The organism is Mammaliicoccus sp. G-M28 (genome assembly GCF_022386595.1).
In the GTDB taxonomy this organism is placed as follows: domain Bacteria; phylum Bacillota; class Bacilli; order Staphylococcales; family Staphylococcaceae; genus Mammaliicoccus; species Mammaliicoccus fleurettii.
Window position 1 is genome coordinate 346,029 of sequence record NZ_JAJNIF010000001.1, and the last position, 52,149, is coordinate 398,177.

Consider the following 52,149-nt stretch of genomic DNA (forward strand, 5'->3'; position numbering starts at 1 on the left):
CACTCTTAAAATGGACAATATTAAGAGCAACACATGATGAGTTACGAGAAATATATATGATGACTGAAGGATTAGAATTTAAAATAAAAAAAGATATAAAAGAAAGTACAAGTTTTGAAACATTTGTAAAACATTTAAAATCAAAAAGATATACTTGGACTAGAATACAGCGCTTATTAACAGCAATATTGTTAAATATTAAAACTGAAGATGTCTTAAATTACGAACCTTCAGCAATACGTGTATTAGCAATGTCACAAAAAGGACAGGCATATTTGAAAACAATCAAAGATAAATGTCCTTTACCTATAATTACTAATGTAAATAAACAGTCAGCATCTTATTTTGAGAATGAAATAAAAGCAACAGAGCTATACCAATTTATTTCCGGTGATACAGCAACAGACTTTAATCAACCAGTACATATTAAAAAAAGCAAGTAGACCAGAATTCTAATTTATTTCACTAGATTTCTGGTCCACTCGCTTAAGATTAGCTAAATATGCAAACAAACTTTCTAAAAGCATGACAGTTATCATGCTTTTTTATTATGATTCTTTATTCTTAATTTTTTCTTTTAATGCTTTGTTCACATTTTCAGGTACGAATTCTGAAATGTCACCGTTAAATTGTGCTACTTCTTTTACGACGCTTGAGCTAATAAATGAATAATTATTATTTGTCATCATATATAATGTTTCAATGTCATCATCTAGTTTCTTATTCATAGATGTAAGTTGCATTTCATATTCAAAGTCGCTAACTGCTCTAAGTCCTCTTACGATTGTTCTTGCATTTATTTCTTTACAAAAATCAACAAGTAAGCCATGAAAAGAGTGGACTACGATATTCGGTACATCTTGCACCGCTTCTTCAATTAAAGCTACACGTTCGTCAGTTGAGAACAGACCTTTTTTAGAAGCATTCTGTAATACAGAAACATGGATCTCATCAAATATTTTTGCACTTCGTTTAATAATATCAATATGCCCTAATGTAATTGGATCAAAGCTTCCTGGAACAACTGCTATTCTTTTAGTCATTGTTTTCTCCTTTTGTTAGCAACATTACATGAGTTAGTCCATATTCGTATTTCTTCAGAACTTCAAACTCACCAGTTTCTATCTTTTCACTTTTATCAAATTCGCAAATTATTGTACCATTTACATTTAATAAGTCAAACGCTTGAATTTTATCTAAAGCCTTATTTATTAAATCTTTTTTATATGGTGGATCTAAAAATATATAATCAAATTTGATGTCTCGTTTATTTAAAGCTTTTAATGCTCTTATTGCATCATTTTTATAAACTTCGAATTGTGTATTTGGTATATGTAATGTATTTAAGTTTTCTTTAATCATTTTTGTAGCTTTAAAATTACCGTCTACAAAAATGACTTTAGTTAATCCTCTTGATAAACCTTCAATGCCCAATCCTCCACTACCTGCAAATAAGTCTAATCCAAGTCCTTCTATATCTTGAAGACCATTAAAGATATTCTCTTTTACTTTATCTGTTGTAGGTCTAGTAGATTGACCATCTATTGTTTTTATATGAAGTCGTTTATATTTTCCACCTATTACTCTCAACTTTAATCATCACTTTCTTTATTATTAATTATTATTTATACTTATCATTGTAGTATATTAACGAAAACGAGGGTTATAAAAATGAAACAATCATTTATCGTAATTGGTCACGGCTTAACAGATTTATTCGAATTTCAAACATTAATAGAATACAATCACGACCGTATTTCTGACATTTTAATGTTACACACACCATTATCACGAGAAAAATTATCTTCTGCTTGCATCATTATGAAACCAACTAAAGATAAACATTTCCAAGCTATTTATACAATTTTAGACGGATTTAAATATCCTTATCCAGAATCTAATAAAAAATTCGATTTAATTAACGAATGGGCAAATGAATACGATATCCAAATTAAAGGATTGGATGTAAAGTCTCGCTCAGAGTTTGCAGAAGATGAACTTTATTTCGCTTACTTAAAAGGTGTATTAAGACTTGAGCGTTATTTACCACCATTGCAGTAATTTAAAAATTCAAATATTCTTTTTTATCAGTATTTATATTAGAATAATCTCTTTTAACATATTTAAATGGTGATACTTTAACATCTTTAACATATTTTAATTTCATGAGATGTTGTATAGTATCATCTATTTTATCTTCATTTGTATATAACATGACATATTGTTCTTTTTTATGAGAATGATATATATTGCCAAATTTACGCAATTGTCGTTCATGTTTCATATTTTTTAAATATACAATTATACTAATTCGTTCAACTAGCTCCATTACGATATCTCCTTAATCTTTTTATGTTTATATTAGCATTTTCTAGAGTACTATGAAAGAAGATAACTTCATAGGTTGTGTGACTTACTTTGCTATCGTATACCAATTTGATAGAATATAGATGCGTCTTCATTTGCATTTCGAAAGGATTGGATAAAATGTCAAAAATTAATTTATTAAAAACAACAGGTCTTATCGGAGGCATCGCGGCTGGTTCATGGATTGTTACAAAATCCACTTCAAACGTCAAACCACGTAAGATTAAACCATTCTTTACTCAACCAGCTCCGTATGTATTTGCACACCGTGGTGGGATGGCATTAAGACCGGAACATACACGTTTAGCTTTTGATCATGCATTAAAGTATGAAGTGACTGGATTCGAAGTTGATGTACGTCTTACAAAAGATGAAGTACTTGTCGTAATGCACGATGACACTGTAGACAGAACAAGTAATGGCTCTGGCTTTGTAGGTGAACATACATTAGAAGAATTACGTCAATTAGACTTTGGCTATCATTTTAAAGATATTAATAACGAGCATCCATATAGAGGTCACGACAAAGCAAAGATAGTGACTCTAACAGAGCTTTTAACTGAATATCCTGATATCTTAGTTAACATAGATATTAAAGATCATCCTGAGTCATATACAGGTAGTTTAGCACCTTCTCATCTATATAGAATCATTACTGAATTAAAGGCTGAGAATCGTGTTAATATCACAAGTTTTTATGACGAACAAATAGATAGATTTAATTTATATGCTCAAGACACTATTTCATTAGGTACTGGTCAAAATGAAGTAACAAAAGCATTTTTAGCTTATTACTCAGGTTACGGACACACTTATCAACCTAAAACAGATACATTCCAAATACCTACACAAGCAAAAGGACTTCCATTAGACTCTGAAGGTTTTATTCAATTTTTAACTTCACTTAATATTTCCGTTGCTTTTTGGGTAGTAAATCAAATCGATACAATAGATGATCTTATTCAAAAAGGTGCACATACTATTGTAACTGATCGTCCAGATACAGCGCATTTTCTAATAAATAAACAATATTAATAATATGAAGCTTGGAGTATATTTCCTAACTCAAAATAAATAAGCATATCACTTAACTGAATTCTTCAGTTTTATAGTGATATGCTTGTTTTTTTATAATATCTTACGATTTTGTACCTGCATGCTTGCCTAGGGTATGGCTCGAGCCTGTAGTCTCTCACGCATACTGTACCCTCAGGCGTTAGTACTTACAAAATCGTTGATAATAATCATTTTATATAGAAAAATGAGATAAGTTGTAGATTAAGTTGGAAGTTAATCGAAGAGTTTGACCAAGTTGTAGATTAAGTCAGGAGTTAATCTAAGAGTTCTACCAAGTTGTAGATTAAGTTGGAAGTTAATCGAAGAGTTTGACCAAGTTGTAGATTAAGTCGGGAGTTAATCGAAGAGTCCTGCCAAGTTGTAGATTAAGTCTAGAGTTAATCGAAGAGTCCTGCCAAGTTGTAGATTAAGTCAGAAGTTAATCTAAGAGTCCTGCCAAGTTGTAGATTAATCCAGAAGTTAATCTAAGAGTTCAGCTAAGATGTAGATTAAGTCGGGAGTTAATCTAAGAGTTCAGCTAAGTTGTAGATTAATCCAGAAGTTAATCTACGATATTTCCAAAATCATTATTATAAAAAATAAGAGCAGAAATTCATTTTATTAATGAATTTCTGCTCTTATTAATAGATATTTTATGATGAACATCCACAAGATCCACCTGTAGCACAGCCTCCACCTTGACTATCACTACTGAAAAATGGATTACCTGTATCAACTTTAACGTTGTTAGAAATTGAATAAGATACTATGCTTATAACTTCATCTAACAAGTCCTGTAAAGCTGTTTCTTTTGTCTTAAAATTGGATACAACAGGATGCATTTCATATGCTCTTTTTTGTTGTCTCGTTTCTTTCATAACTCTACTATAATCAGGATGATATCTTCCAAATCTCAGACAATCATCGTAATGTGATTTAATTTGGTCAAACTTTTGTCTTAATATTTTCACTTCTAAATCTGTCTCAAGTTTATATTTTGCTTCTTGATACTCTTGATAAATGAGTGATTCTTTTATACATGAACTTAATTCATCAGATTGATCTAATATATTAACTGTTTCTACAGTAAACATAACATGATGCCTCCTTATTTTTTATTTTCTTTAAAAACAAGTGAATAGTATTCGCGTGAATTACCAGCACCAAATTCATCATATTGACTACCTAATAACTTTTCTCTATATGAATTATTATTCAACCAGCTGTTTACTAAAGTTGGTACGTCATAAAAATTATATGCTAAATTTTGATTTATTGTTTCGTATTCAATATTTTGATCGTTGATATGTTTCATTATACCATCTTCCAATGATTTAACAGCTTCTTCTTCATCAACGTCATCTTCAATAGAATCAGCTTCCAATTGAGTGATATATGTCAATTGATCATTCATCTCTAATGGTTTAACACCCTTCATTTCTCTTATTTCATTAACGATTTCAAGAAGTGTTAAATCTTTATTAATGTGTGAATGGAAGTTTTGCTTATCAGATCGCTTAAGTTTCTTATCATGATCACTTGAGATTTTCGACATTGAAAATGGTGCATGTTCGATAACTACATCTGAGTCCATAAATTTCACGCCCATGACTTCATTTGTTTCACTATCGATTAATACTTGAGCATACACATTACCATATTTAATAAGCAACTGAGTCTTAATATCTCTTTCAGATAATTCAAGTTTATACTTACCATACGAACTATCAATAACAGGTTCCATATCTATATTCGTTCCATTAAAGAATTTCGTAGCCTCTTGTTTCATTTTTATTGGTGAAACATCAACTTTATTACCTGTAGCATATACGGATGATACTTTATTATTTTTAGCCGAAACTAAATAATAATGTTCTTTATTTTTAAAGACATAATTCTTTCTATCGTGCTCTGTCTTATATACCCTATCTGGTTCCCCTAAATCATCTATGACTTCGCCTATATCTTTATAAACATATGTACCAACGCCTTCTTTCAACTTAGCGTTGCCTGTTGATTTTTCAGCTTGTTGTTCATAGTAATTTTCATTTGCTTTATCATGAGAGTAATTTGGATTCTTCAATACATCAAATTCTAATTTAGGTGAATAGAATAAATAAAAGAGTACAATGATTAAAATAGTTATTGCTACAACTTTAATAATAATATTTTTCAACTATTTACCTCCTCTTTTATTCCTAATTATAATTATATCATTTTACAGTAAAACTTTTAGTTAAATCAATCGAAATCTTAATAATCTTATTAAATTTAAATGTACATTGCAACATTGAAGCTTTTATCATAAAATAAACTTAAAGGTACATAGAGGGAGGAAAAATACATGGTATTTGATAATACAAGTCTTGAAAAGGTTATCATTGAACAAGAACTATTAAAAGATGTTATGAATAAGCATGGTTTTGTAGCTGGTGGACATTGGGATTACGAACGTATCACTTATGATTTCAAATATGAAATCAGTGAAGGTATTTATTACTTAAGAATTCCAGGTTATGCACTTAAAGGGGACGTTGGTGCAAATAACGCAACAATTCAATTAATGGATCCTTATCTAGGTAAGCATTACTATCCAACAGGTGTTGAATACGGTGATGATGAAGTCTATCCAGATAATTTAGTTGCACATTGTAATTTATTAATTGAACGAATTACGTCAGATATTAAAGCATTAAATACATTAGGTGCTCATTAATTAAACAAATCCAAAAAGATATAAACGGAGACGTGATTTTTCACGTCTCTTAATTTATACATAAGTTCAGTAAAGAGGTAATAATTATGAAAAAATGGATAAACAAACGAAGCATTAGCATATTTATCATCATAATTTTATTAATTCTATTTATTTATTTTATTATACCCATTTCTATACCGTTAATTTTAGCATTTATTATTGCACTTGCATTTAACCCTTTAGTTAATAAATTATCGCAAAAAATCAATAGCCGTAAATGGAGTGTAACCATTATATACACTTTGCTGATTACGGTAACAGGATTTTTAATTTATTTATTTTTAACAAAATTAATTGATCAAATCGTCTTATTTATAAAAGACTTACCTAATAGAATAAATTTATTAATAAAAGTTATAGAACAGTACAATGATAAAATGAAAGCAGTGTTGCCAGATGAAATGGCTGAAACAATCAATAAAGAACTGCAAAATTTTGTAGCTACATTGAGAGATTCCATCACTCATTATTTTAGTGTACAAAATATAACAGAAGTTGTTTCTTCATTACCTGGATTTATCATCAGTCTTGTTGTTTTTCTAGTAGCATTATTTTTATTTATGTTAGAAATACCTAATATTCATCGTTTCATAAAAAAACATTTATATCCTGCAACATACCGAGAAGTGTATAAAATATATAACAAAATTGGACATTCTATAATTGGAATGCTTACAGCAACAATTGTCTTAAGCTTTATTACATGGGTATTTACATACTTAGGCCTTCTCATTATCGGCGTAGAATCTGCCTTTATTATTAGCCTATTCATATGGTTTGTTGACCTATTACCAATTATCGGTGCAACAGGATTAACAATCCCATGGGCAATTTATGCTTATATTGTTGGAGACCCAACTTTAGGTATCCAACTCATAATATTATCTATTGTTTTATTAGTACAAAGAAAGATATTAGAACCTAAAATCTTTGGTACAGGCGTTGGTTTAACTCCATTGCCCACTTTAATTTCAATGTTTATTGGACTAAAATTACTTGGTTTCATAGGATTCTTTATAGGACCACTTGTTTTAATTGTAATCAAAACGATTCTAGAATCAGGTATTATCAAAACAGACTTTAAAATATAGAAAAATGAGCTTAGGACATAAATGTCCTAGAATTCTATTAAGAGCAGAAATTCATTATTAAAATTGAATATCTGCTTTTATTTTTTTAAAAATCATTCACGCTACTTCCGACTTGTGTAAATATAGATACCCATACTTACACTTCTTTAGACTTGTGTAATTATAGATACCCTTACTCACACTTCTCTCAACTTGTGTAAATATAGATACCCTTACTTACACTTCTTTAGACTTGTGTAAGTATAGATACCCATACTTACACTTCTTTAGACTTGTGTAAATATAGATACCCTTGCTTACACTTCTTTAGACTTGTGTAAATATAGATACCCATACTTACACTTCTTTAGACTTGTGTAAATATAGATACCCTTACTCACACTTCTTTAGACTTGTGTAAGTATAGATACCCTTGCTCACACTTCTCTCAACTTGTGTAATTATAGATACCCTTACTCACACTTCTCTCAACTTGTGTAATTATAGATACCCTTACTCACACTTCTCTCAACTTGTGTAATTATAGATACCCTTACTCACACTTCTCTCAACTAGTGCAAATATAGCTGCTCTATAACTAAGAGGCTGAGGGAACCGTATGCGTGAGAGACTACAGCCTCGAACCATACCCCTAGGCAAGCATGCACGTACAAAATCGTAAGATGAAAAAATAAGCATATCACTGTAACCTTTAAAAAATCAGGTAAGTGATATGCTTATTTATTTTGCGTTGAGATTTATGTCCCAAGCACTAACATTATATTAATGCCCTAAAATTGCTTTGATCATAGAAGTTGTTTCTCCGCCATGATAGAAAACATATAGTAATAAATAAACTGCTACGCCTGTAATAGCTGTAAAGAACCATATAATTGAAGTTACAGGTCCAAACTTACGATGTCGCTCTAGTTTATTCTTCAAGCCTAAATAAATCGTATATATCCCCATAATAGCACCAACTGTAGCAAGTGTAATATGGAAAATTAAAAATATAGTATAATAAATTTTGATACTATCAGGTCCACCAAAAGATGTGTTACCGATAAATATTGTTCTACTAGCGTAAATTGTAAAGAATATTACAGCAGCAACTGCAGCTGATAACATAAATTTTTTGTGTGTTTCGATCTTTCTTTGTGATATAAAGTACCAACCAATAGCTACTAAGACTGCGCTTAATACTATAAATGTTGTACTAATTGTCGGTAATATAGGTAAATTCATTTTTATACATCCTATCTAAATTGATTATATAAAGCTTTTCTTTCTTGTAATTTTCTCAAACTATCTTCAGTAATTTGTTTTTCATTTTTTCTCTCATAACGGAACCATCTTATAAATATAATGTATAGATATACTCCAAAGACAATTTCTTGCATTACTTTCATTATGACGCCACCAGTTTGTTGATCTTCTAATGGTGAAAAATTCGTAAAGTATTCTGGACCAGATAAGCCTGTACCTTGGACAACAGCATTCAATGTGTCTGCAGGTACACATAAAGTCATAGCGCCTAACCACGCCTCTCCAGACGTGTATGTGTCGTACATAGCATTTCCACTAAAGATAATTAGACCACATGACGGTGTTAAGAGTACACCAATGAAGAAAATATAAAGTATCTTTTTAATATTAGACATTTGATTTTCTTCAGATATATGTCTATTGAATATAGGATGCCACATAAACCATGCACTAATGAATAATATAATTGTGTACAAATCATGTAATACAACATCTTGTTTTAACGTATCTAACACTAGTGGTATGTGGTATACAGAGAATAATCCGTTGAAAAGAAATATAGCTAAAATTGGTTTTGTGAACAATTTTACTATTTTATTAATAACAGGTAATTCTTCTACATATTTAACAATGTATTCTGGAATTGCAAAAAATAGCATTGGCACAATAATTAAAAACAACAAAGCCATTTGTAACATATGAAAACTAAAAATAATATGTGAAAGTAGATCGATTGGTCCACCTTCTAATAAATATATTGATAGCATTAATATAACAAATAAAACTGCTTCACCTTTTCTTAACGGTCTGCCTCCAGGAATATCTTTATACCATTTTCCACAGATTAAAAAATATAAAATAATTACGCATAATACCCCTACAAAAAAGAACGGAGTCCAATTTGCCCAAAATCCAAATATTGATATTGAGGTTAAGTTACCCATCTAAACACTTCCCCATAAAGTCATTACTCTTATTATAAAATTTAATTCAAAGTTAAACAACCCAACAAAATAAATAGTTATGACAATGATATGACCAAATATAGAAAAAGACTCAAAAACTTATATAACAAAGTTTTTGAGTCTTAAAATCATTATTTTGTTTTAACGAATAATGGATCGCCTAACCATACAATATAAAGGAAAGTTACAACAAATGATAATCCAAAGAATATGCCTGTTATCATAAACAGTTTAGATACACCATGTTTTTCAGCTTTCATATGCATGAAATAGTAAAATTGTAATACTACTTGTAAAACAGCTAAACCTAAAATTACTGGTATAACAAATTCTTTAGGAAACTCTGCAGCAACAAGTGCGAAAGCAACAAATGTAACAAAAATCATAATTGCAAAGTTAGTAACTTGCATGCGCATTTCTTTTGTACTTTTACGTTTCTTATATGCTTTAAGTGCCTGTGCGTCATGATTTATTTGTTGGCTCATATTATCCTAACGCTCCCATCAAGTATACTACTGTAAAGATAAACACCCATACAACATCAATAAAGTGCCAATACAGAGCAGCAGTATTAAATTTATGTGCATTATAAATACTTAAACCTCTAGCTTTGTTACGGAATATAAGTAATGTTAACCATACTAGTCCAATAACAACGTGGAAACCGTGCGTTCCTACTAAGAAGTAGAATGCACTACCAAAAGCACTTGAACGGAATGTATGGCCTTGATGAACATACTCTACGAACTCATAAATTTCAAGTCCTAAGAAACCTAAACCTAGCAAGACTGTAACGCCTATCCAAATGAATACGCCTTTAGCATTAAAGTTACGTAAATGGTATAAAGCATAAACACTTGTTAAAGATGATGTTAATAATAACATCGTCATTACGAACGCTAATGGTAAGTGGAATAAATCTTTAGCTAATAAATGATCTTCACTTGGTACAGCATCTTTTAATGCTAAGTATGTTGCAAATAATGAAGCGAATAATGCAACCTCTCCACCAAGGAATACCCAGAAACCTACAAGTTTATTTTTACCTTCCATAGATGCTGTTTCAGGATGGTCAGGCCAATTGTCAGCTGTAAATTTAACTTCTTCATGTGACATTAACGCTCACCCCTTTCATACTCTAATAATTCTTCTTTAGAAATATGATGACCATGATCATCTTTAAGTGATCTTACAATCATACTTCCTGCAGTAATTGCTAAACCAAGAATAAGTACATATACTGCCCAAGGTTTTTCATTTAAGTCTTTAACAGCATCTAGAGCCCATTCTTTACCATCTGCAAAATACATTGCACCGAATGATGCTACAAATAGTCCAAATGCTTGCATAAATGGAACAAATGAATTGTTAGGCATGTGTATTTCATCTAGTGATTCTGCTGGAAGAATTTTTCCATCACCATGAGTTTTCTCAACCCATAATGCATCTAGACCACGAACTAAAGGTGTTTGTGCAAAGTTATAATGTGGCGTAGGTATTGGTAATGACCATTCTAAAGTACGGCCATCTCCCCATGCATCTTTACCAACTTTTTCACCTTTAATTAATGTAATTACAACGTTAGTTACTTCTATAATTACAGCTACAGCCATAAATAAAGCACCAATTGAAGATACTAAGTTTGGTATATCATATCCTTGTCCTGGTAGATATGTAAATACTCGACGAGGCATACCCCATAGTCCTAAGAAATGTTGGATTAAGAATGTTAAATGGAAACCAATGAAGAATAACCAGAATGTGATTTTACCTAGTTTTTCACTTAACATTTTTCCAGCAATTAATGGGAACCAATAATGTAAACCTGCTAATAGCGCAAATACTACACCACCAACGATTACATAATGGAAGTGAGCAACGATAAAGTACGAGTCATGTAATTGATAGTCAGCAGGAGCTGATGCTTGCATGACACCTGTTACGCCACCCATAACGAATGATGGTATGAAGAATAATGCATATAACATTGGTGTCGTAAATTCAACACTACCGCCCCATACAGTGAGCAACCAGTTAAATATTTTAACACCTGTCGGTACAGCGATTGCCATAGTTGCAACAGCGAAAATAGCGTTAGCTACTGGACCTAGTCCTACTGTGAACATATGGTGAGCCCATACCATAAATCCTAAGAAACCAATTAATACTGTAGCGAATACCATCGCTGAGTAACCAAATAATCTTTTTCTAGCGAATACAGGTATAATTTCAGAGAAAATACCAAACGCTGGTAAAACTAGAATATAAACTTCTGGGTGTCCAAAGATCCAGAATAAATGTTCCCAAATGATTGTGTTACCACCTTGAGAAGCAACAAAGAATGATGTACCAAACATTCTATCGAATATTAACAAGAATATACCGATAGTTAATGGTGGAAACGCAAATACGATTAAAGTTGAAGCAACAAATGTTGTCCAAGTCATTAATGGCATACGCATATACGTCATACCCGGTGCTCTCATATTAACAATTGTAGCTACAAAGTTAATACCAGCAATTAAAGTACCAGCACCAGAAATTTGCAGCCCTAGAGCATAGAAGTTAATACCATGTCCGGCAGATTCAAGTGCCAAACTTGCATAAGATGTCCAACCTGCATCAGGTGCTCCACCTAAAACCCATGATAAGTTTAAGAATACTCCACCGAAGAAGAATAACCAAAAACCTAATGCATTTAAGAATGGAAATGCAACATCTCGTGCACCAATTTGTAATGGAACAACAGCATTCATATAGCCAAATAGCAAAGGCATTGCAGCTAAGAATATCATCGTTGTACCATGCATAGTTATAATTTCATTAAACAGGCCAGCTGACACAAAGTCATTTTCTGGAACTATTAACTGAATACGGATTAACATTGCTTCTATTCCACCAACAGCAAAGAATAATCCCCCAGCAATTAAATATAAAATAGCAATTTTTTTGTGGTCAACAGTTGTTAAAAAGTCCCAAACAGTTGATCCAAACCCCTTTTTACTTTGAGTAGACACTAGAGTAACCTCCCTTTCAATTCTTACTTATCGACTTTTCTTTCCATTAAGTAGGCAGATAAAGCATCAATGTCTTCATCAGAAACTTTGTATTGATCAGTCATTTTATTTCCTGGTTTAATACTTTCTGGGTCTTTTATCCATTTTTTAAGGTTTTCTTCATCATGTTCTAAATAACCTGCAATTAAATCACGATCACCAAAGTTAGTAAGGTTAGGTCCTTTAGCACCTTCTCCTGTTGGTGTAACAGCGTGACATCCTGCACATGATTTATTAAATACCTTTTCACCTTCTTTAGCTTGGCTAGAAGTAGCAGCTACAGGTTTATCAACAGATTTCATATCTTTAACCCATTTGTCAAAATCATCTTGTGGTAAGGCTTTTACTTTAAAGTCCATTAATGCATGTGAAGGTCCACAAAGCTCAGCACATTTACCGTAGAATAAATTTTTAACATCTTTTGCTTTTTTATCATTGAATTCTAAGTAGAATTTATTAATTCCTTCTACGTTAGTATCCATTTTACCACCAGCTGCAGGTACCCAGAATGAGTGTTTAACATCAGCAGAATGTAATCTGAAGTAAACTTTTTTATCTGTAGGTACTACAAGTTCTTGGCTTGTAACAATTTTTTCGTTTGGATAACTAAACTCCCACCAATAAAGGTTAGCAGTAACATCTATTACAAGCTCTTTACTTTCACCTTTTTCATCCACTTTGTCGATAGCTTTAGTATCTCCTAATGAGAACGTAAGTATTACTGTTGGGATAGCTAAAATAATAAGTAAAAGAATTGGAACGATTGTCCAAACTAATTCTAATTTATGATTACCTTCAACATCTTTAGGTACAAAATCTTCACCTAATTTTTTTCGACGGAATTTAATCATTGCAATTAAGAAAATAATAACAACTACAACAATAACTAGCAACATAATGCCTATAGAAAGCATTAATAAAAAGAATTGTTTATCAGCTACTTCACCAGCTGGTCGAAGTACTGATAAATGTTTTTCGCCACAACCTGCTAACACAAATAGCAGTGTCGCAAGCAAAGCAAACATTTTCGTGTTTTTTAAACGTGTCTTCATTCGTTTAACCCCTCTTTCATGCATTCATTCATATTAATTATATTAATTGTACAACAGTAACTAAAACCGTCATTACAAAGAAAATAACAAGATAGTTTAAAGAAAATACAAACATACTCGTAGCCCATTTTGATTTGTTTATTTCTTTTTTAAATCCATTTAAAGCTAATATCATCCAAGCTATATTAAGTAATGTAGCAATAACTATAAATACAGTACCTAATTGAGTCATCAAGAACGGTAAAGGTAATAAAAGTACTACCCAAAGTAACATACTCAAACGCGTTCTATTAAAGCTTTTTACAGATGGTAACATTGGTATATTAGCTAAAGCATATTCATCTTTACGACGATAAGCAAGAGCATAAAAGTGAGCAGGTTGCCATGCGAATAACACTAAAAATAGTGTCCATGCAAGCGGACTTAATGATGGATCAATACTCGCCCAACCAATTAATGGTGGTATTGCACCTGGAAAACTACCAACTACCGTATTCCATACGGTATGTCTCTTAGACCAAATTGAGTACAACACGACATAACCAAATATTCCAAGCAATCCAATTATCCCTGTTGGAATATTAATCATGAATAGTAAAATTTCACCCAAAATCATTAGTCCAAAACTCAATTGAATTAAGTGGCGATCACTGATTCTTCCATTAACAGTTGGTCTTTTTTGTTTTGATGGCATTATAGAATCAATATCTTGATCGTAGTAATTGTTAATAGCACAAGCTCCACCCATAATAAGTGTTGACCCTACTATCATTAATAGTACAATCGGCAAACTTTGGAAGAAGTTAAATCCACCAAATACTATTGCAAGCCATGCACCTGCAAATGTTGGGATCAGATTCCCTTGAACAAGACCCATTTTAATGATGGCTTTAATTTCATATAACGTGAGACGTCCTGTGCCTATGTCTTTTTCAGAAGTCACACTATATTGATTTTGTTGCAATTTTGTCCCTCCTTCCATTATCTTTCACATATAACTCAATGATATATGAAAATTGTCACATAATCTATACATTTTTGAAACAAAATTTTGACATTTTATTACTCCTTCTGAGTACGCATAAAAAGTCATTATTGTGTAACATTTACAATGCTCATTCATTGTTATACTATAGATATTAGTGTTTAAATCAGAATCGTATTAAAGTAATAACAATTGTTAATACGTTGTTCTCTTAAATTCTATCATATTTTTAAATATAAATAAGGTTTATTTTAGAATATAGCCCATTTTATGTACTATAAATATGAATTTAAATTTTACTTGAGGTGTTCGTATTGTTTAGTGATAAATTTTTGAAATGGCTAGCAACTCTAGCGACAATCGTAATGTTATTTGTACAATTAGGTGGAGCACTCGTAACTAAAACTGGTTCTGCTGATGGTTGTGGTAGTTCTTGGCCATTATGTCATGGATCTTTCATTCCTTCAGATTGGCCAATTGAAACGATTATAGAATTAGCTCATAGAGGTGTGTCTGGTTTAGCACTTATATTAGTTTGTATGCTTTCTTATATAAGCTGGGTTAAATTAGGACACATTAGAGAAGTTAAACCTCTATCGATAACAAGTATTGCATTTATTTTTGCACAAGCACTTATTGGTGCTGCCGCAGTTATTTGGCAACAAAATGCTTTTATTTTATCTTTACACTTTGGAATATCACTTATTAGCTTTGCTTCAGTTTTATTACTTACATTAATCATTTATGAAGTTGACAAGAAATTCGAAGCAACTAGTTTAATAATAAATAATCATTTAAAGTTTCACACTTTCGCTGTAACAACATACATTTACTTCGTAATATATTCAGGCGCATTAGTTAGACATGCAGATGCGAGTTTAGCATGTTTAAGTTGGCCACTTTGCCAAAATGGAAATATTGGGTTACCACAAAACTTTTATGAATGGGTTCAAATGTCTCATAGAACATTAGCATTTTTCATATTTATATGGATCTTATACATTTTCATTCATGCATTTAAAAATTATACACAATATCGTGTCATTAAGTACGGCTGGCTATTAGCATTCATATTAGTATGTTTACAAGTTACGACTGGTGCGTTATCCGTAATAACTAGAGTGAATTTATTTATTGCATTACTTCATGCATTATTCATTACATTACTATTTGGCTTATTATGCTATTTCATTATGCTTATTAGAAGATCCAAACGAAAATTATAATTATTTAAAAAAGCCTCTTAATTCTTTTACAATAAGAATTAAGAGGCTTTTTTTATCTATTATTCTGCTTTGTCTATCGTAATAATTAAATCATGTGTTTGAATACTGTCACCAGCTGAAACATAAATATTACTGATTGTGCCATCAAATGGCGCTTGAATTGTTGTTTCCATCTTCATTGCTTCTGTAATGATTAATGCATCACCTTGTTTGACTTCATCGCCTTGTTTAACTTTAACTTCTGATATAGTTCCAGGCATTTGAGCTCCGATGTGAGATTCATTACTTAAATCCGCTTTTTGAAGTACAGCTTCAGAAACTTTTACGTGTTCATCTTTTACATATACTTTTCTTGGTTGTCCGTTTAATTCGTAATATACCCAACGATGTCCATCTTCGTATACATGACCAATTGAAAGTAATTTAACGATAAGAATTTTACCTTTATCTATCGTTATTTCTACTGTTTCATTCTTAGCCATACCAAATAGGAATGTTGGTGTATCTAACAATGATAAATTACCGAAACTTTCATAAGTCTTAATATATTGTTCATAAACTTTAGGATAAATTGCATAGCTTATTAAATCTTGTTCTGTAACTTCACCTTGTTGTTTAGTTTGTAACTCTTCTCGTAAAGCATCAAAATCAACCGGTTTTAATAATTCGCCAGGTCGTTTTTCAATTGCTTTTTGACCTTTTAAAATTACTTTTTGTAATTCTTTATTAAATCCGTTTACTGGTTGGCCGATTTCGCCTTTAAAGAATGACACTACTGATTCAGGAAAGTCTAATGAGTTTCCTCTTTTAATAACACTTTGTTCGTCTAAATCATTTTGAACCATGTATAATGCCATATCACCTACTACTTTTGAAGATGGTGTTACTTTAACGATATCTCCAAATAATAAGTTAACTCGTTTATACATATCTTTAACTTCATTAAATCTTTCACCTAAACCTAAACTTTTAGCTTGTTGGCTCAAGTTAGAATATTGTCCACCTGGCATTTCATGTTGATAAATTTCAGTATGTGGTGAACGAATATCACTTTCAAAGTCAGAATAATAATTTCTTACTGTATCCCAATATTGAGATAATCTTTCTAGGCCATCTATATTTGTTCTTACATCTCTATCGTTACCACTTAAAGCATAATATAAAGAGTTTGCAGAAGGTTGAGATGTTGTTCCACTCATACTTGCAACTGCTGTATCTATTACATCTACACCTGCTCTAATAGCACTTTGATATATTAATAAACCATTTCCGCTTGTATCGTGTGTATGCAAGTGAATAGGTATGTCAATTTGTGTTTTCAATTCACTAATTAGTTCATATGCAGCTTTAGGTTTCAATAAACCTGCCATATCTTTTATACCAAGAATATGAACACCTTCACATTGTAATTCTTTTGCTAAATTGACGTAATAATCTAAAGTATATACATTTGATCTTTCTGGATTTAGAATATCACCCGTATAACAAATAGCACCTTCAGAAATTTTTCCTGATTTTTGTACCGCTTCATTGGCAACTTTCATTTGATCTAACCAGTTTAGTGAATCAAATATTCTAAATACGTCTATACCAGCATCTGCACTTTCTTGAACAAATTTTTCTATAACATTATCTGGGTAGTTTTTATAACCTACTGCGTTTGATGCTCTTAATAACATTTGGAATAATACATTAGGTATTTTTTTACGTAATCTAGTTAAACGTTCCCATGGATTTTCTTTTAAGAAATTATAAGCTACATCAAATGTTGCACCGCCCCACATTTCTAATGAGAAGGCATCATTTAAATATTTCGCAGTTTCAGGTGCAATTTGCAACATATCATAAGTTCTCATACGAGTTGCTAATAGTGATTGATGTGCATCCCTAAATGTAGTATCTGTTAAAAGAACTTCTTCTTGTTCTTTTAACCATTTACTAACGCCTTCTGGACCTTGTTGTTCTAGAATTTGTTTAGTACCTGATAAAGCTGATAGTTCTTCTTTTGTTACTTCTTCTATTTTAAATTTTTCAAAATGAGGCTTTTCTCTTTTTTCAACACTTGGAAAACCATTTACAGATATATTACCAATATATTGTAGTGTCTTAGTACCTCTATCTCGTGATGGTGTTATTTCAAATAATTCTGGATTGTTTTCTAAGAATTTAGTTGTATAAGTACCTTTAGCAAATTTCTCATGGTTTACTACGTTATAAAGGAATGGAATGTTAGTTTTAATACCTCTAATTCTCATTTCTTTAAGGGAACGTAACATCTTTTCAGTTGCTTGTCTTAATGACATTGCGTGAGTTGATACTTTCACTAATAGAGAATCATAATAAGGCGAAATTTCTGCACCTTCAAACCCATCACCAGCATCTAGTCTAACTCCAAAGCCACCACTTGAACGATAAGCAATAATTTTACCTGTATCAGGCATAAAGTCATTTAAAGGATCTTCAGTTGTAATACGACTTTGAATTGCAAAGCCTAAAGTTTTAATATCTTCTTGCTTAGGCATTTCAATTTTATCGCCAAATAAATTTTCACCTTCAGCAACTAATATTTGAGTCTTAACTATATCCACACCAGTTACCATTTCTGTAATTGTATGTTCTACTTGTACACGTGGATTTACTTCAATAAAGTAAAACTCATCGCCTGAAACTAAAAATTCTACAGTACCTGCGTTCACGTAACCGATTTTATTCATTAAGTCTAGGGCTACATCACAAATACGATATCTAAGCTCATCACCTAATGATACAGATGGTGCTACCTCTACAACTTTTTGATGTCTTCGTTGAACTGAGCAGTCTCTTTCGTATAAGTGAACGAGATTGCCGTGTTCGTCCCCTATTACTTGTACTTCGATATGTTTAGGTTGATCTATGTATTTTTCGACATAAACTTCACTATTTCCAAATGATTTGCCAGCTTCAGATTTAGCACGTTGATAGGAATCTTCTAATTCACTTGCATCATTTACGATACGCATACCTTTACCGCCGCCACCTGAGATAGCTTTAATAATTACTGGAAATCCACTTTGTTTTGTAAATTCTTCAACTTCTTCAAAAGATTGTACAGAACCTTCTGTCCCAGGGATAACTGGTACTCCAGCTTCAATAGCTGTTGCTCTCGCTTTAACTTTATCGCCAAACATATCTAAATGTTTAAGTTCTGGACCAATAAATTTAATGCCTTCTTCAGCACATCGTTTTGCAAAAGTTTCATTTTCACTTAAAAAGCCATACCCCGGATGTATCGCATCGACATCTGCTTTTTTAGCTACTTTAATAATCGCTTCTATATCTAAATAACTTTCTGTTGGTCCAAGATTTTCATCAACTAAATATGATTCATCAGCTTTATATCTATGTAAAGCTCCTAGATCCTCATTAGAATAAATTGCTACTGTTTCAATATCTAATTCTGTTGCCGCCCTAAAAATTCTAATTGCAATTTCGCCTCGATTGGCTACTAATAATTTGTTTATTTTGCTCATAATTGGAGGCTCCCCTCAATGTATTTGAATATTCTAAAAACAATATATTAGTCTATTATATAAAAAAAACGGATTATATTCTACTATAATCCGCTTTTTTCATATAATTTATTAAATTCACTGATTAAATATGCACATATTATTTTCTGTGATATTGATCAATTCTAATTTGTTTAGCAGTTAAAAGTAAGATTCCTGTAGCTATACTTAAACTCAACATAGACGAACCGCCAAATGTCATAAATGGTAAAGGGACACCCGTCAATGGTATAGTTCCAGAAATACCAGCTAAGTTAACAAACGTTTGTACACCTATATAACTTGAGATTCCTACACATACAAGTTTAAAGAAATAAGAATCTGTTAATGCTGCATATAAAAATCCTTTATATACAATAAATAGTAGTAAACCAAGAATGATTAGCACTCCTACTAACCCTAATTCTTCAGCAATAACTGCAAAGATAAAATCGGTATGTGGTTCAGGCAAATAACCTAATTTCATAATACCATTACCTAATCCTTTACCAAAAATACCTCCATTACCAATTGCTAATAACGAGTTAGCTAAGTGATAACCGATACCACTCTCATAGTTGAATGGATTTTCAAGCACATGGAAACGGTCAGCTTGGTGCTGAGATAATATGCCACCTTTAAATACAATACTAAAAATAACTAATAACACTACACCTGCAAAGATAGGACCAGACCATTTTAAAATTGCCTTAATACCTATTCCAGAATAAGCAAATATACATAATACAATCATACAAAGTATAAGTGCTTGTCCAGTATCATTTTGTAATAAAACTAATCCTATACAAGTACCAATTAGGAACAATGGCATCATTAGTGCAAGTTTAAACTGTTTGAGTCGATTTCGTCTTTTATCAATAATAAAAGATAAATATAAAATCATAGCTACTTTTAATATTTCTGAAGCTTGTAAATTCATAAATCCGAGGTTAATCCAACTTTTCGCACCATTAATTTCAGTACCAATTAATAATGTTAGTATAAGTAATCCAAAAATAGTGAATATCACGATTTGTTGAACACGCTTATTTTTCAAAATATTAATATGCATAAAGTATGACATGAAAAAGACAATGGAAAATCCTACTATACAATACAATAATTGTCTAATGAAAAAGTATGTGCCTGCAACAGGTATACCACCAGTTAAAGTACCTTTTGTAGCAGCTACCATACTTGCACTATATACCATGACTAAACCTATCAAAGATAAAATAATATACGTTATTAACAATGTGAAATCTATGTATTTTGAGTAATTCTTAATGTACTGAAAAAAACTTTTAATATAGTCCATCTACTCATTCCAATTCTAAAAAAATAAGTCTAAAGAAAGATTTCTCCTCTCTAGACTTTGTATCATTTAAGCATTTGTGAAAGCATCATGCAATTTAGATAGTTCCTTTTCTAAACTTGCCATAAGTGTCTGACCCTTTTCTCTATCAACAAGTCCAATTTGTACTGCAAAATCTACTTCCTTTTGAAGACCAAACATTTGCGTATCTAAAACTTCCTCGTATAAAGGACATTGAGGCATTGTTAAGTTGTCCATTTGTACCTTTATTAACTGAAGGATTTTTTCAGAATCGTTATATAATTGGTCATATGCCTTTTGACAAATTTCTGAATCGTTATGCATGACATACTCCCCCTTAATTTTTTATGTTTCTATACTTATAAAATTTTAGACTAGAAATGTGAAAATTGCAAGCGAAAACAGAAGGTTATTAATTACAAGTATGTTAAAATTAAATTGTGAATTTGATAGGAGTGAAAAAATTGATACAAATTAAAGGGAATTCAAAATTTACTATTACACTAGACGCAACAACTTGGATATTTGATGATCGTAAAGTAAAAATTGAAGATTTAGAACAAGGAATCTTTAATGGAGAAAGACCAATTGAATTTGAGAACAATGTAGCATGGAACCGTGCTATTTTAGAAGGTGCTACAATGCCACCTACTTTAAATAGCGAAACAACTTACAAAAAACGTTCATTTCTACAAGAAAGCTTCGTAATTAATGCAATGCCTTTCATAAAGAATTCTGAACCGAATGATAATGCGACTAAAGTTGTTTTAAAAAATGATACTGATTCAATAGAAATACCGATTGAAAACTGGCCATACTTATTCTTCCACTTTTCTAAAGAAGGAAAAATGATTTATAAAGATGGTAAGATTGATGCTTTCACTTATGATCAAGAAAATGGATATCAAAATAAATTCAGCTATGTAGCTGAAATTGAGGTTGTTTAACCATGATTATGAAAGCTAAATGTATAATCTGTGATTCTATCGTTAATTTAGATTCTAAATCTAAAGAAGCAAAACGACTAAGAAATCACCCTATTCGTACATTTATGTGTGATGACTGTAAAAGTAAATTAGATAAACCAAAATCTTAGAAATAAAAAAAGGCAGCTCACAATGAGCTACCTTTTTTTATTGTTGTTTTTGGCTACGTCTTTCTTTATGAAGTCTGTAGCGATAAAGACCTAAAACAATTGCTGCTATTATTAAACTTTCTCCTACAGGTAAAAATACTGCAAGAAATGTTAATAATAAACAACCTAAAAACAGTAATATATAGATAATAATGTTTTGCCAAAACTTAAGTTTTCTTGCAAACCCTAAATTATAAACTATCGCACTTAATACGAATATTGTTAATAATAAAAGCCACATACCAAGCTCTGGGTTCTCATCTACTCTAAATAACTTACCAAAAAATGAAAGCCTGTCTGTTGGATTAACACTTACATTTTTAGCAACTAAGAGCATCTATATCACTCCTCTTCTTGTTCAGCCATTTTTTGTCTCTTCTGAGCTCTTTCTCTTTCTGATTTATCTAAGATTTTTTTTCTTAAACGAATAGATTCTGGTGTTACTTCTACTAATTCATCATCATTCAAGTATTCTAATGCTTCTTCAAGTGTTAAAATTCTTGGTTTTTTCATAGTAGTTGTTTGTTCTTTTGTAGCTGAACGAATATTGTTAGCTGCTTTAACTTTTGTAATGTTTACAGTTAGGTCATTTTCACGAGTGTTTTCCCCAACGATCATTCCTTCATATACTTCTGTTCCAGGTTCCATGAAGTTTACGCCTCTATCTTCTAAGTTCATGATAGCATAAGTACTTGCTACACCTTTATCGATAGAAACAAGAACACCATTTCTTCTTCCGCCAATACGTCCTTTAATTCTTGGACGATATGAATCGAATGTATGGTTAATAATTCCATAACCACGAGTCATTGACATGAATTCAGTTGAGTAACCAATTAATCCACGAGCTGGTACCATAAAGATTAATTTAGTTTGACCATTTTCGTTAGATTGCATATCTAACATTTCACCTTTACGAGAACCTAATGATTCAATAATTGCACCAGTATATTCATCTGGTACGTCAATTTGAACACGTTCGTATGGCTCTGATTTAACACCATCAACGTCTTTAACAATAACTTGAGGTTTAGAAACTTGCAATTCAAAACCTTCACGTCTCATATTTTCAATTAAAATAGATAAATGTAATTCCCCACGTCCAGCAACTACCCATGAATCAGGTGATTCAGTTGGTGTTACACGTAAAGATACGTCTGTTTCTAATTGAGTTTCTAATCTTTCTTCGATTTTACGAGCAGTAACAAAAGTACCCTCTTTACCAGCAAATGGTGAATTATTTACTGAGAAAGTCATTTCTAATGTTGGTTCATCAATACGTAGAACAGGTAATGCTTCAACATTATCATGAGGTGTAACTGTTTCACCAACGTTGATATCTTCCATACCACTTACTGCGATTAAGTCGCCAGCGTATGCTTCATCAATTTCAACACGGTTTAAACCAAAGAAACCAAATATTTTAGATACTCTGAAGTTTTTAACAGTACCATCAATTTTAACTAGTGAAACTTGTTGTCCAACTTTTATTGTACCTCTAAATACACGTCCAACTCCGATACGTCCAACATAGTCATTATAATCTAATAATGCAACTTGGAATTGTAACGGTTCATCTCTATTATCAATAGGTGCAGGAACGTAATCTAAAATTGTTTCATATAGACATTGCATGTTTTCATCTTGTTTGTCAGCATCTAAACTTGCTGTACCACTTAATGCAGAAGCATATACAACTGGGAATTCAAGTTGTTCGTCATTAGCATCTAATTCGATAAATAAATCTAATACTTCATCTACAACTTGTTCTGCTCTAGCAGAAGGTTTGTCTATTTTGTTCACTACTACTACTGGTTTTAAATTTTGTTCTAGTGCTTTTTTAAGTACAAAACGTGTTTGTGGCATTGTTCCTTCGTATGCATCTACAACTAAAACGACACCATCAACCATTTTCATAATACGCTCAACTTCTCCTCCGAAGTCAGCATGTCCAGGTGTATCTAATATGTTAATACGGTGTTCTTTATAATCTATCGCCGTATTCTTTGCTAAAATTGTAATTCCTCGTTCTTTTTCTATATCATTTGAATCCATCGCACGTTCTGCTATATGTTCATTTTCACGAAAAATACCTGATTGTTTTAATAATTCATCAACTAGTGTTGTTTTTCCGTGGTCAACGTGGGCAATAATTGCAATGTTACGTACATTCTCTCTTAAATTAGTCATGCAAAAAATTTTCCTCTCCGATTTAAAATTAATCGACTTTTTATTCGACTTATATTTATAACTTGATAATTATAACATAAAACGCTAGAAAAATAACTATTATTGAACATATTTACTCAAATTCCCATTTTTTTAATTAAGTAGTTTGATAACAACCGGTTGATTTTTATAAACATGTGACGCATAATAAAGTAATGAAAACGGTTAAAGGATGGATATAAATGAAAAAATCTAAAGCAATCTTTGTACTACTTGCTTTAATTGTAACATTTTTCCTTTTAGTGTTTAGCTTTGCATTAGCTGAAGGTTCTATTTTGTTTATGCTATTAGCAGTTTTGCTAATCGTCGCAACAATGGGATTTGGTTTTACACTTAAAAAGAAATACCGTGAAAACGGCTGGCTATAATCATAAACGACATAATATGTGCTTGGGACATAAATCCTAACTCAAAATAAATAAGCATATCACTTAACTGAACTTTTCAGTTTTACAGTGATATGCTTGTTTTTTTATCTTACGATTTTGTACGTGCATGCTTGCTTAGGGGTATGGTTCGAGCCCGTAGTCTCTCACACATACTATTCCCTCAGGCGTCAGCACTTCACAAAATCGTTACCAATATCTATTTTTATAAAATCTTACGATTTTGTTCGTGCATGCTTGCCTAGGGGTATGGCTCGAGCCTGTAGTCTCTCACACATACTATTCCCTCAGGCGTCAGCACTTCACAAAATCGTTGCTAATAGCTATTTTTATAGAAAAATGAGATAAGTTGTAGATTAATCCATTAGTTAATCGAAGAGTTCTGCCAAGTCTTAGATTAAGTCGTAAGTTAATCGAAGAGTTCAACCAAGTTGTAGATTAAGTCACTAGTTAATCGAAGAGTTCAACCAAGTTGTAGATTAAGTCACTAGTTAATCGAAGAGTTCGGCCAAGTTGTAGATTAAGTCGTAAGTTAATCGAAGAGTTCAACCAAGTTGTAGATTAAGTCACTAGTTAATCTACGACATCCCAAAATATTTTATACAAAAAATAAGTGCAGAAATTCAGGCTTACTAATGAATTTCTGCTCTTATTAAATTTCTAGGACGTTTATGTCCAAGCTTTATTTCAATTTGTGATTTAGATAAATTATTTTTTAAACTCTATGATTTACCTCTAAATCTATCATTATGAATTTGTTCTAATAGTGCTTTATGTGGTAAAAAGTATTCATTGAATAATTCGTGATGTATAGACTTATTACCTACTAATATAGAATTTGCTTCTAATATGTTTAACTTTTCTCCTAATTGATTCGTGACAACAGCGCCTACTTCTTCAGCGATTATTAATCCACCTGCAAAGTCCCATGGTTGTAATCTCATTGTCAAATATGCACTCGTAATACCTTTAGCTACATTCGCAAAATCTAATGCTGCTGATCCATATGCTCTAGTACTTCTAGCATCGTCTACTATAGGCACATAAATATCAGAAAGTTTTTCTTTTGTTAACCAAAGTGGATTTGTTGATATCAAACTCGTTTTCAATTCAGTATCTTCTAGTGGTTTTAGTTGTTCATCATTTAGCCATGCCCCTTTACCAGCTAAAGCATGATACATCTTATCATTCATTACATCATATACAAATCCTGCATATTTCTCTCCATCGATATATATACCAATAGATATTGCAAAATTCTCTTGTTGGTGAACAAAATTCAATGTCCCATCAATTGGATCAACTATCCATAATACGCCATCAGTATCTTTAATATCTTTGCCATGTCCCTCTTCACCTAAAATTCTATGATTTGGGTATGCAGACATAATATTATTAAATAATCTATCTTCTGTTTCTTTATCTATATTTGTTACTAAATCATTTGGATTGGATTTAGTTTCAATTTGAATTTCTTCATCTATTGATTCTCTAATAACTTTGCCTGCGTCATTAATAATTTGATATGCGAACTTGTATATTTCCATGACAAAACCTCCTATGTTATTTTTATATTAGCATTGTTCTTTATATATTCAAAAAAAATTATGATAAAATATACATATGTACCATAGATTTAAGGAGGACAACTATGACTAAGTATACTTTTAAACAAAAAGATTTTAAAGTCTTTAGTGTTGACGGTTTAGAAAATAGAATGCAAGCACTAGATGAACATGTAAGACCACAATTGAACGCTTTAGGTGAAAAATACACAAATTATTTAACAAACAATACTGGAGATACTTTTTATTATCATGTAGCAAAACACGCTCGTAGAACAGTAAACCCACCGAAAGATACATGGGTAGCATTCGCTACTAATCAACGCGGTTATAAAATGTTACCCCATTTTCAAATAGGATTATTTGAATCTCAATTATTTATTATGTTTGGCGTTATGCATGAAAATAAAAATAAAGGAAATATGGCTGATTTCTTAAATAAAAATATACACCTATTAGAAGAACTTCCAAGTGACTATTCATTATGCTTTGATCATTATAATATTGATAAGTCGCCAATTGACTCATTATCAAAAGCTGACTTAAAACATCATATTAAAAGGCTGAAAGATATTAAAAAGGCTGAGTTTTTCATAGCTAGAACTTTAGATCCAAAATCAGAAGTGTTAAAAACAGATAAATCCTTTACTGAATATTTAGATGAAACATTTGATGAATTGATCAAATTCTATAGTTAGTCATTGCCTAATTCGAATATAATTAAACAAATTTTACTAGGCAACTTTTATTTCTGATATTTAAAAATATAAAACTCTCTCAATCCATAAATAAATCGGATTGAGAGAGTTTTATAGTGGGTATAAATGATATTTCATACTCTAGTTAAATTAATAAATATATGGATCGTCGTCTTTTTTCTTTTTATCAGTCTCATCTAAATTGTTTACTTGTTTTTCATTTGATTCAAAGTTATTTCGATTATTGTCGTTTGATTCAAAGTTATTTTGATTATTGTTTAAATCGTTTTGAAAGTTAACATCTTCGAATTGATTGTTTGTTTTGTTCTTTCTAACCAATAACATGATTCCCGCAACAATTAATAGTAAGAATGATATAAAGTTCATAATCAATATTGATACTAAACCTGCTACTATTGCTAATACCCCTGATAAAATTCTTTGCTTTTTAACAAATATAATAGCAACTATTGTTAATAAGATGCTGATTACAAGTATTACAAGTGCATAATTTGTAAATCCAGCAAATGAATTCAACACTTGATCTGCAGATAGAGAACTAGGTATATCCTGCGTTCCTTGTATCTCTTCATTAAAAGAAGTTTTAAATTCTGATTTAAATTCTGGTGTTTTTGAAACAAATTTAATTACAAATGCAAATACAATTCCAATTAATGAAAACACTGCACCAATAATTAATAATGTATATTCAATCGTTCTTTTCATTTAAATCCTCCTAATTTTTGTCAATTCTAATTATCTCAATCTATAGTTTATTTTTCAACCTTATTTATCTTTTTTCTCAACATCTTGCTCAGAATTATTTTTTTCTTCAAAATAATTTTTCTGTTGTTGCATTCTTTTTTCGTAATTATTTCTTCTTTCAAATGTTGCATTTGGCTTTTCTTTTTTAACTTTCTTTTCTTTCTTTTGTCTACCAGGTTGAACTTGATACTCATCTGATTGAGTCGTTTCATAATTATAAGGATCTTGGTTTCTTTGACCTAAATCTTCTTGATTATTCACTTCATTTTGGTCAAATTCAACTTGCTCATTATTAAATTCATTCATTTGTTCATTTTGTTTTTGATGTTTTTGATGTTTTTTACTTCGAGATAAAACTTCTTCATTATTTGTAGTTTCACTATGAACTTCGTGTTGTTGTGATTCTACATGCTCTTCTTCTTTTGTATTTGGTTGATTTGCAATAAATGCTTTTTCGTTGTTTTGCTCATTTTTTTGTTGATACTTTGATTCCATTGGTTGAGATTGTCTAGACTCTGATTGTCTAGGCTGATTACTTACCCTACCTTGATTATCTTGAAAAGATTGTTGTTGTTCCATACCTTGTATAGGCAATATTTTATCTTTTCTTACAAATAATAAAATACTCACTATAAAGAAAAAGAGTGGCACTAAAACAATAAATAATGGAATTGTAATTATTGCTAAAAGTAAAAATACAATAGCTGCAAATACTCTCCATCTCATCATCACTAATCCTATAAATGAAAAGATTAAAACAATTATCAAATAAATAATAAATAGCCATATTCCATTTTGAATATTTAGTGCAACGTCACTAGCAGACAATAACTGTCCATTAGCAGTGATATTAATATTTAAACGATTAATTAACGATTCCAGTCTATTTAAATTGTTAGGATTATTTAATACTACAAGTGCTGCAAATAAAGACAATGCTGTAACACCTAATAAAATTATCCAAGAAAGCCAGCCTAAAAATTTTTCTACGCCTCTGCTAACTGGCTGCCTCACATGTTCTACATATGAATTCATCATATTTACCTCCTAATAATGAATTGGTTTCAATTATACCAAAAAAAGGGCTTCGTTTCTCACAAAGACCCTTTTAAATATTAATTTAATGACATCTTAAATTTTAAAAATGCTTCATTATAATTTGAAATGTTTTCTTTACCTAAATCTTCATATACTTCAAGTTTACTTCTAACTGTTGAATCTGGATAAAATCGTTCATCTTCTCTAACATTTTTATCTAATAGATTATATGAAGCTTTATTTGGTGTAGCATATCCTACCCACTCTGCATTTTGTTTACCATTTTCTTCTTCTAATAAGAAATTAATAAATTTATGTGCACCTTCAACATTTTGTGCTGTTTTTGGTATTACGAGATTATCAAACCATAAATTTGAACCTTCTTTTGGTACTACGAAGTCTAATTGATCATTTTCTGACATTATATCTGCAGCCATACCACTCCAAACCACAGCAACGTCAGATTCATTCTGAACCATCATTGTATTAATTTCATCACCAACAACCCCTCTTACATTTGGTGATAATTTAATTAATTTGTCTTGAGCTTTTTTAAGTTTTTGTTCATTTGTTTCATTTAAGCTTTCATGCATACTATTTAAAGAAAATCCAATTCCTTCACGAGATCCATCAACAATTAATACATCATCTTTCAGTCGCTTATCCCAAAGACTATTCCATGAATTGAAATTCATTCCTTTTGTTTTTTCAGGATTATACAATATACCAACTGTTCCCCAAAAGTATGGAATTGAATATTGATTTCCTCGATCAAAAGGCATATTCATAAATTCTTTATCTAAATTTTTCATATTTGGTAATTTCTTTTGATCAATTGGAATTAATAACTTTTCTTTTTTCATTTTTTCTACTGTATATTCACTTGGAACTGCAATGTCATATGACGTACCGCCGTTTTTAATTTTGGCCATCATTGCTTCATTTGAGTCAAACGTTTCATATACGACCTTTATACCAGTTTCTTTTTCAAACTTTTTAGTAAGTTCAGGGTCTATATATTCACCCCAATTGTAAACATATATAACATCTTTTTTACCTTTAGAAGGTGGCGGATCAATTAATTTAGTTGATAACATTAATAAAGCTCCAACGATTAATGAAATACCTACTAATTGCATTAATTGTTTCATCTTAATATGCCCCCTCTTTTTATGAAATAGTAACCTAAAATAAGTATCATCACTAATCCAAATAGTAAAGTAGAAATTGCATTGATTTCCATCGTAATTCCTTTTCTAGCCATAGAATAAACTTCTACTGATAAGACACTAAATCCACTACCAGTAACAAAGAAACTTACTGTAAAGTCATCTAAAGAATATGTGAGCGCCATAAAGAAACCACCAATTGCACCAGGCAATATATGAGGTATGATTACTTTAATTAATGTTTGCCACGAAGTTGCACCTAAATCTCTCGCTGCATCTATCATAGACGTATTCATATCATATAATTTTGGTAACACTAATAACACTACTATTGGCACACAAAAAGCAATATGTGAAATTAAAACTGACCAAAATCCTAATCCCATTCCTGTAAAATGACCTATAAATGTAAATAATAATAAGAATGAAGAACCGATTACAACATCAGAACTAACCATAAGTATATTATTTAATGTTAATAAACCGACTTTTAATTTTTTATTTCTTAAATAGTAAATTCCAATAGCTCCACATATACCAATTAATGTTGATATACTTGCAGCTAACAATGCAATTGCTATTGTATTTACTATAATAACAATTAACCGTTTATTTTGAAAAACAGATAAATAATGATCAAACGTAAAACCTTTAAAACTAGTCATATTACCAGCAGCATTAAATGAATAATAAATTAAAAAGAAAATCGGTAAGTATAAAAATACGAGTATAATTGATAAATATATTTTTCCAGTTATTTTCATACTATACCTCCTTATTTTCTGATTTAGATTTAGTTACAATCAATATAAATGCCATTGCTAATATTAGAAATACTGCAATCGTTGAACCCATTCCATAGTTTTGAGTAACTAAAAACTGTTCTTGAATTGCTGTACCTAAGTTCACGACTTTATTACCCGCAATTAATCTCGTAATCATAAACAAAGATAAGGCAGGTATAAATGTAATTTGAATACCTGTTTTGACACCTTCTAAAGTTAAAGGAACGACTACTCTTCTGAAAGTTGTGAAATGACTTGCACCTAAGTCTCTAGATGCTTGTAATAAATTTTCAGGTATTTCTTCCATAGAATTAAAAATTGGTAAAAGCATAAATGGAATATATATATAAACTGACACGATAATAAAAGCCGTACTCGTAAATAATAATTCAGTTGTAGGTACATTAAAGACATTTAATATTTTATTTAATAGTCCATCATGACTTAAAATACCGATAAAGGCATATGTTTTTAACAATAGATTAATCCAAGTAGGTAATATAATAAGTAAAAGTAATATCTCTTTAGCTTTGGCATTTCGTAATACAAGTGCTAGAGGATAACTAATTATTAAGCAAAAAAACGTAATAATAAATGCGTACCAAGCTGAACTTAAAGTCATTTCTAAATATGCACTTGTAAAAAAGTTTTTATAATTTTCAAAAGAAAAATGTCCATTAATATCAAGTAGTGATGAATAAAAAATCATAGCTATTGGTACAATAATGAATAAAGCGATCCAAATCATGTAAGGTACAAGTAATAATGATTTAATCTTATGCATTATCATCATCCTCATAACTTTCAATTCGACGATCAAATTCTTCTTCCGTTTCCCCTGGTAACATTATATGAATTGCTTCAGAATCAAAATCCAATCCTACAGTTTCACCAATAGTCGCTTTCTTAGTCGTTTGTATGATCCATTCATTTCCTTGCGCATCATAACAGCATATTTCATAATGGACACCTCTAAATAATTGAGAGTCTACAACTGCCGAAATTCTGCCTTCACTTTCTGATTTTATCGAAATGTCTTCAGGACGTATTACTACATCAACTTTTGCATCATTATTAAATCCAGCATCAACACATTCATAAGAAATGCCATACATCTCAACTTCATAGTCACGTTTCATTACACCACTCACAATATTTGATTCACCTATAAAATCAGCAACAAATTTATTTACAGGCTCATCATATATATCAACCGGCGTACCACTTTGTTGAATTTTTCCGTCTTTCATTACAAATATATAATCGCTCATTGCTAAAGCTTCTTCTTGATCGTGTGTAACAAATATAAATGTAATACCTAATCTTTGTTGTAATTCTCGTAATTCATATTGCATTTCAGTTCTCAGTTTTAAATCTAATGCTGAGAGTGGTTCATCTAAGAGAATAATTTCTGGTTCATTAGCTAATGCTCTCGCTATAGCTACTCTTTGTTTTTGACCACCACTCATTTCCGTAATTTTACGCTGTTCATATCCTTCAAGCTTTACTAATTTCAACGCTTCTTTTACTTTGATTTGTATGTCTTTTTTATTTAATTTCTTTATTTTTAATCCAAATGCTACATTATCGTATACGTTCAAATGCGGAAACAAAGCATAATCTTGAAATACTGTATTCACTTTTCTATTATTTGCTGGTACTTTGTTAATAATTTTGTTATTAAATAATATATTTCCATTTGATGCTGTTTCAAAGCCAGCTATTAATTTCAAAATAGTCGTTTTACCACATCCTGAGGGACCTAGTAATGTGTAAAATTTTCCTTCTTCAATTTCAAAACTGACATCATTTAATACTTGAATGTTATTAAAGTTTTTTGAAATACTTTCGAACTTTATGATTGGTTGTTTCATAAATTGCCTCCTATAAATACGATTCTGTAGCAACGATTAATACTTCTGCATCTTTCGATGATTCATTTAAAAACTGATGTTCTTCATGAGCTTTAAAATAAAAACATTCTCCGGTTTTTGCAGTGTAATTTTGCTTTCCAATTTTTAATGTTATATATCCTTTTTTTACATATGCAAATGTCTCTGAAGATGATGGACTAAATGTTTTATATTTTGAACCACTTTTTAAAGTTATAATGACTGGTTCCATTTCAAATTCATTTGAATCTGGTACTAACCATTTAATTTTGTACCCTAGATCATACTCATCATAAACAGTTTGTTCTTGTTTAGGATAATGGATGCGGGCTTGATATAATTTTTCGTTAAAAAATTCGCTCGGCTCAATACCTAATACATCTAATATATTTAAAAATGTTTCCATAGAAGGAGAAGATAAATTCCTTTCCAACTGTGAAATATATCCTTTTGATAAGTCTGTACGTTCTCCTAATTCTTCTTGAGTTAAATTTTTCTGATATCTTAAATTTTTAAGTTTTTCTCCAATATTCATAAATCCCCCAAAAAAGTGTGTTGTTTACTTTTACTAAACATTAAGTTTAGTACCTTTAATAAAATAACAGAAATTATTTTATTATTCAACACTTTTTTGGGGGATTCTAATATTTTTATTTAACTGAAATCGTAGATTGTCCATTATTTTCTTTTAATGCTTTTACTGCTTTATATCCATCATAACCACTTACTTCTTTAAATTCTTTATAAAAATTATTTTCATCTGATTTACCAGGCACAATTTTTTTAAAGTTTTTATATGCTTGGTTAAATTGTTCTTTATTTGTACTGCTTTCATACGCATCTTCAATATGATTGTAGAACTCAATCACTTGAATCATTTCTTCTTGTGTCCAATCAACGTCTATTGGATAACTATATTCCATTTACTTTTCTCCTTTACAAAAAAAGAATCACTGAATGAACAGTGATTCTTTAGTATTGTCAATGATTACATTGTATGGATAGGTGTTCCTAGAGCAACTTCAGCAGCTTCCATAGAAATTTCACCTAATGTTGGGTGAGCATGAATAGTTAATGATACGTCTTCAGCAGTCATTCCTGACTCAATTGCTAAACCTAATTCAGCAATTATATCTGAAGCACCAGTACCAGCTACTTGTGCACCAACTAATAATCCATTTTCTTTTAATGTTACAAGTTTAACGAAACCAGCAGTTTCATTTAAAGCTAAAGCACGACCATTTGCAGCAAATGGGAATTTAGCAGCTTTCACTTCTAAACCTTCTTCTTTAGCGCTAGCTTCTGTATGACCAACTGTTGCTAATTCTGGTTCTGTGAAACAAACTGCAGGGATTGCTAAGTAATCAACAGCAGATTTTTCACCAGAGATAGCTTCAGCAGCTACTTTAGCTTCATAACTTGCTTTATGTGCAAGTGGAGGTCCAGCAACGATATCACCAATTGCATAGATATTTTCAATTGAAGAACGGCTTTGTTCATCAACTTCAACTAATCCACGCTCTGATAATTTCAATCCTAATTCTTCTAGACCTAATTCATCAGTATTTGGACGACGTCCTACAGTAACTAATACATAGTCAGCTTCGATTTCTTTTGTTTCTCCGCCAGCTTCATAAGTAACTTTTACGCCATTATCAGTTTCTTCAGCAGATTTAGCCATTGCTTCAGTTACGATTTCAACGCCTTTTGCTTTAAGACCTTTTTTAACGATTTGAGTCATTTGTTTCTCAAATCCACCTAAGATATCTTTTGCACCTTCAAGGATTGTTACTTCAGAACCAAAGTTAGCATAAGCAGTACCTAGTTCAGAACCAATATATCCGCCACCAACTACTACTAATTTTTTTGGTACTTCTTGAAGTGCTAATGCACCAGTTGAATCAATTACACGTTTACCAAATTTGAAATTAGGAATTTCAATTGGACGTGAACCTGTAGCAATAATTGCATGTTTAAATGTATAAGTTTGAGATGCTTTGTCAGTCATAACTTTTAAGTTATTTTCATCTACAAAATATGCTTCACCTTTAGCTACTTCAATTTTGTTTCCTTTCATTAATCCAGCAACGCCGCCTGTTAATTTTTTAACTACGCCATTTTTGAATTCTTGAACTTTTTCAAAATTTAATGCAACTTTCTCAGCAACAACACCCATATCTTCTGAATGTTGTGCATTGTGGAAACGGTGTGATGCTGATAATAAAGCTTTAGATGGAATACAACCAACGTTTAAACAAACGCCACCTAATTCGCCTTTTTCGACGATTGTTACTTTTTGTCCTAATTGTGCTGCACGAATTGCTGCAACATAACCACCAGGACCTGCTCCAATTACTATAGTATCTGTTTCAATAGGAAAATCTCCAACTACCATTTTTACCCCTCCATTAATAATAATTCTGGATTATTTAATAATCTCTTAATATGATTCATTGCATTTTGTCCAGTAGCACCATCAATTTGTCTATGGTCGAAACTTAATGATAATGATAATACAGGTGCTGCTATAATTTCTCCATCTTTAACGATAGGTTTTTGAGCAATACGACCAATTCCTAAAATTGCAACTTCAGGATGGTTGATTACTGGAGTGAACCATTGTCCACCTGCTGAACCAATATTACTAATCGTACAAGTTGCGCCTTTCATTTCGTTAGCTTGTAATTTACCATCACGTGCTTTAACAGCTAATTCGTTGATTTCATCAGAAATCTCGAACATTGATTTATGATCAGCATTTTTAACTACTGGTACTAATAAACCACGATCAGTATCTGCAGCTATACCTACATTATAGTAATGTTTATGAACAATTTCACCATTTTCTTCATCAAATTCAGTATTTAATGCTGGATATTTCTTAAGTGCTGATACTAATGCTTTAACAACGTATGGTAAGAATGTTAATTTAGTACCTTGCTCAGCAGCAACTTCTTTGAATTTTTTACGGTGATCCCATAGTTCTTGAACATCAATTTCATCCATTAATGTTACGTGAGGCGCAGTGTGTTTAGAATTAACCATTGCTTTAGCAATTGCTTTACGCATAGCAGGGATTTTCTCACGAGTTTCAGGATATTCTCCTTCTGGAACTTGTGGAGTTTGTACAGCTTGTGTATCTTCGCTAGATGCTTGAGTTGCCTCTGCAGCTGGTTGTTCTGATTTAGAACCACCATTTAAGTATGCTTCAACATCATCTTTTAAAATACGACCGTTTTTACCTGAACCTGAAACAGCTTTAATGTTTACATCGTTATCACGAGCGAATTTACGAACTGAAGGCATAGCAATTACGCGTTTAGAATTATCAACGTCTTCTGATTGTGTTTCAGTAGTTGCTTCTTCTTTCGCTTCTTCTGCTGGAGCTTCATCTTTTGTTTCTTCTTCATCTTCATCATGACCTTTAAATTGTAAACCTTCTGCGTCTGGTGCATCAATTTTAACAATTGTATCACCAACAACAGATACAGTACCTTCTTCAACCATAACTTCTTCTACTTTACCTGCAACAGGTGATGGAATTTCAACGACTGATTTATCATTTTGTACTTCACATAATACATCGTCTTCTTGAATTTCGTCTCCTGCTTTAACAAACCATTTTACAATTTCACCTTCGTGGATACCTTCACCGATATCTGGTAATTTAAATTCGAATGACACGATTTTTTCCTCCTAAATATTAAATCCGTATTTTACTGCGCATTAAAATTCTAATGTTTCTTTAGCTTGCGCTACGATATCTTTTTTGTTTGGTAACCAAACACTTTCAGCTTGTGTGAATGGATAAATAGTGTCAGCAGCAGCTACACGTGCAATAGGAGCTTCTAATGAAAGAACTGCTCTTTCAGATATTTCTGCTACAACACTTGCACCAACGCCAGCTTGTTTTTGAGCTTCTTGTACAACAATAACACGGTTTGTTTTTTCAACTGATTTAACAATTGTTTCAACATCTAAAGGTTGAACAGTGATTAAGTCAATTACTTCAACTGAGTATCCGTCTTTTTCTAAGTCTTCTGCTGCTTTTAATGATTCTTGAACCATAGCACCATAAGTGATGATAGTTAAGTCAGTACCTTCACGTTTAACTTTAGCTTTACCGATTTCTACTTCGTACTCTTCTTCAGGTACTTCTTCACGGAATGAACGGTATAACTTCATGTGTTCTAAATATACAACTGGATCATTACTGCGGATTGCAGAAATTAAAAGTCCTTTAGCATCATATGGGTTTGAAGGAATAACAACTTTCAAACCTGGAGATTGTGCCATTAAGCCTTCTAAGTTATCAGCATGTAATTCAGGTGTATGTACACCACCACCGAATGGAGCACGGATTGTTACTGGTGCTGTTTTTGAGTTACCTGAACGGAAACGATGACGAGCTATTTGACCTGCAATTGAGTCCATAACTTCAAATACGAAACCAAAGAATTGGATTTCCATGACAGGACGGTAACCTTCAAGCGTTAAACCTAAAGCTAGACCACCAATACCTGATTCAGCTAGAGGTGTATCAAATACACGATCTTCACCGAATTCTTTTTGTAAACCTTCTGTTGCACGGAATACACCGCCGTTTACACCAACGTCTTCACCGAATAATAAAACATCTTCGTCTCTTTTTAATTCGTTTTGAAGCGCATTGTTAATCGCTTGAATCATTGTCATTTGTGCCATGACTTATTTCGACTCCTTCTCTTTGTAAATTTCATATTGTTCAGCTAAGTTATGAGGCATTTCTTCATACATATTTTCCATTAAGTCTGTTACTTTTTGTTTAGGAGTATTGTCTGCCTCTTTAATTGCTGTTTTAATTTCTTCTTTTGCTTTTTCCATAACTTCGTTTTCTTTTTCTTCAGACCATAAGTTTTTAGCTTCAAGATATTTTCTGAAACGAACTAATGGGTCTTTCTTTTCCCAATCTGAATCTTCATCTGAAGTTCTATAACGAGTTGGGTCGTCACCAGCCATTGTATGAGGACCATAACGGTAAGTTAATGTTTCAATTAGAGATGGGCCATCACCATTAACAGCACGATCACGAGCTTGTTTAGTTACAGCATATACAGCTAATGCATCCATACCGTCAACTAATACACCTGGAATACCAACTGCTACTGATTTTTGAGCTAATGTTTTAGCTGCAGTTTGTTTGTCACGAGGTGTTGAAATCGCATAGTTGTTATTTTGAATTACGAAGATTGCAGGTGCTTTATAAGCAGATGCAAAGTTAATACCTTCATAGAAATCACCTTGTGAAGAACCACCGTCACCAGTGTAAGTAATTGCAACATTTTTCTTACCACGTTTTTTAATACCAAGTGCTACACCAGCAGTTTGGATAAACTGTGCACCAATAATAATTTGTGGACTTAATGCATTTACACCTTCTGGGAATTGGTTACCAATAAAGTGTCCACGTGAGAATAAGAACGCTTTAGTTAGTGGTAAACCATGCCAAATTAATTGTGGAACATCACGATAACCTGGAAGTACATAATCTTCTTTTTCTAACGCATAATGTGAAGCTAATTGTGAAGCTTCTTGACCAGCTGTTGGTGCATAGAAACCTAAACGACCTTGTCTATTTAATGAAATAGAACGTTGATCTAGAACACGTGTCCAAACCATTCTTTCCATTAATTCAACAAGTTCTTCGTCAGACAAGTCTGGTAATAAATCATTATTTACGACATTTCCTTCTTCATCTAACACTTGAATCATTTCAAAATTAGACTCTATTTCATTTAAAGTCGATACTGCATCGAATTGGGCTTTTTTTCTCGGAGCCATTCAATTCACCATACCTTTCCCTATATTAGATATTCATTTCTAATTCAGTTTAACATAAATCTGTTTTACTGTTAAATAAAAAATACTAACATTATAAAAAGCCTTGTACAAAAGGCTTTTTATAAACTGTATTACAACATAATTAAGTCTGTACTAATACAAATTATTCATTTAAAATATTTGAAACATCTTTCTTTTCTTGTTGTACTTTTTTTAGATCGTTTTGATATTCAGTTACTATTTTTTCAGTCTTTTTATTAACTTCTTCTAATTTTTTCGAACGTTTATTAGTTCCTTCTTGAGTAGCATTATCTTCTGTTAAATAGCTAAATAATTGATGCTCAGTATCCAACACGTCTTTATAGCCTTTGATTACTTTATCATGTGCTTTATATTTGTCGTCCAAAGCTTTCTTCAAATCATTAGCTGCTTTCAATTGCTCCTCATCTTCTATATTTTTGTAGTCATCTTTAGAAGTCTCGTAAATCTTTTTTGATTTATCCATAGCTGATTTTTCATTGTCTATAATTTCTTCTCTATTTTTTATACCTTCAGTTAATTCTTTTGCTTTTGATTTAAACTTTTCATCTTTTGCATTATTTAGTTCTTCAATTTTCTTCACTTTTTCTTTTTCAGCTTTAGTCATTTTTTCATTCAAATCCACAATAACTTTTTCTTCTTGGTTTGCTTTTTCTACCTTATTATAAAAAGATTCAAGTGATTCTTTAGATTGACCACATGCTGTTAAAATCACTGTACTAGCCAGTGTTAATGTTAAAAATTTCTTGCCAATCATTATATTGCCTCCTTACATATCTATAAACATGTTACTCTGTTTTTTTTATTTATACAATCAATAATAGATGTAAAACTGAGTAGATTTTGATATATTTTATATGAGGAAGGTGTATGTAAATGATTACGATGGAAAATATTATTCGTGACGGCCACGAAACACTTAGAAAAAAAGCCGATGAAGTAGAATTGCCTATTTCAAGTGAAGATAAAGAAACTTTAAATGAAATGTTAGAGTTCCTAAAAAATTCACAAAATGAAGACTTAGCTAAAAAATATGGATTACGTTCAGGAGTTGGCTTAGCTGCGCCACAAATAAACGTTTCAAAAAAAATGTTAGCTGTGTATATCCAAGATGATGGCAAAGGTAATTCAATTGAACTACAACTTATCAACCCTAAAATTGTTAGCCATAGTGTACAAAAAGCATATTTAAATGGTGGAGAAGGTTGTTTAAGTGTAGATGAATCTAAACCTGGTCTAGTACACCGCAACTTTAAAATAACAATTCAAGCATTTGATATAGAAGGAAATCCATTTAAAAAAAGATTTAAAGGATATCCAGCAATCGTATTGCAGCATGAAATTGACCATTTAAATGGTGTGATGTTCTACGATCACATAAATCAAGAAGATCCATTTATGCCTTTAGAAGATGCAGTTGAAATCAACTAAATAGTTACAAAATTAAAGATGCTGAGACAATTTAATTGTCTCAGCATCTTTTTGCAGTTTAATTTAGTCAAATCGCACGAAGACTTTCGAGATATCGTGCGATTCAGCTATTAATTTAGTTGTTGTATCTTCATTTAATCAAAACACTATCTACATAAATTCGTCTCTGCGTTCTATAAAATGAATATCTTTTTCTTTTAAAGCTTTTTGAATTACAGCTAGCTCGTCTAAACTTAACCATTCTGGGTCTTTATTATGTCGAATATAGTGAGGGTCTTGTTGTACGTTATTAACCACTTCATCATAATTATAAATCATAACAACTTCATTTCTACGTATATTAAATTCAATACCTTTGAATTGTTTGTCAGTTCTGCCCTTTTCATTTTCGACTGTTTTGATAATACGTTCGACTTTATCCATTCATCTCACATCCTATTCGTCTATCAAACCTAATTCTTTACATGCATAGTATATTCCATCTTCATCAACTGATTTAGTTTCATAATCACAAACAGTTTTTAATGCATCAACTGCATTTCCCATTGCGACGCCTTGACCTACTTCTGAAATCATTTCAATATCATTTGGACCATCTCCAAAAGCAACTACTTCACTGAGTGGAAAACCTAATTTTTCACTTAGTTCTTTTATTCCTTCTGCTTTCGATCGATTATTCGGTACAACATCTCTACTTAATGTATGCCATCTATAAAATTTCAATGAATTAAATTTATCATCATATTTATCATCTTCATCCTCAGTATGGAAAATAAGTGCTTGGTAAACTGGATGTTCGAGATAATATGTATTGTGATATTCAGGATAATCCATTTTTAGTGATCCTAAGCTTTCTGATATGTGATTATCACTTTCAATATTTGCATATACTGCTGTTTCACCAAAAAATACTAGTGGATGATTATTTGTATGTGCTTTTTCTACTATATTAGTTAATTCCTCTTTATCTAACGGGTGTTTCCCTATAATTTCTCCATTATAAACAACAATTTGTCCATTTAGTGAAACAAAAGTTTCTATTCCTGTTTCTTTAATGACTTCTTTAAACATGTAAGGCGCTCTTCCAGTTGCAATTGCAACTATATGCCCTTTTTCTTTTAATTGTTTTATGGCAGTGATTGTAGATTTCGGTATATTTTTATCTTCATCATAGATTGTTCCGTCTATGTCGAAAAATATTAATTTCTTATTCAACTTTGATCGCCTCCTTATATCTATTTTAGTCCATAATCAATATATATGAAAGATTTAGTTAAATATCTTTATTTATCTCTAATTATCATGTAAAATGAACTTATTAAAAGGGTATCTATATTTATTTATATAGCTACTTTTCAAATTGAACGGGAATCAAATTTCAAAATTGACTAACCCTAGACTTAAAACTAGGGCTTTATTTATGTTAATTAACCTAGGAGGATTTATATATGGCAGTATTTAAAGTATTTTTTCAAGAAGATAAAAGTGAAGTAATTGTACGTGAAAGTACACAAACAAAGTATTTTGAAGGACAAACTGAAGAACAAGTTAGAAGATATTTAACAGACCGTAATTACAATATCGAATTTGTCCAAAAATTAGAGGGCGCTCATTTAGATTATGAAAAACAATCAGATCATTTTAACGTGGAGACTATCTAAATGAAACCTCTACAAAAAAATGAAGTAGGCGTATACGCACTGGGTGGTCTCGGTGAAATTGGTAAAAACACGTACGCCCTCGAATATCAAGATGAAATTATCGTTATAGACGCGGGTATAAAATTCCCAGACGATGATCTTCTTGGTATCGATTACGTGATACCAGATTATACGTACTTAATTCAAAATAAACATAAAGTGAAAGCTTTATTTATCACTCATGGACACGAAGATCATATTGGTGGTGTTCCATTCTTATTAAAACAAATGAATGTTCCGATTTATAGTGGTCCATTAGCATTAGGACTTATTAGAAATAAACTGGAAGAGCATCATCTACTTAAAACAGCTCAATTAAATGAAATTGACGAAGATTCTGTTTATGAATTTAAGCACTTCAAAATTTCATTCTATTTAACAACGCATAGTATCCCTGAAGCTTACGGTATTATTGCAGATACACCAGAAGGAAAAATCGTCCATACAGGAGATTTCAAATTTGATTTCACGCCTGTAGGTAAGCCTGCGAATATTGCCAAAATGGCTCAACTTGGAGAAGAAGGCGTTCTTTGTTTATTATCAGACTCTACTAACTCAGAGGTGCCTAACTTTACTTTAAGTGAAAAAGAAGTTGGACAAAATGTAGATGAAATATTCCGTAAATGTTCAGGTAGAATTATCTTCGCAACATTTGCATCTAATATTTACAGAGTGCAACAAGCCGTTGAAGCAGCTGTGAAGTACAATCGTAAAATTGTTGTCTTCGGTCGTTCAATGGAAAACAACATTAAGATTGGTACTGAATTAGGCTACATTAAAGTACCACCAGAAACATTTATTGAACCTAATAAAATCAATTCAGTTCCTAAACATGAAATTCTTATTTTATGTACTGGATCACAAGGTGAACCTATGGCAGCACTTTCTAGAATTGCCAACGGTACACATAGACAAATAAGTATTATTCCAGATGACACTGTTGTATTTAGTTCTTCACCTATTCCAGGTAACACTAAGAGTGTTAATAGAACTATCAATTCATTGTATAAAGCTGGTGCTGATGTTATTCATGGTAAATTATCTAACATTCATACATCAGGGCACGGTTCACAAGATGAACAAAAATTAATGCTACGTTTAATTAAGCCAAAATATTTCATGCCAATACATGGTGAATATAGAATGCTTAAAAAACATAGCGAAACAGGTATTAACTGTGGTGTAGATCCTGACAATATCTTTGTTTATGAAATTGGAGATGTACTAGCACTTACTAAAGATTCAGCTAGATATGCTGGACGTATACCTTCAGGCAATGTATTTGTTGATGGTAACGGTATCGGAGATATCGGCAATGTCGTTATTAAAGACCGTAAAGTTCTATCAGAAGAAGGTCTTGTCATTGTTGTAGTAAGTATTGATTTCAAAACAAAACAATTACTTTCAGGTCCAGATATCATCTCAAGAGGCTTTGTTTATATGAGAGAATCAGGACATTTAATTTACGACGCACAACGATTAATCAAAAAATCAGTAATTGAAAAGTTAAATAATAACGAAAAAGTAGAATGGCATCATGTTAAAGCTACGATTACTGAAGCATTACAACCATATTTATATGAAAAAACAGCTCGTAAACCAATGATTTTACCAATAATCATGAAAATAAAATAATAATGTTTAAAAGCACCGACGATGTCAATTGACATTGTCGGTGCTTTTTTACTACATCTTATTCATTTACAAGTTTTTTCTCAAATCTATTTAAATCATTATCGTGACCTATCACAATTAATATATCATGATATTCTATATTTTCATTTGGATCTGGCGCAACGATAATATCTTTCCCTCTTTTTACAGCAATAATATTGATGCCAAAGTTCGCACGAACATCTAATTCTAATATCGAATTTCCAGCAAGTCTTTCCCCTGCTTTTATTTCAACAATAGAATATTCATCTGATAGTTCTAAGTAGTCTAATACAGATGCACTTGCTACATTATGTGCAATGCGTCGACCCATGTCTCTTTCTGGATGAACAACTGTATCTGCACCAATTTTATTTAAAATTTTAGCATGGTAATCATTTTGAGCTTTAGCAGTAACTTTCTTAACACCTAATTCTTTAAGAATTAAAGTAGTCAGTGTACTTGCTTGAATATTTTCACCAATTGCTACAATGACATGATCAAAGTTTCTTATACCTAAACTCTTCATCACTGCTTCATCTGTAGTGTCCGCAATAACCGCATGTGTGGCGATATCGCTATATTCATTTACTCTCGCTTCATCAGCATCAATGGCCATAACATCCATATCTAAGGCATTTAGTTCTCTAACAATACTTCCACCAAATCGACCTAAGCCTATAACTACATATTCCTTACTCATGATATGCCTCCATACTTTTGATTGTTATTATTTTTTACCTTTAACGTAATCTGCATCAAAGATAAATAATCTTAATAATAATATTAGCGATGGAACAAGTAAAAGTAAACCTAAAATAAATACGATAATAAGCATTAATGCCATTTGATCATTTACAACTGATTTATTAATATTTATAAACGGATATAGAATATACGGTAATTTACTAATACCGTATCCGAAAAATGCAGTTCCAAATTGTAATAATATCATGATAAATGCAACACCATGCGCTTTTTTTAAGTAAATAAGTACAACTGCTATAATGAAGAATACGATACTTAAACCAAATAACCACCAGAAACTACCTAAAGCGTTATTAAAGTGGTCTTCATTATGTTGTCTTAATGATAAGAATACAAATTGACAAATAACAATCATTGGGACTGCCCAAATAAGGAACCACTGTCTCAATAAGTGATATGCTTCAGAATCTTTTGCTTTATTTGCATAAAATGTTAAGAATCCTGAAGAAATGTACAATACAGAGATAATCGCTAAAAAGACAACCGCCCAAGCATAAGGACTTAGCAATAATTCAACCCATTGCAAGCTGACTCCTTTATCTGTTTCTTTAATATATCCACCTTCAGCTATCGTCAATATTGTTGAAAATGATGCAGGAATAAGTAAACCTGTAGCACCATATAAGAATAACCAAGACAACTTGCTATCTTGTCCATAGTTTTCAAATGCATAGAAACTACCACGTATTGTTAATAGTATTAAAGCTATACTACCTGGTATCAATAATGTTGACCCAAAGTAATATGCTGAGTCTGGAAAGAATCCAACTATTCCAACAAAGAAGAATACGAAGAATACATTAGTCACTTCCCAAACTGGGTTTAAATATCTAGATATTAAATTATTAATAATATGATCTTGTTTTGTTAATTTTGCATGAAAAGCAAAGAACCCAGCTCCAAAATCTATCGCACCGATAATGATATAACCATACAAAAAGAGCCAAAGTACAGTGATTCCTATATGTTGATAATCCATTATACTTCACCCTTTCTGTCTATTATTTTATTCACATCATCCGTAGCTTTACTATGACTGAACATTCTAATTAGAACATAACTTGATGAAATACCTAGTATTAAATAAAGAATTGCAAAAGCTATAAATACTAGACTTAAACCATCAGCATGTGTAGCTGCATCTGCAACTTTTAAATAGCCTCGTAATATCCAAGGTTGTCTACCCATTTCTGCTAAGAACCAACCAAATTCTATAGCTAGCATTGCTAATGGACCTGTCAAAACAGCTAAATACAATATAGGTTTACTATATTGAGACCATTTCTTGAACCATTTTAATACGATGAACAATGCTGAAACTGCAAAACAATAAACACCGAAGAACACCATTAAATCAAAGAAATAATGAATAATAAGCGGTGGTGTTTCATCACTTTTGAATTCATTTAGCCCTTTTACTTCAGTATTGAAATTATTATCTGATAAGAAGCTTAGCGCCCCAGGAATTTTAATAGCACCTTTAACTTCTTGTTTATCTTCATCTACTAATCCAAATAATACAAGGTCAGCTTTTGATTCACTTTCAAAATGCCACTCCATAGCTGCTAGCTTTTCTGGTTGTTCTTCATGTAAAAATTTTGCAGATAAATCACCTGCAAGCATAGCGAATAAACTCGCAATAAGACCTACTGTCATAGTAAGTTTAAGTGCTTTTTTATGATATTCTTTATCATCAATGAATTTATTCTTGATTAAACGATATGCTGCAATACTTGCCAAAATAAATGCAGCTGTCATAAAAGCAGTCGCAATTACATGGAATGATCTTACCCCAAATGATGCATTAAACATTGCTGCTAATGGATCAATATTCATTAATTTCCCGTTAATAAAATCAAAACCACTAGGCGTATTCATGAAAGAATTCACAGATGTAATGAAAAACGCTGAGAATGTTCCACCAATAATAACTGGTAAATTAATTAAAAAGTGTGTCCATTTTCCTTTAAATCTATCCCAAGTATATAGATAAATACTTAAGAAAATCGCCTCAAAGAAAAAGGCAAATGTTTCCATAAATAATGGTAGCGCAATAACTTGACCACCTAATTGCATAAATGACGGCCACAATAATGATAATTGTAAGCCAATAATCGTCCCTGTAACAACACCAACTGCTACAGTAATTGTGTAACCTTTAGACCAACGCTTTGCCATAGCAATATACATAGGATTGTCTTTCTTAATACCTATGAATTCAGCAATAGCAAACATTAATGGGATACCTACACCAATTGTTGCAAATATGATATGGAATCCCAAGGTCATAGCAGTCAGTAAACGACTAATAACTACTGCATCCATAATATTCCTCCATTCAACGTTTGTGATTTACATCACAATTTAAACTCATTATACATCATTTTAAACATTAATAAAATGTTTAACATTTACAAAGTAATGACAAATTAGTGGCATTATTAAACATAATCGTTGAACACAATTAGAAATCGTTATAATATGACTATATAAAGTCGAGGTGAAAGCAATGAATAAAGTTACGATTTATACACAAGATCAGTGTCCCCCTTGCCAATTTGTTAAACAATATTTCAAGGAAAAGGAAATTGATTACACTGAAAAAAATATTAAAAATAAACAGTTCAAAAATGAATTAATAGATTTAGATAGCTTTTCAACGCCTACTGTTCTTATAAATGATAAAGTATTTTACCAAGTTGATATAAATTCTTTCAATGAAGCTTTAGGTAAAAACTGATGAAATTTCATTTTCCAAATTCTAAAATAAAGTTAGTAACGCATTCACTTCAAAGTAATTTATCTACTAATTTAAAGATAGTCCATATTTCAGATTTACACTTAGGCTATTATTCTACTTTAGAAGACTTACATCAACTTGTTCTTTTAATAAACAAACAAGAGGCTGATATAGTTTGTTTTACTGGTGATTGTTTTGACAATATCAAATATGCTTCATTTGATCCTTATCTTGTTATACCTTTATTTAGAACGATTCAATCAAAATATGGTAAGTTTTTCGTTCCTGGCAATCATGATTACGGGTCAAACGGTATACAAATCGTATTAAACATCATAAAAAAGTCTGGTTTTCAATTACTACTAAATGATTATTATAAAATTGTGACTCCAGCTGGTAATATTTTAATACATGGAATAGACGATATATGTTTTGGCCAACCAAATTTTAATAGTTCCTTCCAATTAGCAGATGGTCCTATCGCATATAGAATAGGTTTGATGCATGAACCTGATAAAGTTAAATTGTTGGACCCTAACATCGACTTAGTATTATCTGGCCATACGCATGGAGGCCAAGTACGCGTGCCTAAAATTGGTGCATTATATATACCTACTTTTGGCAAAAAATATATTCAAGGTTTATATCATATTAGAAGACAGCAACATCTATTTGTAAACAAAGGTATAGGCATGACGAGATTACCTATTAGAATATTTTGTTCACCTGAAATTGGCATATTTAATATTAAAGCTAAAAAAAGTAGGACGTGAGTAAATCACGCCCTACTTTTTATTTACCATTTATGATAATTCATTAACAAGTTCTACAACTTCTTCTTCAGTTGCACAGTTAATAGCACGACTTGCTAATTCTTGCATTTCTTTTTGATCTAATTGTTTGATTTGTTTTCTTGCTTTAAGAATACTTGTCGCACTCATAGAAAATTCATCTAAGCCTAATCCAAGTAATAATGGAATTGCCGTGTTATCTCCAGCCATTTCTCCACACATACCTGTCCATTTACCTTCTTTATGTGAAGCTTCAATTACTTGCTTAACTAAGCGAAGAATTGCTGGGTTATATGGTTGGTATAAATATGAAACACGCTCAGACATACGATCAGCTGCCATAGTGTATTGGATTAAATCGTTTGTACCGATACTGAAGAAATCAACTTCTTTAGCAAAGATATCAGCAAGTGCTGCAGTTGATGGAATCTCTACCATAATACCGATTTCGATATCATCATCAACTTTAACACCTTCAGAAACTAATTTCTCTTTTTCTTCTAGTAAGATTGCTTTAGCGTCTCTGAATTCTTTAATTGTAGCTATCATTGGAAACATGATATTTAATTTACCGAACTCAGATGCACGTAATAATGCTCTTAATTGTGTTCTAAAGATGTCAGTTTGGTCTAGACATAAGCGAATAGCTCTATATCCTAAGAATGGGTTCATTTCTTTAGGTAAGTTTAAGTAAGATAATTCTTTATCTCCACCAATATCTAAAGTACGAACAACTACACGTTTACCGTCCATTTCTTTTAATACTTTACTATAAGCTTCGAATTGTTCCTCTTCTGAAGGCATATTGTCTCTACCCATGTATAAAAACTCAGTACGGTATAAACCGATACCTTCTGCACCATTATTTTTAACACCCGTTAAATCTTTAGGTGTTCCAATATTAGCTGCAAGTTCTACATGAACTCCGTCTTTAGAAACAGATTCATCATTAACAAGTTTCGCTAGTTCTTCTTTTTCAGCTAAGAAGTTAGTATGTTTTTGTTCGTAAGCTTGAACTTCATCCTCTGTAGGGTCAATAATTACATCACCAGATAGACCATCAATGATAAGACTATCTCCATGTTTCACTCGGCTAGTAATATCTTTTGTACCTACTACAGCAGGAATTTCTAATGAACGACTCATTATTGCTGAGTGTGAAGTTCTTCCACCGATGTTTGTAGCAAAACCTTTAACAAATTCTTTGTTAAGTTGTGCTGTATCAGATGGTGTTAAATCTTCACCAACAATAATAACGCTTTCATTAATCATACTAGGATTTGGCAACTCTACTCCCAATATATGAGCCAAAATACGTTTCGAAACGTCACGGATATCTGCCGCACGTTCTTTCATGTATTCATTATCCATATTTTCAAAAATCGTAATGAAATTTGAAGATACTTCTTCTAATGCTGTTGGCGCATTAACTTTATTATTGCGAATATTTTCTTCAATTGGATTGAGTAATTCTGGATCTTCTAACACTAATAAATGTGCATCAAAAATCGCAGCTTTATCAGCTCCAAGTTGTTTCTCAGCATTATTTCGAATCTGAGTTAATTCAACTTTAGATTGGTTAACAGCTGCTTTGAACTTTTCAACTTCGCCATCTACATCGCTGATATTTTCGCTAGAAAATGATAAGTCAGGTTCAACTAATAAATATGCTTTACTAATAGCCACACCATCAGATGCAGCTATCCCTTTTAAAATTTCAGACATTATTTAGTTAATCCTTCTTTTGATAATACTTCAGTAATTGCTTCGATTGCTTCTTTCTCGTCACTACCCTCAGCGTAGATAGTGATTTCAGCATCTTTACCAACACCTAGGCTCATTACACCCATAATAGATTTTAAGTTTACTTTTTTAGCGTTATATTCTAATTGTACATCTGAATCAAATTTAGATGCAGTTTGTACTAACATAGTTGCTGGTCTTGCATGAATACCCGTTTCGTCAATTATTACGTAAGAATTTTGTTCCATATTATTGTCTCCTTCTAATTCCTATATTTAATTTGTATAAAATCAAATTTTATCTATACGATTAAAGAATATCAAAAAAACACTTACAATTCAATCAAATTACATAACTATGCAGTTATTTGATTCAATTCTCCTTTATTTTGATAGGTTCGAATATTCAACTGCTATTTGTGTTCCAATTTTGGCATTATGTTCAACAAGTTTAATATTTGTTTCTAATGATTTTCCATCAGATTGTTTAACAATTTCACCTAATAGGAATGGTGTTGAATCTTTACCATGAACGCCTTCTTTTTCAGCTTTTGCAACTGCTTTATCTATAATTCCGTTAATAAAACTTGAGTCTAATTGATCTTCTTCAGGAACTGGGTTCGCAATTACGATACCTGAATCTAATCCTAAATCCCATTGTACTTCTGCTAATTGTGCAATTGTTTTTACATCATCGATTCTCGTATTTAATTTCAAACCACTTTCTCTTGTAAAGAATGCAGGAAGTTCATCTGTTTGATAGCCAACCACTGGTACACCTTTAGTTTCTAAATATTCTAAAGTTTTGTCTAAATCAAGGATTGATTTTGCGCCAGCACAAATTACTGCTACTTTAGTTTTTGAAAGTTCATCTAAATCAGCTGAGATATCCATTGTATGTTCTGCGCCTTTATGAACACCACCGATTCCACCTGTTACGAAGAATTTAATATCAGCTAATTGAGCACAAATCATAGTTGATGCTACAGTAGTTGCACCGATTTTTTTTGTAGCTAATATTTCTGCAATGTCTCTTCTTGAAACTTTGGCAACATCTTCTGCACTTGCTAATAATTCTAGTTCTTCATCATTTAAACCGATTTTTATTTCTCCATTAATAATTGCTATAGTTGCTGGAACTCCACCATTGTCTCTTACAATTTGCTCCACTTTTTTAGCCATTTCTACGTTTTGTGGGTATGGCATACCGTGTGAAATAATTGTAGATTCTAATGCAACGATTGCTTTATCTTCCTGTTTAGCTTTTTCTACCTCTTTTGAAAATTGAATATAGTTTTTCATTTTATTTCCTCCATGTCTTTTATTAGTTGTTTTCTATCTAAATCTTGTCTAACTGTATAAGATGTTTTAATAGTCTTTGAAGCATTTGCTCTAGCTAAATTAACAATTTGTTCTATATCATATGATTTCAGCCATCCGTAAATTAATGCTGATGTAAAAGCATCTCCAGCTCCTGTTACATCTACAACACGGTCTACTGCGTTAACCTGAAACTCATGTTGTCCCTCTGCACCTACATAAAATATCTTTTCTTTACCAGATGTAACAATTAAATTGCTAACACCTAATGACTTAATCTCACTCATATAACTTTGTAATTCTAATTCTGAATGTGCTTCTTTACCAACATATGATTCAACCTCATCTTTATTTAAAATCAACCAATCTACTGCATGTAAATTGTTTGGAAGTCTATTCATTTTTGGTCCTGAGACAGCGATCAGAACAAGTTTAATTTGTTTTTTCTCCGCATATGAGCATAAGAACTCAAGTGTTTCTTTAGGACAGTTTAAGTCAGCAATGATACATTTCGACTTATTTAATAAATAAGTATTTTTAATCATAAACTCTGGCGTAATTTTGTCATATACTGACATATCCGCGAGCCCCATCGTCATATTTCCATCTTGATCTAACAATGCTGTATAACTACCTGTAGCTTCACTAGAAATTTTCTCAACATAATCTACATTCATAAATGGTGACGATAAATCAGCAATATGTTGCCACTCTGCATCATTTCCTGAAGTTGTTAATAGAAGAACATCTTCACCTATACGTCCTAAGTTTTCTGCAACATTTCTTGCAACTCCACCAATAGATGATTCAGATGTAACAGGATTCGAAGTACCTTGTACTAATTTGTCTGTAACATGAAACTTCCTATCAATGTTCGCACCACCTATACAAACAATAGGATTTTGTTCATTTAATACATAAGCTTTTCCTTGCACATATTCTTTCTTTACTAATCCTGATATTATATTTGCAACAGCTGGTCTTGATAAACCAACTTTATCTGATAATTCTTGTTGTGAAATAAAAGGGTTCTCTTTAATTAAATTAAGTATTAACTTTTCATTTTCATTCAAGTAACTCACCTCACAAACAAATGTTTATTTTTAAAACTTATGTTTACAAATTCATTATAAAGCGTTTTCATTTAAAATGCAAATTTAAAAATAATAGGAGTAGTACAAAGTTCTAATTTTATAAAAATAGATTTCGTCATCCTACTCCCGAGAAAAATTATTTTATTTAAAAAAGATTGATATAAGTGCATAATCAATCCAATCAAACACCGCCTATATAATGATGAAATGCTGAAACATAAATAAGTTTATTAAAAAAATGAGATGAGTCGTAGATAAATTAGACAATTAAGCGAAGAGTTCGACCAAGTTGTAGATTAAGTCAGAAGTTAAACTAAGAGTTTGGCTAAGTTGTAGATTAAGTTAGGAGTTAATCTAAGAGTTTGGCTAAGTTGTAGATTAAGTTAGAAGTTAATCGAAGAGTTCAGCCAAGTTGTAGATTAAGTCAGAAGTTAATCGAAGAGTTCAGCCAAGTTGTAGATTAAGTCGGTAGTTAATCTAAGAGTTTGGCTAAGTTGTAGATTAAGTTAGAAGTTAATCGAAGAGTTCAGCTAAGTTGTAGATTAAGTCGGTAGTTAATCGAAGAGATTGGCCAAGTTGTAGATTAAGTCGGAAGTTAATCGAAGAGTTCAGCTAAGTTATAGATTAAGTCAGTAGTTAATCTAAGAGTTTGGCTAAGTTGTAGATTAAGTTAGAAGTTAATCGAAGAGTTCAGCCAAGTTGTAGATTAAGTCAGAAGTTAATCG

Annotated in this window: 55 protein-coding genes (1 of these 55 cut by a window edge); 15 read left to right on the top strand and 40 right to left on the bottom strand. The window is 31.5% G+C overall.

Annotation, left to right across the window (positions count from 1 at the left end; genetic code table 11):
- A protein-coding gene (locus LQ609_RS01610; RefSeq protein WP_078356831.1) for a nucleotidyltransferase crosses the window boundary here: on the top strand, positions 1 to 443 show its end. 706 nt of this gene lie to the left of the window's left edge; only the last 443 of its 1,149 coding nucleotides appear in the window; its start codon lies off the left edge, out of view; its stop codon occupies positions 441 to 443.
- Positions 444 to 548: 105 nt separating this feature from the next.
- Here LQ609_RS01610 and coaD read toward each other — a convergent pair whose 3' ends face one another.
- Together coaD and rsmD are read right to left on the bottom strand one after the other, a co-directional pair.
- Positions 549 to 1,043, bottom strand: a complete 495-nt coding sequence (gene coaD, locus LQ609_RS01615) for a pantetheine-phosphate adenylyltransferase (RefSeq protein WP_078356830.1) — start codon at positions 1,041 to 1,043, stop codon at positions 549 to 551.
- The gene (gene rsmD / locus LQ609_RS01620) at positions 1,036 to 1,590 is read right to left on the bottom strand and encodes a 16S rRNA (guanine(966)-N(2))-methyltransferase RsmD (protein ID WP_078356829.1); all 555 of its coding nucleotides are present in this window, start codon (positions 1,588 to 1,590) and stop codon (positions 1,036 to 1,038) included. The genes coaD and rsmD overlap by 8 nt, the downstream gene beginning before the upstream one ends.
- A gap of 81 nt (positions 1,591 to 1,671) precedes the next feature.
- On the opposite strand from rsmD, the gene LQ609_RS01625 reads away from it, so the two are divergent.
- Positions 1,672 to 2,061, top strand: a complete 390-nt coding sequence (locus LQ609_RS01625; protein WP_078356828.1) for a DUF7147 family protein — start codon at positions 1,672 to 1,674, stop codon at positions 2,059 to 2,061.
- A gap of 1 nt (position 2,062) precedes the next feature.
- Here LQ609_RS01625 and LQ609_RS01630 read toward each other — a convergent pair whose 3' ends face one another.
- Complete coding sequence (locus LQ609_RS01630) at positions 2,063 to 2,329, bottom strand: DUF2129 domain-containing protein (RefSeq protein WP_078356827.1); 267 nt, start codon at positions 2,327 to 2,329, stop codon at positions 2,063 to 2,065.
- A 158-nt stretch (positions 2,330 to 2,487) separates the two neighbouring features.
- On the opposite strand from LQ609_RS01630, the gene LQ609_RS01635 reads away from it, so the two are divergent.
- Complete coding sequence (locus LQ609_RS01635) at positions 2,488 to 3,402, top strand: glycerophosphodiester phosphodiesterase family protein (RefSeq protein WP_078356826.1); 915 nt, start codon at positions 2,488 to 2,490, stop codon at positions 3,400 to 3,402.
- A gap of 674 nt (positions 3,403 to 4,076) precedes the next feature.
- Here LQ609_RS01635 and LQ609_RS01640 read toward each other — a convergent pair.
- A complete protein-coding gene (locus LQ609_RS01640) occupies positions 4,077 to 4,517 on the bottom strand; it encodes a YlbF/YmcA family competence regulator (RefSeq protein ID WP_078356825.1) in 441 nt (146 codons plus the stop codon).
- Positions 4,518 to 4,531: 14 nt separating this feature from the next.
- The gene (locus LQ609_RS01645) at positions 4,532 to 5,599 is read right to left on the bottom strand and encodes a CAP domain-containing protein (protein WP_208143995.1); all 1,068 of its coding nucleotides are present in this window, start codon (positions 5,597 to 5,599) and stop codon (positions 4,532 to 4,534) included.
- A gap of 168 nt (positions 5,600 to 5,767) precedes the next feature.
- On the opposite strand from LQ609_RS01645, the gene LQ609_RS01650 reads away from it, so the two are divergent.
- Positions 5,768 to 6,139, top strand: a complete 372-nt coding sequence (locus LQ609_RS01650; protein WP_078356823.1) for a YugN family protein — start codon at positions 5,768 to 5,770, stop codon at positions 6,137 to 6,139.
- Between the two features lie 86 nt (positions 6,140 to 6,225).
- Complete coding sequence (gene ytvI / locus LQ609_RS01655; RefSeq protein ID WP_208143996.1) at positions 6,226 to 7,272, top strand: sporulation integral membrane protein YtvI; 1,047 nt, start codon at positions 6,226 to 6,228, stop codon at positions 7,270 to 7,272.
- Between the two features lie 762 nt (positions 7,273 to 8,034).
- Here the strand turns inward: ytvI and LQ609_RS01660 are convergent.
- From LQ609_RS01660 to cyoE, 7 genes are all read right to left on the bottom strand, one after another.
- A complete protein-coding gene (locus LQ609_RS01660) occupies positions 8,035 to 8,496 on the bottom strand; it encodes a DUF420 domain-containing protein (RefSeq protein ID WP_174221869.1) in 462 nt (153 codons plus the stop codon).
- Between the two features lie 11 nt (positions 8,497 to 8,507).
- The gene (gene ctaG, locus LQ609_RS01665) at positions 8,508 to 9,461 is read right to left on the bottom strand and encodes a cytochrome c oxidase assembly factor CtaG (RefSeq protein ID WP_078356820.1); all 954 of its coding nucleotides are present in this window, start codon (positions 9,459 to 9,461) and stop codon (positions 8,508 to 8,510) included.
- Between the two features lie 152 nt (positions 9,462 to 9,613).
- Positions 9,614 to 9,967 carry a cytochrome C oxidase subunit IV family protein gene (locus LQ609_RS01670; protein WP_078356819.1) on the bottom strand — a complete coding sequence of 118 codons (354 nt, stop codon included), beginning with the start codon at positions 9,965 to 9,967 and terminating at the stop codon, positions 9,614 to 9,616.
- Position 9,968: 1 nt separating this feature from the next.
- Positions 9,969 to 10,598: a cytochrome c oxidase subunit 3 gene (locus LQ609_RS01675; RefSeq protein WP_078356818.1), complete on the bottom strand. Its 630-nt coding sequence runs from the start codon at positions 10,596 to 10,598 to the stop codon at positions 9,969 to 9,971.
- Positions 10,598 to 12,499 (bottom strand): cytochrome c oxidase subunit I, encoded by a 1,902-nt coding sequence (gene ctaD / locus LQ609_RS01680; protein ID WP_078356817.1) that lies wholly within the window; start codon positions 12,497 to 12,499, stop codon positions 10,598 to 10,600. The genes LQ609_RS01675 and ctaD overlap by 1 nt, the downstream gene beginning before the upstream one ends.
- 23 nt (positions 12,500 to 12,522) lie before the next feature.
- Positions 12,523 to 13,590, bottom strand: coding sequence for a cytochrome c oxidase subunit II (coxB, locus tag LQ609_RS01685; protein ID WP_078356816.1), 1,068 nt, complete (start codon positions 13,588 to 13,590; stop codon positions 12,523 to 12,525).
- A 37-nt stretch (positions 13,591 to 13,627) separates the two neighbouring features.
- A complete protein-coding gene (gene cyoE, locus LQ609_RS01690) occupies positions 13,628 to 14,533 on the bottom strand; it encodes a heme o synthase (protein WP_170167678.1) in 906 nt (301 codons plus the stop codon).
- 356 nt (positions 14,534 to 14,889) lie between these two features.
- Between cyoE and LQ609_RS01695 the strand changes: the two genes are divergently transcribed.
- Positions 14,890 to 15,801 (top strand): COX15/CtaA family protein, encoded by a 912-nt coding sequence (locus tag LQ609_RS01695; protein WP_078356814.1) that lies wholly within the window; start codon positions 14,890 to 14,892, stop codon positions 15,799 to 15,801.
- A 59-nt stretch (positions 15,802 to 15,860) separates the two neighbouring features.
- Here the strand turns inward: LQ609_RS01695 and LQ609_RS01700 are convergent, their stop codons facing one another.
- From LQ609_RS01700 to LQ609_RS01710, 3 genes are all read right to left on the bottom strand, one after another.
- Positions 15,861 to 19,310 (bottom strand): pyruvate carboxylase, encoded by a 3,450-nt coding sequence (locus tag LQ609_RS01700; protein WP_239734253.1) that lies wholly within the window; start codon positions 19,308 to 19,310, stop codon positions 15,861 to 15,863.
- 139 nt (positions 19,311 to 19,449) lie between these two features.
- Positions 19,450 to 20,646 (bottom strand): FtsW/RodA/SpoVE family cell cycle protein, encoded by a 1,197-nt coding sequence (locus tag LQ609_RS01705; protein WP_078356812.1) that lies wholly within the window; start codon positions 20,644 to 20,646, stop codon positions 19,450 to 19,452.
- Positions 20,647 to 20,712: 66 nt separating this feature from the next.
- Complete coding sequence (locus LQ609_RS01710; protein WP_016911324.1) at positions 20,713 to 20,988, bottom strand: Fpa/YlaN family protein; 276 nt, start codon at positions 20,986 to 20,988, stop codon at positions 20,713 to 20,715.
- A gap of 140 nt (positions 20,989 to 21,128) precedes the next feature.
- Here LQ609_RS01710 and LQ609_RS01715 point away from each other — a divergent pair, with 140 nt between their 5' ends.
- Positions 21,129 to 21,611 (top strand): hypothetical protein, encoded by a 483-nt coding sequence (locus LQ609_RS01715; RefSeq protein ID WP_078356811.1) that lies wholly within the window; start codon positions 21,129 to 21,131, stop codon positions 21,609 to 21,611.
- Between the two features lie 5 nt (positions 21,612 to 21,616).
- Positions 21,617 to 21,760, top strand: coding sequence for a DUF2197 domain-containing protein (locus LQ609_RS01720; RefSeq protein ID WP_078356889.1), 144 nt, complete (start codon positions 21,617 to 21,619; stop codon positions 21,758 to 21,760).
- Positions 21,761 to 21,797: 37 nt separating this feature from the next.
- Here the strand turns inward: LQ609_RS01720 and LQ609_RS01725 are convergent, their stop codons facing one another.
- Both LQ609_RS01725 and typA read right to left on the bottom strand, forming a co-directional pair.
- Positions 21,798 to 22,136 carry a YlaH-like family protein gene (locus LQ609_RS01725; protein WP_078356810.1) on the bottom strand — a complete coding sequence of 113 codons (339 nt, stop codon included), beginning with the start codon at positions 22,134 to 22,136 and terminating at the stop codon, positions 21,798 to 21,800.
- 5 nt (positions 22,137 to 22,141) lie between these two features.
- On the bottom strand, positions 22,142 to 23,989 hold the full coding sequence (gene typA / locus LQ609_RS01730) for a translational GTPase TypA (RefSeq protein WP_078356809.1): 1,848 nt from the start codon (positions 23,987 to 23,989) through the stop codon (positions 22,142 to 22,144).
- A gap of 221 nt (positions 23,990 to 24,210) precedes the next feature.
- On the opposite strand from typA, the gene LQ609_RS01735 reads away from it, so the two are divergent.
- Complete coding sequence (locus LQ609_RS01735; RefSeq protein ID WP_016911319.1) at positions 24,211 to 24,396, top strand: DUF5325 family protein; 186 nt, start codon at positions 24,211 to 24,213, stop codon at positions 24,394 to 24,396.
- Between the two features lie 740 nt (positions 24,397 to 25,136).
- Here LQ609_RS01735 and LQ609_RS01740 read toward each other — a convergent pair.
- On the bottom strand, positions 25,137 to 25,961 hold the full coding sequence (locus LQ609_RS01740; protein ID WP_078356807.1) for an inositol monophosphatase family protein: 825 nt from the start codon (positions 25,959 to 25,961) through the stop codon (positions 25,137 to 25,139).
- 104 nt (positions 25,962 to 26,065) lie between these two features.
- Here LQ609_RS01740 and LQ609_RS01745 point away from each other — a divergent pair, with 104 nt between their 5' ends.
- Positions 26,066 to 26,677 carry a YktB family protein gene (locus LQ609_RS01745; RefSeq protein WP_115337599.1) on the top strand — a complete coding sequence of 204 codons (612 nt, stop codon included), beginning with the start codon at positions 26,066 to 26,068 and terminating at the stop codon, positions 26,675 to 26,677.
- 150 nt (positions 26,678 to 26,827) lie between these two features.
- Here the strand turns inward: LQ609_RS01745 and LQ609_RS01750 are convergent, their stop codons facing one another.
- The 13 genes from LQ609_RS01750 to LQ609_RS01810 form a co-directional block, all read right to left on the bottom strand.
- Positions 26,828 to 27,403 carry a DUF4064 domain-containing protein gene (locus LQ609_RS01750; protein WP_078356805.1) on the bottom strand — a complete coding sequence of 192 codons (576 nt, stop codon included), beginning with the start codon at positions 27,401 to 27,403 and terminating at the stop codon, positions 26,828 to 26,830.
- Positions 27,404 to 27,463: 60 nt separating this feature from the next.
- The gene (locus LQ609_RS01755; protein WP_239734254.1) at positions 27,464 to 28,477 is read right to left on the bottom strand and encodes a DUF4064 domain-containing protein; all 1,014 of its coding nucleotides are present in this window, start codon (positions 28,475 to 28,477) and stop codon (positions 27,464 to 27,466) included.
- An 80-nt stretch (positions 28,478 to 28,557) separates the two neighbouring features.
- The gene (locus LQ609_RS01760; RefSeq protein WP_078356803.1) at positions 28,558 to 29,631 is read right to left on the bottom strand and encodes an ABC transporter substrate-binding protein; all 1,074 of its coding nucleotides are present in this window, start codon (positions 29,629 to 29,631) and stop codon (positions 28,558 to 28,560) included.
- A complete protein-coding gene (locus LQ609_RS01765) occupies positions 29,628 to 30,413 on the bottom strand; it encodes an ABC transporter permease (protein ID WP_239734255.1) in 786 nt (261 codons plus the stop codon). Before LQ609_RS01765 ends, LQ609_RS01760 begins: the two co-directional genes overlap by 4 nt.
- A gap of 1 nt (position 30,414) precedes the next feature.
- Complete coding sequence (locus LQ609_RS01770) at positions 30,415 to 31,218, bottom strand: ABC transporter permease (protein ID WP_078356801.1); 804 nt, start codon at positions 31,216 to 31,218, stop codon at positions 30,415 to 30,417.
- On the bottom strand, positions 31,211 to 32,308 hold the full coding sequence (locus tag LQ609_RS01775) for an ABC transporter ATP-binding protein (protein ID WP_239700574.1): 1,098 nt from the start codon (positions 32,306 to 32,308) through the stop codon (positions 31,211 to 31,213). Before LQ609_RS01775 ends, LQ609_RS01770 begins: the two co-directional genes overlap by 8 nt.
- Before the next feature lie 10 nt (positions 32,309 to 32,318).
- Positions 32,319 to 32,861 carry a helix-turn-helix domain-containing protein gene (locus tag LQ609_RS01780; RefSeq protein WP_078356799.1) on the bottom strand — a complete coding sequence of 181 codons (543 nt, stop codon included), beginning with the start codon at positions 32,859 to 32,861 and terminating at the stop codon, positions 32,319 to 32,321.
- Between the two features lie 115 nt (positions 32,862 to 32,976).
- Positions 32,977 to 33,249 carry a UPF0223 family protein gene (locus tag LQ609_RS01785; RefSeq protein WP_078356798.1) on the bottom strand — a complete coding sequence of 91 codons (273 nt, stop codon included), beginning with the start codon at positions 33,247 to 33,249 and terminating at the stop codon, positions 32,977 to 32,979.
- A 65-nt stretch (positions 33,250 to 33,314) separates the two neighbouring features.
- Positions 33,315 to 34,721: a dihydrolipoyl dehydrogenase gene (lpdA, locus tag LQ609_RS01790; protein WP_078356797.1), complete on the bottom strand. Its 1,407-nt coding sequence runs from the start codon at positions 34,719 to 34,721 to the stop codon at positions 33,315 to 33,317.
- 2 nt (positions 34,722 to 34,723) lie between these two features.
- Positions 34,724 to 36,010 carry a dihydrolipoamide acetyltransferase family protein gene (locus tag LQ609_RS01795; RefSeq protein WP_107509335.1) on the bottom strand — a complete coding sequence of 429 codons (1,287 nt, stop codon included), beginning with the start codon at positions 36,008 to 36,010 and terminating at the stop codon, positions 34,724 to 34,726.
- Between the two features lie 42 nt (positions 36,011 to 36,052).
- The gene (locus LQ609_RS01800) at positions 36,053 to 37,030 is read right to left on the bottom strand and encodes an alpha-ketoacid dehydrogenase subunit beta (RefSeq protein ID WP_078356795.1); all 978 of its coding nucleotides are present in this window, start codon (positions 37,028 to 37,030) and stop codon (positions 36,053 to 36,055) included.
- Between the two features lie 3 nt (positions 37,031 to 37,033).
- Positions 37,034 to 38,146: a pyruvate dehydrogenase (acetyl-transferring) E1 component subunit alpha gene (gene pdhA / locus LQ609_RS01805; protein WP_078356794.1), complete on the bottom strand. Its 1,113-nt coding sequence runs from the start codon at positions 38,144 to 38,146 to the stop codon at positions 37,034 to 37,036.
- A gap of 163 nt (positions 38,147 to 38,309) precedes the next feature.
- Positions 38,310 to 38,942, bottom strand: coding sequence for a YkyA family protein (locus LQ609_RS01810; protein WP_107509336.1), 633 nt, complete (start codon positions 38,940 to 38,942; stop codon positions 38,310 to 38,312).
- 119 nt (positions 38,943 to 39,061) lie between these two features.
- Between LQ609_RS01810 and def the strand changes: the two genes are divergently transcribed.
- Positions 39,062 to 39,616, top strand: a complete 555-nt coding sequence (gene def / locus LQ609_RS01815; protein WP_078356792.1) for a peptide deformylase — start codon at positions 39,062 to 39,064, stop codon at positions 39,614 to 39,616.
- 150 nt (positions 39,617 to 39,766) lie between these two features.
- Here def and LQ609_RS01820 read toward each other — a convergent pair whose 3' ends face one another.
- Together LQ609_RS01820 and LQ609_RS01825 are read right to left on the bottom strand one after the other, a co-directional pair.
- A complete protein-coding gene (locus LQ609_RS01820; RefSeq protein WP_078356791.1) occupies positions 39,767 to 40,039 on the bottom strand; it encodes a hypothetical protein in 273 nt (90 codons plus the stop codon).
- Between the two features lie 12 nt (positions 40,040 to 40,051).
- The gene (locus tag LQ609_RS01825; protein WP_239734256.1) at positions 40,052 to 40,831 is read right to left on the bottom strand and encodes a Cof-type HAD-IIB family hydrolase; all 780 of its coding nucleotides are present in this window, start codon (positions 40,829 to 40,831) and stop codon (positions 40,052 to 40,054) included.
- 233 nt (positions 40,832 to 41,064) lie between these two features.
- On the opposite strand from LQ609_RS01825, the gene LQ609_RS01830 reads away from it, so the two are divergent.
- Together LQ609_RS01830 and rnjA are read left to right on the top strand one after the other, a co-directional pair.
- The gene (locus LQ609_RS01830; protein WP_078356789.1) at positions 41,065 to 41,277 is read left to right on the top strand and encodes a DNA-dependent RNA polymerase subunit epsilon; all 213 of its coding nucleotides are present in this window, start codon (positions 41,065 to 41,067) and stop codon (positions 41,275 to 41,277) included.
- Positions 41,278 to 42,951 (top strand): ribonuclease J1, encoded by a 1,674-nt coding sequence (gene rnjA, locus LQ609_RS01835; RefSeq protein ID WP_078356788.1) that lies wholly within the window; start codon positions 41,278 to 41,280, stop codon positions 42,949 to 42,951.
- Positions 42,952 to 43,009: 58 nt separating this feature from the next.
- Here the strand turns inward: rnjA and LQ609_RS01840 are convergent, their stop codons facing one another.
- From LQ609_RS01840 to LQ609_RS01850, 3 genes are read right to left on the bottom strand one after another with little or no spacing between them, the layout of a single operon-like run.
- Entirely contained in the window at positions 43,010 to 43,672 is a 663-nt protein-coding gene (locus LQ609_RS01840; RefSeq protein WP_078356787.1) for a potassium channel family protein, read from the bottom strand.
- A gap of 27 nt (positions 43,673 to 43,699) precedes the next feature.
- A complete protein-coding gene (locus LQ609_RS01845; protein ID WP_078356786.1) occupies positions 43,700 to 44,716 on the bottom strand; it encodes a cytochrome d ubiquinol oxidase subunit II in 1,017 nt (338 codons plus the stop codon).
- Entirely contained in the window at positions 44,716 to 46,062 is a 1,347-nt protein-coding gene (locus LQ609_RS01850; protein ID WP_078356785.1) for a cytochrome ubiquinol oxidase subunit I, read from the bottom strand. Before LQ609_RS01850 ends, LQ609_RS01845 begins: the two co-directional genes overlap by 1 nt.
- A gap of 184 nt (positions 46,063 to 46,246) precedes the next feature.
- Between LQ609_RS01850 and LQ609_RS01855 the strand changes: the two genes are divergently transcribed.
- Both LQ609_RS01855 and LQ609_RS01860 read left to right on the top strand, forming a co-directional pair.
- On the top strand, positions 46,247 to 46,477 hold the full coding sequence (locus LQ609_RS01855; RefSeq protein ID WP_078356784.1) for a glutaredoxin family protein: 231 nt from the start codon (positions 46,247 to 46,249) through the stop codon (positions 46,475 to 46,477).
- Positions 46,477 to 47,250, top strand: a complete 774-nt coding sequence (locus LQ609_RS01860; RefSeq protein WP_239734257.1) for a metallophosphoesterase — start codon at positions 46,477 to 46,479, stop codon at positions 47,248 to 47,250. The genes LQ609_RS01855 and LQ609_RS01860 overlap by 1 nt, the downstream gene beginning before the upstream one ends.
- Positions 47,251 to 47,280: 30 nt before the next feature.
- Here LQ609_RS01860 and ptsP read toward each other — a convergent pair whose 3' ends face one another.
- The 4 genes from ptsP to LQ609_RS01880 all read right to left on the bottom strand — a co-directional run bounded on the left by ptsP (position 47,281) and on the right by LQ609_RS01880 (position 51,403).
- Positions 47,281 to 48,993 (bottom strand): phosphoenolpyruvate--protein phosphotransferase, encoded by a 1,713-nt coding sequence (ptsP, locus tag LQ609_RS01865; protein ID WP_078356782.1) that lies wholly within the window; start codon positions 48,991 to 48,993, stop codon positions 47,281 to 47,283.
- Positions 48,993 to 49,259, bottom strand: coding sequence for a phosphocarrier protein HPr (locus LQ609_RS01870; protein ID WP_016912884.1), 267 nt, complete (start codon positions 49,257 to 49,259; stop codon positions 48,993 to 48,995). The genes ptsP and LQ609_RS01870 overlap by 1 nt, the downstream gene beginning before the upstream one ends.
- A 135-nt stretch (positions 49,260 to 49,394) precedes the next feature.
- Entirely contained in the window at positions 49,395 to 50,312 is a 918-nt protein-coding gene (locus LQ609_RS01875; RefSeq protein ID WP_078356781.1) for a pseudouridine-5'-phosphate glycosidase, read from the bottom strand.
- Positions 50,309 to 51,403, bottom strand: a complete 1,095-nt coding sequence (locus LQ609_RS01880; RefSeq protein WP_078356780.1) for a carbohydrate kinase — start codon at positions 51,401 to 51,403, stop codon at positions 50,309 to 50,311. The genes LQ609_RS01875 and LQ609_RS01880 overlap by 4 nt, the downstream gene beginning before the upstream one ends.
- Positions 51,404 to 52,149 lie beyond the last annotated feature (746 nt).

Bases quoted from the DNA above. Each gene is read 5' to 3' on its own strand.
- coaD (WP_078356830.1), bottom strand. From the start codon at position 1,043: ATGACTAAAAGAATAGCAGTTGTTCCAGGAAGCTTTGATCCAATTACA.
- LQ609_RS01625 (WP_078356828.1), top strand. From the start codon at position 1,672: ATGAAACAATCATTTATCGTAATTGGTCACGGCTTAACAGATTTATTC.
- LQ609_RS01630 (WP_078356827.1), bottom strand. From the start codon at position 2,329: ATGGAGCTAGTTGAACGAATTAGTATAATTGTATATTTAAAAAATATG.
- LQ609_RS01635 (WP_078356826.1), top strand. From the start codon at position 2,488: ATGTCAAAAATTAATTTATTAAAAACAACAGGTCTTATCGGAGGCATC.
- LQ609_RS01640 (WP_078356825.1), bottom strand. From the start codon at position 4,517: ATGTTTACTGTAGAAACAGTTAATATATTAGATCAATCTGATGAATTA.
- LQ609_RS01650 (WP_078356823.1), top strand. From the start codon at position 5,768: ATGGTATTTGATAATACAAGTCTTGAAAAGGTTATCATTGAACAAGAA.
- ytvI (WP_208143996.1), top strand. From the start codon at position 6,226: ATGAAAAAATGGATAAACAAACGAAGCATTAGCATATTTATCATCATA.
- LQ609_RS01660 (WP_174221869.1), bottom strand. From the start codon at position 8,496: ATGAATTTACCTATATTACCGACAATTAGTACAACATTTATAGTATTA.
- ctaG (WP_078356820.1), bottom strand. From the start codon at position 9,461: ATGGGTAACTTAACCTCAATATCAATATTTGGATTTTGGGCAAATTGG.
- LQ609_RS01670 (WP_078356819.1), bottom strand. From the start codon at position 9,967: ATGAGCCAACAAATAAATCATGACGCACAGGCACTTAAAGCATATAAG.
- LQ609_RS01675 (WP_078356818.1), bottom strand. From the start codon at position 10,598: ATGTCACATGAAGAAGTTAAATTTACAGCTGACAATTGGCCTGACCAT.
- coxB (WP_078356816.1), bottom strand. From the start codon at position 13,590: ATGAAGACACGTTTAAAAAACACGAAAATGTTTGCTTTGCTTGCGACA.
- LQ609_RS01700 (WP_239734253.1), bottom strand. From the start codon at position 19,310: ATGAGCAAAATAAACAAATTATTAGTAGCCAATCGAGGCGAAATTGCA.
- LQ609_RS01705 (WP_078356812.1), bottom strand. From the start codon at position 20,646: ATGGACTATATTAAAAGTTTTTTTCAGTACATTAAGAATTACTCAAAA.
- LQ609_RS01710 (WP_016911324.1), bottom strand. From the start codon at position 20,988: ATGCATAACGATTCAGAAATTTGTCAAAAGGCATATGACCAATTATAT.
- LQ609_RS01725 (WP_078356810.1), bottom strand. From the start codon at position 22,136: ATGCTCTTAGTTGCTAAAAATGTAAGTGTTAATCCAACAGACAGGCTT.
- typA (WP_078356809.1), bottom strand. From the start codon at position 23,989: ATGACTAATTTAAGAGAGAATGTACGTAACATTGCAATTATTGCCCAC.
- LQ609_RS01735 (WP_016911319.1), top strand. From the start codon at position 24,211: ATGAAAAAATCTAAAGCAATCTTTGTACTACTTGCTTTAATTGTAACA.
- LQ609_RS01740 (WP_078356807.1), bottom strand. From the start codon at position 25,961: ATGGAAATATACAAGTTCGCATATCAAATTATTAATGACGCAGGCAAA.
- LQ609_RS01745 (WP_115337599.1), top strand. From the start codon at position 26,066: ATGACTAAGTATACTTTTAAACAAAAAGATTTTAAAGTCTTTAGTGTT.
- LQ609_RS01750 (WP_078356805.1), bottom strand. From the start codon at position 27,403: ATGAAAAGAACGATTGAATATACATTATTAATTATTGGTGCAGTGTTT.
- LQ609_RS01755 (WP_239734254.1), bottom strand. From the start codon at position 28,477: ATGAATTCATATGTAGAACATGTGAGGCAGCCAGTTAGCAGAGGCGTA.
- LQ609_RS01760 (WP_078356803.1), bottom strand. From the start codon at position 29,631: ATGAAACAATTAATGCAATTAGTAGGTATTTCATTAATCGTTGGAGCT.
- LQ609_RS01765 (WP_239734255.1), bottom strand. From the start codon at position 30,413: ATGAAAATAACTGGAAAAATATATTTATCAATTATACTCGTATTTTTA.
- LQ609_RS01770 (WP_078356801.1), bottom strand. From the start codon at position 31,218: ATGCATAAGATTAAATCATTATTACTTGTACCTTACATGATTTGGATC.
- LQ609_RS01775 (WP_239700574.1), bottom strand. From the start codon at position 32,308: ATGAAACAACCAATCATAAAGTTCGAAAGTATTTCAAAAAACTTTAAT.
- LQ609_RS01780 (WP_078356799.1), bottom strand. From the start codon at position 32,861: ATGAATATTGGAGAAAAACTTAAAAATTTAAGATATCAGAAAAATTTA.
- LQ609_RS01785 (WP_078356798.1), bottom strand. From the start codon at position 33,249: ATGGAATATAGTTATCCAATAGACGTTGATTGGACACAAGAAGAAATG.
- lpdA (WP_078356797.1), bottom strand. From the start codon at position 34,721: ATGGTAGTTGGAGATTTTCCTATTGAAACAGATACTATAGTAATTGGA.
- LQ609_RS01800 (WP_078356795.1), bottom strand. From the start codon at position 37,030: ATGGCACAAATGACAATGATTCAAGCGATTAACAATGCGCTTCAAAAC.
- pdhA (WP_078356794.1), bottom strand. From the start codon at position 38,146: ATGGCTCCGAGAAAAAAAGCCCAATTCGATGCAGTATCGACTTTAAAT.
- LQ609_RS01810 (WP_107509336.1), bottom strand. From the start codon at position 38,942: ATGATTGGCAAGAAATTTTTAACATTAACACTGGCTAGTACAGTGATT.
- def (WP_078356792.1), top strand. From the start codon at position 39,062: ATGATTACGATGGAAAATATTATTCGTGACGGCCACGAAACACTTAGA.
- LQ609_RS01820 (WP_078356791.1), bottom strand. From the start codon at position 40,039: ATGGATAAAGTCGAACGTATTATCAAAACAGTCGAAAATGAAAAGGGC.
- LQ609_RS01830 (WP_078356789.1), top strand. From the start codon at position 41,065: ATGGCAGTATTTAAAGTATTTTTTCAAGAAGATAAAAGTGAAGTAATT.
- rnjA (WP_078356788.1), top strand. From the start codon at position 41,278: ATGAAACCTCTACAAAAAAATGAAGTAGGCGTATACGCACTGGGTGGT.
- LQ609_RS01840 (WP_078356787.1), bottom strand. From the start codon at position 43,672: ATGAGTAAGGAATATGTAGTTATAGGCTTAGGTCGATTTGGTGGAAGT.
- LQ609_RS01845 (WP_078356786.1), bottom strand. From the start codon at position 44,716: ATGGATTATCAACATATAGGAATCACTGTACTTTGGCTCTTTTTGTAT.
- LQ609_RS01850 (WP_078356785.1), bottom strand. From the start codon at position 46,062: ATGGATGCAGTAGTTATTAGTCGTTTACTGACTGCTATGACCTTGGGA.
- LQ609_RS01855 (WP_078356784.1), top strand. From the start codon at position 46,247: ATGAATAAAGTTACGATTTATACACAAGATCAGTGTCCCCCTTGCCAA.
- LQ609_RS01860 (WP_239734257.1), top strand. From the start codon at position 46,477: ATGAAATTTCATTTTCCAAATTCTAAAATAAAGTTAGTAACGCATTCA.
- ptsP (WP_078356782.1), bottom strand. From the start codon at position 48,993: ATGTCTGAAATTTTAAAAGGGATAGCTGCATCTGATGGTGTGGCTATT.
- LQ609_RS01870 (WP_016912884.1), bottom strand. From the start codon at position 49,259: ATGGAACAAAATTCTTACGTAATAATTGACGAAACGGGTATTCATGCA.
- LQ609_RS01875 (WP_078356781.1), bottom strand. From the start codon at position 50,312: ATGAAAAACTATATTCAATTTTCAAAAGAGGTAGAAAAAGCTAAACAG.